Annotated in this window: 44 protein-coding genes and 2 pseudogenes (1 of these 46 only partly in view); 15 read left to right on the plus strand and 31 right to left on the minus strand. The window is 66.1% G+C overall.

The features are described 5' to 3' along the window. The 14 genes and pseudogenes from AC5Y21_RS10105 to AC5Y21_RS10170 all read right to left on the minus strand — a co-directional run. On the minus strand, positions 1 to 1,495 hold the 5' portion of the coding sequence (locus AC5Y21_RS10105) for an SDR family NAD(P)-dependent oxidoreductase (RefSeq protein ID WP_499911881.1). Its footprint begins 4,901 nt before the window's first position; 1,495 of the gene's 6,396 nt are visible here — the first part of the coding sequence; it begins with the start codon at positions 1,493 to 1,495; the stop codon falls past the left edge of the window. 225 nt (positions 1,496 to 1,720) lie between these two features. Continuing rightward, complete coding sequence (locus AC5Y21_RS10110; protein ID WP_499911882.1) at positions 1,721 to 2,782, minus strand: type III polyketide synthase; 1,062 nt, start codon at positions 2,780 to 2,782, stop codon at positions 1,721 to 1,723. A 121-nt stretch (positions 2,783 to 2,903) separates the two neighbouring features. Further along, positions 2,904 to 4,316: an argininosuccinate lyase gene (argH, locus tag AC5Y21_RS10115; RefSeq protein ID WP_499911884.1), complete on the minus strand. Its 1,413-nt coding sequence runs from the start codon at positions 4,314 to 4,316 to the stop codon at positions 2,904 to 2,906. A gap of 79 nt (positions 4,317 to 4,395) precedes the next feature. After that, a complete protein-coding gene (locus tag AC5Y21_RS10120) occupies positions 4,396 to 5,592 on the minus strand; it encodes an argininosuccinate synthase (RefSeq protein ID WP_499911885.1) in 1,197 nt (398 codons plus the stop codon). Positions 5,593 to 5,604: 12 nt separating this feature from the next. Then, positions 5,605 to 6,129, minus strand: a complete 525-nt coding sequence (locus AC5Y21_RS10125) for an arginine repressor (RefSeq protein ID WP_499911887.1) — start codon at positions 6,127 to 6,129, stop codon at positions 5,605 to 5,607. Next, positions 6,105 to 7,031 (minus strand): ornithine carbamoyltransferase, encoded by a 927-nt coding sequence (argF, locus tag AC5Y21_RS10130; protein WP_499911888.1) that lies wholly within the window; start codon positions 7,029 to 7,031, stop codon positions 6,105 to 6,107. Before argF ends, AC5Y21_RS10125 begins: the two co-directional genes overlap by 25 nt. Further along, the gene (locus tag AC5Y21_RS10135; protein WP_499911889.1) at positions 7,028 to 8,227 is read right to left on the minus strand and encodes an acetylornithine transaminase; all 1,200 of its coding nucleotides are present in this window, start codon (positions 8,225 to 8,227) and stop codon (positions 7,028 to 7,030) included. Before AC5Y21_RS10135 ends, argF begins: the two co-directional genes overlap by 4 nt. A gap of 4 nt (positions 8,228 to 8,231) precedes the next feature. Continuing rightward, complete coding sequence (gene argB / locus AC5Y21_RS10140) at positions 8,232 to 9,158, minus strand: acetylglutamate kinase (protein WP_499911890.1); 927 nt, start codon at positions 9,156 to 9,158, stop codon at positions 8,232 to 8,234. Between the two features lie 7 nt (positions 9,159 to 9,165). Beyond that, entirely contained in the window at positions 9,166 to 10,380 is a 1,215-nt protein-coding gene (argJ, locus tag AC5Y21_RS10145; RefSeq protein WP_499911892.1) for a bifunctional glutamate N-acetyltransferase/amino-acid acetyltransferase ArgJ, read from the minus strand. After that, positions 10,377 to 11,436: pseudogene (gene argC, locus AC5Y21_RS10150) on the minus strand (N-acetyl-gamma-glutamyl-phosphate reductase). The gene argJ and the pseudogene argC overlap by 4 nt, the downstream one beginning before the upstream one ends. Positions 11,437 to 11,664: 228 nt before the next feature. Further along, positions 11,665 to 14,172: a phenylalanine--tRNA ligase subunit beta gene (pheT, locus tag AC5Y21_RS10155; protein WP_499911893.1), complete on the minus strand. Its 2,508-nt coding sequence runs from the start codon at positions 14,170 to 14,172 to the stop codon at positions 11,665 to 11,667. Next, positions 14,172 to 15,215, minus strand: coding sequence for a phenylalanine--tRNA ligase subunit alpha (gene pheS / locus AC5Y21_RS10160; RefSeq protein WP_499911894.1), 1,044 nt, complete (start codon positions 15,213 to 15,215; stop codon positions 14,172 to 14,174). Before pheS ends, pheT begins: the two co-directional genes overlap by 1 nt. Positions 15,216 to 15,339: 124 nt before the next feature. After that, positions 15,340 to 16,134, minus strand: coding sequence for a rhomboid-like protein (locus tag AC5Y21_RS10165; RefSeq protein WP_499911896.1), 795 nt, complete (start codon positions 16,132 to 16,134; stop codon positions 15,340 to 15,342). A gap of 9 nt (positions 16,135 to 16,143) precedes the next feature. Continuing rightward, positions 16,144 to 16,998: an adenylate/guanylate cyclase domain-containing protein gene (locus AC5Y21_RS10170; protein WP_499912067.1), complete on the minus strand. Its 855-nt coding sequence runs from the start codon at positions 16,996 to 16,998 to the stop codon at positions 16,144 to 16,146. A gap of 260 nt (positions 16,999 to 17,258) precedes the next feature. Between AC5Y21_RS10170 and AC5Y21_RS10175 the strand changes: the two genes are divergently transcribed. Then, positions 17,259 to 18,311, plus strand: a complete 1,053-nt coding sequence (locus AC5Y21_RS10175; protein WP_499911898.1) for an oxygenase MpaB family protein — start codon at positions 17,259 to 17,261, stop codon at positions 18,309 to 18,311. A 28-nt stretch (positions 18,312 to 18,339) separates the two neighbouring features. Here the strand turns inward: AC5Y21_RS10175 and AC5Y21_RS10180 are convergent, their stop codons facing one another. The 4 genes from AC5Y21_RS10180 to infC form a co-directional block, all read right to left on the minus strand. Beyond that, positions 18,340 to 19,137 (minus strand): TrmH family RNA methyltransferase, encoded by a 798-nt coding sequence (locus tag AC5Y21_RS10180; RefSeq protein WP_499911900.1) that lies wholly within the window; start codon positions 19,135 to 19,137, stop codon positions 18,340 to 18,342. Positions 19,138 to 19,150: 13 nt separating this feature from the next. Continuing rightward, positions 19,151 to 19,540 (minus strand): 50S ribosomal protein L20, encoded by a 390-nt coding sequence (gene rplT, locus AC5Y21_RS10185; protein WP_499911901.1) that lies wholly within the window; start codon positions 19,538 to 19,540, stop codon positions 19,151 to 19,153. Between the two features lie 98 nt (positions 19,541 to 19,638). Beyond that, the gene (gene rpmI / locus AC5Y21_RS10190; protein ID WP_499911903.1) at positions 19,639 to 19,833 is read right to left on the minus strand and encodes a 50S ribosomal protein L35; all 195 of its coding nucleotides are present in this window, start codon (positions 19,831 to 19,833) and stop codon (positions 19,639 to 19,641) included. 42 nt (positions 19,834 to 19,875) lie between these two features. Beyond that, a complete protein-coding gene (infC, locus tag AC5Y21_RS10195) occupies positions 19,876 to 20,478 on the minus strand; it encodes a translation initiation factor IF-3 (RefSeq protein WP_499912068.1) in 603 nt (200 codons plus the stop codon). A gap of 471 nt (positions 20,479 to 20,949) precedes the next feature. Between infC and lysX the strand changes: the two genes are divergently transcribed. The 6 genes from lysX (at position 20,950) to AC5Y21_RS10225 (ending at position 29,918) form a co-directional block, all read left to right on the plus strand. After that, positions 20,950 to 24,288: a bifunctional lysylphosphatidylglycerol synthetase/lysine--tRNA ligase LysX gene (gene lysX / locus AC5Y21_RS10200; RefSeq protein WP_499911907.1), complete on the plus strand. Its 3,339-nt coding sequence runs from the start codon at positions 20,950 to 20,952 to the stop codon at positions 24,286 to 24,288. Between the two features lie 17 nt (positions 24,289 to 24,305). Further along, positions 24,306 to 24,731, plus strand: a complete 426-nt coding sequence (locus AC5Y21_RS10205) for a DUF6653 family protein (RefSeq protein ID WP_499911909.1) — start codon at positions 24,306 to 24,308, stop codon at positions 24,729 to 24,731. A 10-nt stretch (positions 24,732 to 24,741) separates the two neighbouring features. Next, on the plus strand, positions 24,742 to 24,969 hold the full coding sequence (locus AC5Y21_RS10210) for a hypothetical protein (RefSeq protein ID WP_499911912.1): 228 nt from the start codon (positions 24,742 to 24,744) through the stop codon (positions 24,967 to 24,969). Then, positions 24,962 to 26,701 (plus strand): serine/threonine-protein kinase PknH/PknJ, encoded by a 1,740-nt coding sequence (locus AC5Y21_RS10215; protein ID WP_499911914.1) that lies wholly within the window; start codon positions 24,962 to 24,964, stop codon positions 26,699 to 26,701. Before AC5Y21_RS10210 ends, AC5Y21_RS10215 begins: the two co-directional genes overlap by 8 nt. Positions 26,702 to 26,791: 90 nt before the next feature. Further along, positions 26,792 to 28,726: a molecular chaperone HtpG gene (gene htpG, locus AC5Y21_RS10220; protein ID WP_499911916.1), complete on the plus strand. Its 1,935-nt coding sequence runs from the start codon at positions 26,792 to 26,794 to the stop codon at positions 28,724 to 28,726. A 1-nt stretch (position 28,727) separates the two neighbouring features. Then, the gene (locus AC5Y21_RS10225; RefSeq protein ID WP_499911918.1) at positions 28,728 to 29,918 is read left to right on the plus strand and encodes a winged helix DNA-binding domain-containing protein; all 1,191 of its coding nucleotides are present in this window, start codon (positions 28,728 to 28,730) and stop codon (positions 29,916 to 29,918) included. Positions 29,919 to 29,963: 45 nt separating this feature from the next. Here the strand turns inward: AC5Y21_RS10225 and uvrA are convergent, their stop codons facing one another. Then, positions 29,964 to 32,891: an excinuclease ABC subunit UvrA gene (gene uvrA, locus AC5Y21_RS10230; RefSeq protein ID WP_499911920.1), complete on the minus strand. Its 2,928-nt coding sequence runs from the start codon at positions 32,889 to 32,891 to the stop codon at positions 29,964 to 29,966. A 139-nt stretch (positions 32,892 to 33,030) separates the two neighbouring features. Here uvrA and AC5Y21_RS10235 point away from each other — a divergent pair, with 139 nt between their 5' ends. After that, positions 33,031 to 33,708 carry an MBL fold metallo-hydrolase gene (locus tag AC5Y21_RS10235; RefSeq protein WP_499911922.1) on the plus strand — a complete coding sequence of 226 codons (678 nt, stop codon included), beginning with the start codon at positions 33,031 to 33,033 and terminating at the stop codon, positions 33,706 to 33,708. A 6-nt stretch (positions 33,709 to 33,714) separates the two neighbouring features. On the opposite strand, the gene AC5Y21_RS10240 is transcribed toward AC5Y21_RS10235, so the two are convergent. Further along, positions 33,715 to 34,158, minus strand: coding sequence for a universal stress protein (locus AC5Y21_RS10240; RefSeq protein WP_499911924.1), 444 nt, complete (start codon positions 34,156 to 34,158; stop codon positions 33,715 to 33,717). Between the two features lie 207 nt (positions 34,159 to 34,365). On the opposite strand from AC5Y21_RS10240, the gene AC5Y21_RS10245 reads away from it, so the two are divergent. Further along, entirely contained in the window at positions 34,366 to 35,949 is a 1,584-nt protein-coding gene (locus AC5Y21_RS10245; protein ID WP_499911926.1) for a mannosyltransferase, read from the plus strand. On the opposite strand, the gene AC5Y21_RS10250 is transcribed toward AC5Y21_RS10245, so the two are convergent. The 3 genes from AC5Y21_RS10250 to AC5Y21_RS10260 form a co-directional block, all read right to left on the minus strand. Continuing rightward, entirely contained in the window at positions 35,938 to 37,371 is a 1,434-nt protein-coding gene (locus AC5Y21_RS10250) for an MFS transporter (RefSeq protein ID WP_499911928.1), read from the minus strand. The genes AC5Y21_RS10245 and AC5Y21_RS10250 overlap by 12 nt on opposite strands. Then, positions 37,368 to 39,536 carry an excinuclease ABC subunit UvrB gene (uvrB, locus tag AC5Y21_RS10255; RefSeq protein ID WP_499911930.1) on the minus strand — a complete coding sequence of 723 codons (2,169 nt, stop codon included), beginning with the start codon at positions 39,534 to 39,536 and terminating at the stop codon, positions 37,368 to 37,370. The genes AC5Y21_RS10250 and uvrB overlap by 4 nt, the downstream gene beginning before the upstream one ends. Before the next feature lie 109 nt (positions 39,537 to 39,645). Further along, the gene (locus tag AC5Y21_RS10260) at positions 39,646 to 41,703 is read right to left on the minus strand and encodes a serine/threonine-protein kinase (protein WP_499911931.1); all 2,058 of its coding nucleotides are present in this window, start codon (positions 41,701 to 41,703) and stop codon (positions 39,646 to 39,648) included. A 202-nt stretch (positions 41,704 to 41,905) separates the two neighbouring features. On the opposite strand from AC5Y21_RS10260, the gene AC5Y21_RS10265 reads away from it, so the two are divergent. Together AC5Y21_RS10265 and AC5Y21_RS10270 are read left to right on the plus strand one after the other, a co-directional pair. After that, a complete protein-coding gene (locus AC5Y21_RS10265) occupies positions 41,906 to 44,497 on the plus strand; it encodes an FHA domain-containing protein (protein WP_499911932.1) in 2,592 nt (863 codons plus the stop codon). An 85-nt stretch (positions 44,498 to 44,582) separates the two neighbouring features. Beyond that, positions 44,583 to 45,017 carry a ribonuclease FAU-1 family protein gene (locus AC5Y21_RS10270; RefSeq protein WP_499911934.1) on the plus strand — a complete coding sequence of 145 codons (435 nt, stop codon included), beginning with the start codon at positions 44,583 to 44,585 and terminating at the stop codon, positions 45,015 to 45,017. 37 nt (positions 45,018 to 45,054) lie between these two features. On the opposite strand, the gene AC5Y21_RS10275 is transcribed toward AC5Y21_RS10270, so the two are convergent. The 3 genes from AC5Y21_RS10275 to AC5Y21_RS10285 form a co-directional block, all read right to left on the minus strand. After that, positions 45,055 to 45,534, minus strand: a complete 480-nt coding sequence (locus tag AC5Y21_RS10275) for a hypothetical protein (RefSeq protein ID WP_499911936.1) — start codon at positions 45,532 to 45,534, stop codon at positions 45,055 to 45,057. Continuing rightward, positions 45,531 to 46,106 carry a hypothetical protein gene (locus tag AC5Y21_RS10280; RefSeq protein WP_499911937.1) on the minus strand — a complete coding sequence of 192 codons (576 nt, stop codon included), beginning with the start codon at positions 46,104 to 46,106 and terminating at the stop codon, positions 45,531 to 45,533. Before AC5Y21_RS10280 ends, AC5Y21_RS10275 begins: the two co-directional genes overlap by 4 nt. A 112-nt stretch (positions 46,107 to 46,218) precedes the next feature. Beyond that, entirely contained in the window at positions 46,219 to 46,374 is a 156-nt protein-coding gene (locus AC5Y21_RS10285; protein ID WP_499911939.1) for a DUF6131 family protein, read from the minus strand. Between the two features lie 123 nt (positions 46,375 to 46,497). On the opposite strand from AC5Y21_RS10285, the gene AC5Y21_RS10290 reads away from it, so the two are divergent. The 4 genes from AC5Y21_RS10290 to AC5Y21_RS10305 all read left to right on the plus strand — a co-directional run bounded on the left by AC5Y21_RS10290 (position 46,498) and on the right by AC5Y21_RS10305 (position 49,886). Beyond that, a complete protein-coding gene (locus AC5Y21_RS10290; RefSeq protein ID WP_499911940.1) occupies positions 46,498 to 47,166 on the plus strand; it encodes a LuxR C-terminal-related transcriptional regulator in 669 nt (222 codons plus the stop codon). A gap of 86 nt (positions 47,167 to 47,252) precedes the next feature. Beyond that, the gene (gene ligD / locus AC5Y21_RS10295) at positions 47,253 to 48,227 is read left to right on the plus strand and encodes a non-homologous end-joining DNA ligase (RefSeq protein WP_499911941.1); all 975 of its coding nucleotides are present in this window, start codon (positions 47,253 to 47,255) and stop codon (positions 48,225 to 48,227) included. After that, a complete protein-coding gene (gene ligD / locus AC5Y21_RS10300; RefSeq protein ID WP_499911943.1) occupies positions 48,227 to 49,126 on the plus strand; it encodes a non-homologous end-joining DNA ligase in 900 nt (299 codons plus the stop codon). Before ligD (AC5Y21_RS10295) ends, ligD (AC5Y21_RS10300) begins: the two co-directional genes overlap by 1 nt. Continuing rightward, the gene (locus tag AC5Y21_RS10305; protein WP_499911944.1) at positions 49,110 to 49,886 is read left to right on the plus strand and encodes an Fpg/Nei family DNA glycosylase; all 777 of its coding nucleotides are present in this window, start codon (positions 49,110 to 49,112) and stop codon (positions 49,884 to 49,886) included. Before ligD (AC5Y21_RS10300) ends, AC5Y21_RS10305 begins: the two co-directional genes overlap by 17 nt. 69 nt (positions 49,887 to 49,955) lie before the next feature. Here the strand turns inward: AC5Y21_RS10305 and coaE are convergent, their stop codons facing one another. From coaE to polA, 5 genes and pseudogenes are all read right to left on the minus strand, one after another. Continuing rightward, entirely contained in the window at positions 49,956 to 51,188 is a 1,233-nt protein-coding gene (coaE, locus tag AC5Y21_RS10310; RefSeq protein WP_499911946.1) for a dephospho-CoA kinase, read from the minus strand. 24 nt (positions 51,189 to 51,212) lie between these two features. Further along, complete coding sequence (rpsA, locus tag AC5Y21_RS10315) at positions 51,213 to 52,658, minus strand: 30S ribosomal protein S1 (protein ID WP_499911947.1); 1,446 nt, start codon at positions 52,656 to 52,658, stop codon at positions 51,213 to 51,215. Between the two features lie 106 nt (positions 52,659 to 52,764). Then, a pseudogene (locus tag AC5Y21_RS10320) lies at positions 52,765 to 54,267 on the minus strand (carotenoid oxygenase family protein). Positions 54,268 to 54,284: 17 nt separating this feature from the next. Next, a complete protein-coding gene (locus AC5Y21_RS10325; RefSeq protein WP_499911949.1) occupies positions 54,285 to 54,917 on the minus strand; it encodes a TetR/AcrR family transcriptional regulator in 633 nt (210 codons plus the stop codon). A gap of 2 nt (positions 54,918 to 54,919) precedes the next feature. Beyond that, positions 54,920 to 57,604, minus strand: coding sequence for a DNA polymerase I (gene polA / locus AC5Y21_RS10330; protein ID WP_499912069.1), 2,685 nt, complete (start codon positions 57,602 to 57,604; stop codon positions 54,920 to 54,922). Positions 57,605 to 57,671 lie beyond the last annotated feature (67 nt).

Raw genomic sequence — 57,671 nt, forward strand, 5'->3', positions numbered from 1 at the left:
TAGCCAGCGCCTCCGCGGAGCGGGCAGATAACACCCACGGAATCACGGTGTCCGTCGGATCAGGTGCCGCCGCAACTGGTTCCAGCGGCGGATCCGGTGCGGGAGGTTCTTCCAAAATCACGTGCGCATTCGTCCCGCTGATTCCGAACGACGAGACACCCGCCCGGCGCGGCCGATTCGGCTGGGGCCAGGGTCGTGCCTCAGTCAACAACGACACCGCTCCGGCCGACCAATCCACATGCGGCGTGGGCACATCCACATGCAACGTCTTCGGCATCATCTGATGGCGCATCGCCTGCACCATTTTGATCACCCCGGCCGCGCCGGCCGCGGCCGACGTGTGCCCCATGTTCGATTTGATCGATCCAAGCCACAACGGCCGATCCGACGGCCGATCCTGCCCATAGGTCGCCAAAAGCGCCTGCGCCTCAATCGGATCCCCCAGCGTGGTACCCGTCCCATGCCCCTCGACCAAGTCCACATCTCCGGAGCCCAGTCGCCCATTGGTCAGGGCTGCGCGGATCACCCGCTGCTGCGACGGCCCATTAGGGGTTGCCAGGCCGTTCGAGGCGCCATCCTGATTGACCGCCGATCCCCGGACGATCGCCCATACCTGATGTCCCAACCGTTGCGCGTCGGCCAGCCGCTCCAGCACTAATACACCGACGCCCTCGGAGAATCCGGTGCCGTCGGCGGCACCGGCATATGCCTTGCAGCGGCCGTCGGCGGCCAGCGCCCGTTGCCGACTGAACTCGATGAACATCGCCGGTGTGGCCATCACGGTCACCCCACCGGCCAGCGCCAGGTCGCATTCCCCCGACCGCAACGACTGCGCCGCCAAATGCAATGCCACCAACGACGACGAACACGCCGTATCCACCGACACCGCCGGGCCTTCCAGCCCCAGCGTGTAAGCCACCCGTCCAGACGCCACGCTCAATGTCGAACCGCGCAGTCCGTACCTCTCCAGATCCTCCGGAACCCGGCCCTGGCCGCCATACGAGCCGTGGAAGACCCCGGCGAACACCCCGGTTGCCGAACCCCGCAGCTCCAGCGGATCAATGCCGGTGCGCTCCAACGCTTCCCACGAGACCTCCAACAGCAATCGCTGTTGCGGATCCATCGCCAGCGCCTCGCTGGGGGCAATGCCGAAGAATGCGGCATCGAAGTCAGCCACGTCTGCCAGGAACCCGCCGCTGCGGCTGTACGACTTGCCTATCGCATCCGGGTCCGGATCGAACAACCCGCCCAGCTCCCAGCCACGATCCGCCGGAAAGGCCGATACCACATCGCGGCCCGCGGCCACCATGTCCCACAACGCTTCCGGCGAATCCACCCCGCCCGGATACCGGCACGCCATCCCTACCACCGCCACCGGCTCGGTTGGTCCCCCGGCCAGTGATGCCAGATACTCGCGGTTCTCCCGCTTCAGCCGCTCATTTTCCTTGAGAGACTTGCGGAGCGCCCGAATGAGGTCATCCTGAGTGCTGTTCATACGACTCGGCCTCTCGTGTCACTCCACCAAACAAGTAAAAAACGAACGAGGATGGAGCGGCCGAACGCGATAGATAGCTTGACCGACTCAGCAAACCGAGTGTCACCCACACCGCCGACCACGGACCGCGCCTTCCCCAAACCCCCCACCAAAGTCGAGCCGTCCCATCGCCGTCACCTGTTCCGGGCCAGGTTTACGGGGCGAGGGAAAGCTCACAGGCGCCCATCAGTGCCAGTGCAGCAAAACAAGTTCGGAACAGAATCCGGGACCCATCGCAATCATCAGTCCCGGGCTCTCGCTGGGTGGCGGCTTGGCGATGGTGTCACGCAGCACATGCAGCACCGAAGCCGACGACAGGTTGCCGATTTCGCCCAGCGAGCGCCACGTCAGCTCTAAGGCCTCCGCCGGCAGGTCGAGGCTCTCATTGATCGCCTCGATGATCTTGGGTCCTCCCGGATGGCTCACCCAAGCGCCGATGTCGGTGGTGCTCAGGCCGTGCGCAGCGAGAAACGTGCCGACGTCGTCGCCGATATATTTCCGGACCAAAGCCGCGAGGTCTTTCGACAGCACGAGCTCGAATCCGGTGGTGCCGACGTCGTAACCCATGGTGCGCAGCGAGTCCGGGTACAGGGTGCTGCGGGAATCGACGATGTCGGGCCCGCCGGCGTCCACCTGTTCGGCGCGACGATCGCCGACGGCTATCACCGCGGCCGCCCCGTCAGCAAACAGGGCGCTGCCGACCAGACCCGCCAGCGACGGCTTGTAGCCCGGGTAGGTGAGTGAGCAGAGTTCGACCGAGATCAGGGCGGCGACGCCGTCCGGTGCGCCGCGCAGGTAGTCGTGCAGCCGCGCCACGCCCGCCGCGCCGGCCACGCAGCCAAGCCCGAACAGCGGAACCCGCCGCACATCGGAGCGCAGCCCGAGCCGTGCGGCGACCCGGGCATCCAGCGACGGGACCGCGACACCGGTGACCGTCGTGGTGATGAGCACGTCGAGGTCCTGCGGTTGCAGGCCGGCCTCGTCAAGCGCACCCAACAGCGCCTCGCAGCCAAGATCCACCGCTTTATCGATGTAAATGCGGTTGGCTTCGCCGAAGTCGGTCAGTCGCGGATACTGTTCCAGCGGCAGTACCAGGTGGCGACTGTTGACTTTGGCGCTGGCGTGCAGCTGCCGGACGATGTCTTCGTAACCCTCGAAATCCGGGATGCTGACGAAGAAGTCGGTGAGCTCTTTTTGGGAATAGCGATAGGGCGGCACCGCTCCGAACACACCTGCGATCACGCTCATTGGTCCCACCCCTTGGTTACGAACATTTGGGCCTGAAGGTTCACCCGATCGCTTGAAGCTGCTTGGAGTTTAGTCGGCTTCCCACCGCCCGGCAAAAAGCGGCAAACAATACGACACGCGTCTAACAGCGCAGACGCTCTCTGAGCACATCGCAGTTCGTCAGGACCCCCCTCAGTTGGTCAGCAACTCGACTCGGGGCGGTGCCGCCGCGGGCATCACGCGACGACACCGAGCCCTCGATCGTCAGCACATCCCGGACTCGCGAGGTCAGCTCGGGGCTGATTGCGGCCAGCTCGTCGTCGGTCAGCTCCTCGAGCCCGACACCGCGCTGCTCGGCGGTACGCACGGCGGCACCAGCGGCCTCATGCGCGGCACGAAACGGGACACCTTGGCGCACAAGCCATTCAGCGATATCGGTGGCCAGCGCATAGCCGGCCGGGGCCAGTTCCGCCATCCGCTCGACGTTGAACGTCAAGTTGGCTACCAGCCCAGCCATCGCCGGCAACAGCAACTGCAGCTGGGCCACCGAATCGAATACCGGCTCTTTGTCCTCCTGCAGGTCGCGGTTGTAGGCCAAAGGTTGGGCCTTCAGCGTCGCCAGCAACCCGGCCAGGTTCCCGATCAGCCGCCCGGACTTGCCGCGTGCCAGCTCAGCAATGTCGGGGTTCTTCTTCTGCGGCATGATCGAGCTACCGGTGGACCATGAATCGTGCAACGTGACGTAACCGAATTCCGTCGAGCTCCACAGGATGATGTCCTCGGCAAGCCGCGACAAGTCGACGGCGATCATGGCGAACACGAACGCCGCCTCGGCGGCGAAGTCCCGGGCGGCGGTCGCGTCGACAGAATTGTCCGCGGCGGCCGTGAAACCCAGATCCGCGGCGATCGCGTCGGGATCCAGGCCCAGCGACGAGCCGGCCAGCGCGCCCGAGCCGTACGGCGACACCGCGGCGCGCTTGTCGAAATCGACGATCCGGTCGACGTCGCGCAGCAACGGGTGGGCGTGGGCGAGCAGGTGGTGGGCCAGCAGGATGGGCTGGGCGGACTGCAGATGGGTCTTGCCGGGCATGATGGCTGTCGGGTGCGCGCCGGCCTGCGCGGCCAGCGCGGCGACGACGTCGAGTGCACCGGCTGCTATCCGGCGCACCGCGTCCCGCAGCCACATCCGGAACAGCGTGGCCACCTGGTCGTTGCGCGACCGCCCGGCCCGCAATCGGCCACCCAGGTCGGGCCCCACCCGGTCGATCAGCCCGCGCTCCAGCGCGGCGTGCACGTCCTCGTCGCTGACCAGCGGGCCGAAGCTGCCATCGGCGACGTCCGCGGCCAGGCTGTCCAGGCCGGCCAACAGCCCGTCGCGCTGCTCTTCTGTCAGCAGGCCGGCGCGGTACAGCACCACGGTGTGCGCCCGGGATGCGGTGATGTCGTAGGGAGCCAGCACCCAATCGAAGTGGGTGGATTTGCTCAGCGCGGCCAGCGCGTCAGCCGGGCCGTCGGCGAACCGCCCGCCCCACAGCGACCCCTCGTTGGTGCTCATTTTTCTTGCGCGAGCAGACGCAGAATCGCACTGACACGCCGATAAACGTGCGATTCTGTGTCTGCTCGCCAGAAGACCGTCACCGCAGGTCCCGGCGGGCGGCGAGCTTCGAGGACAGGCCGTGCACGTAGACGAAGCCCTTCGACATCGACTGGTCGAAGGAGTCGCCCTCGTCGTAGGTGGCCAGGTTGAAGTCGTACAGCGACTCGGCACTGCGCCTGCCGTTGACCGCGATGTGGCCGCCATGCAGCACCAGCCGGACTTCGCCGGAGACGTGCTCCTGGGTCTTGGCGACGAAGCTCTCCAGCGCGATCTTCAGCGGCGAATACCACAAGCCGTCGTACACCAGCTCGGCCCAGCGCTGGTCGGTCTGACGCTTGAACCGGCCCAGCTCGCGCTCCAGCGTGACGTGTTCGAGTTCGGCGTGGGCGGTGATGAGCACCATCGCCCCGGGCGCCTCGTAGATCTCGCGGCTCTTGATGCCCACCAGCCGGTCCTCGACGACGTCGAGGCGCCCTACGCCCTGGGCACCGGCGCGGCGGTTGAGCTCCTCGATGGCCTGCAGCACTGACACCGGTTTGCCGTCGACGGACACCGGCACTCCCCGCTCGAATCCGACGATCACCTCGTCGGGCGTGCTCCAATTCAGCGTGGGATCTTCGGTGTAGTCGTAGACGTCCTTGGTGGGCGCATTCCACAGGTGCTCGAGGAAGCCGGTTTCCACCGCGCGGCCCCAGACGTTCTGGTCGATCGAGAACGGTGAGCGTTTGGTGACGTTGATCGGGATGGCGTTCTCCTCGGCGAACGCGATCGCCTTTTCGCGGGTCCACGCATAGTCGCGGACCGGCGCGAGCACCTCGAGATCCGGTGCCAGCGAGGCGAATCCGACCTCGAACCGGACCTGGTCGTTGCCTTTGCCGGTGCAGCCGTGCGCGACGATCCCGCCACCGTGCTCACGGGCGGCCGCGACCAGGTGTTTGACGATCAGCGGTCGGCTGATCGCCGACACCAGCGGATAGCGGTCCATGTAGAGCGCGTTGCTGAGGATTGTGGGCAGGCAGTAACCCTCGGCGAACTCGTCGCGGGCATCGACGACGACGGCCTCGACGGCACCGCAGTCCAGCGCCCGCTGGCGGACCACCTCCATGTCCTCGCCGCCCTGGCCGAGGTCGATTGCCACCGCCACGACCTCACGGCCGGTCTCCTTGCCTATCCAGCTGATCGCCACCGAGGTGTCCAGACCGCCGGAATACGCCAGGATGACTCGCTCTGACATGAACCGATCTCCTTACCGAATGTTCTCGAACATGCCAGCGAGTTCCGCGCCAGTCATCGGCTCTCGGGCAACCACAAGGATGGTGTCATCACCGGCGACGGTGCCGACGACCTGGGGCAGGGCCGCGCGGTCGATGGCGCTGGCCAAGTAGTGCGCCGCGCCCGGCGGCGTGCGCAACACGGCAAGGTTGGCGCTTGCGTCGGTCGACACCAGCAATTCGCTGAGCAGCCGCGACATCCGGTCGGTGCCGCCGGAAACGCCGCGGACCGGGCTGCCGTCCTCGGGCACGATGTACACGCCGCTGCCGCCGTCGGCGCCGCGCAGTTTCACCGCGCCGAGTTCCTCGAGGTCTCGCGACAGCGTTGCCTGGGTTACGTCGATGCCCTCGCCGGCCAGCAGGGCCGCCAACTCGTTCTGGCTGCGCACCGACGCCGACGACAGGATCGCCACGATGCGGGCCTGCCGCCCGGCGCGGGTCGTTTCGGGTGCAGTCTTCGAGCGAGTCGAGCCAGTCACAGGCGCCGCTCCAAAAGCCACACCAGCAGCGCCTTCTGGGCGTGCAGCCGGTTTTCCGCCTCGTCCCACACCGCGCTGGACGGGCCGTCTATCACCTCGTCGGTGATCTCTTCCCCGCGGTGGGCGGGCAGGCAGTGCAGCACAATCGCTTCCGGCCCCGCCAGCCCGAGCAGTCGGCCATTCAGCTGAAACGGCCGGAACGGCCCGACCCGGTCCAGCCCGTCGTTCTCCTGTCCCATCGACGTCCAGGTGTCCGTCACCAGCACATCGGCACCCACTGCGGCCGCGTCGGCGTCGGCGGTCACCGTTACCGAGCCGCCGGTCGCCTTTCCGCGTTGCTCGGCCGCGGCCACCACCCCCGGGTCGGGCAGGAAGCCGTCGGGAGCGGCGACGGTGACGTGGACGCCGGCGGTCGCCCCGCCGAGCATCAGCGAGTGGGCCATGTTGTTGGCGCCGTCGCCGAAGTAGGACAACCGCAGTCCGCGCAATTCACCCCGACGTTCGGCAATGGTCTGCAGATCGGCCAGCACCTGGCAGGGATGGAACTCGTCGGACAGCGCATTGACCACGGGCACGGTTGCAGTGGACGCCATCGCGGTCAACCGGTCCTGGCCGAAGGTGCGCCAGACGATGGCATCGACATAGCGGGACAGCACTTTCGCGGTGTCCTGCAGGGTTTCTTCGCGACCCAGTTGGGTGCTGCGGCCGTCGACGACGACGGCGTGTCCGCCGAGTTGCACTATCCCCATCTCGAACGAGAAGCGGGTGCGGGTGGAGTTCTTGTCGAAGATGACCGCGACACCGCGGGGACCCTCAAGCGGACGACGGCTGAGTGGGTCCTTCTTGAGCTCGGCGGCAAGCTCGAGGACTTCGGTCTGTTCTTCCGGCGTCAGGTTGTCGTCGCGAAGAAAATGTCTGGTCATGTCTCGGCCCCCGCGGCTCCGGCGGCGTCGAGAATGCTCGGCAGGGCGTCGATAAAGGCGTCGATCTGGGCTTCGGTGATGACCAGCGGCGGCGCCAACCGGATCACGTCGGGGGCAGGCGCATTGACCAGGTACCCCGCATCGCGGGCCGCCGCCTCGGCGTCCTTGGCATGCGGCGCGGTCAGCACCACCCCGATCAGCAATCCGCGGCCGCGGACCTGCCCGATCAGCGGGTGCCCGAGGGATTCGATGCCGTGCCGTAGCGATTTGCCCAGCACGTCGGCGCGCCGGACCAGGTCCTCGGCCGCCAGCACCCGCAGCACGGCCAGCGCCGCGGCGGTACACACCGGGTTGCCGCCGAAGGTGCTGCCGTGCAGTCCCGGGGTCAGCAGTTCGGCGGCCGGCCCGACGGCCAGGCACGCCCCGATGGGCAGCCCGCCGCCGAGTCCTTTGGCCAGTGTCACCACGTCCGGGGTGATGCCGTCGTGCTGGTGAGCGAAAAACGCTCCGGTGCGGCCCATTCCGGTTTGCACCTCGTCGAGTATCAGCAAGGTGCCGTGGCGCGACGTGATCTCGCGGGCGGCGACGAGGTAGCCCTCGGGTGGGACGACGACACCGCTCTCGCCCATGATCGGCTCGAGGAATACCGCCGCGGTGTCGTCGCCGACCGCGGCGGCCAGCGCGTCGACGTCGCCGTAGCGGACGTGGGTGACGTAGCCGGGCAGCGGCTCGAACGGCGCCTGCTTGCTCGGCTGACCGGTCAGTGCCAGCGAGCCCATCGTGCGGCCATGGAAGGCCTCTTGTGCCGCAACCAATTTCGTCCGGCCGGTAAGCCGCGACAGCTTGAACGCCACCTCATTGGCCTCGGTGCCGGAATTGCAGAAGAACACCCGGGCTGCGGTGTCGGCTCCCAGCAGCGCGACCAGCTCCTCAGCCAGCGCGATACCGGGTTCGGTGGCGTACAGGTTGGAGGTGTGGCCCAGCGTGGACAGCTGCTGCGTCACCGCCTCGATCACCGCGGGGTGGCGATGGCCCAGCACGTTGACCGCGATGCCGCCGAGCAAGTCGACGTAGGCCTTGCCGTCGACGTCGGTGACCACGGCGCCGTCTCCGCTGGCCAAGACCACCGGCGGAGTGCCGTAGTTGTTCATCATCACGGCCTGCCACCGCTGCTGGACCGTTTCGGTGCGGCTCATACGCTTACCACCTGCGCCGCTCCTCCTCAGCTTTTCGCTCTGCATCGTCGCGGGCTCGCACCACCTTGGTGCCGGTGCCTGTGTCGGTGAACAGTTCCACCAACACACAGTGCTTGACCCGCCCGTCGATGACATGCGCGCTGGGAACGCCGCCGGTGACGGCCCGCAGGCACGCCTCGATCTTGGGGATCATGCCCGTCTCCAGAGTCGGCAGCAGTTGCGTCAGTGTGGCCGTGTCGATTTCGCTGACCAGCGAATCCCGGTCCGGCCAGCTGGTGTAGAGACCTTCGATATCGGTGAGCATCAACAGCTTTTCGGCTCCCAACGCTTCGGCCAGCGCCGCCGCCGCGGTGTCGGCATTGATGTTGTGTACCACTCCGTCAGCGTCCGGCGCGAGGGTAGACACCACCGGAATACGCCGCGCCGCAATCAGATCCAGCAACGCGGCGGTGTTCACCTGATCGACGTCACCGACCAGCCCGATGTCGGTGGCAACGCCGTCGACGGTGACGCTGCGGCGCACCGCGGTGAAAAGTTGCGCGTCTTCGCCGGTAATGCCCACCGCGTATGGTCCGTGGGCGTTGATCAGGTTGACCAATTCGCGGCCCACCTGACCGAACAGCACCATCCGGGCCACGTCGAGCACTTCAGGTGTGGTGACCCGGAATCCGCCCTTGAAATCGCCCTCGATGCCCAGCCGACGCAGCATGGCGGTGATCTGCGGTCCGCCGCCGTGCACGACGACGGGATGGATGCCGCAGTTACGCAGAAACGCCATGTCGGCGGCGAACGCGGACCGCAGCGTGTCATCGGTCATGGCGTTGCCGCCGTATTTGACCACGACGATCCTGCCGTGCAATTGCTTGAGCCACGGCAGCGCTTCGGCCAGCACCTGCGCTTTGACCGGGGTCGGCAACGCTTGAACGTTCACAAGGCGCTCACGAGCTGTAGGCCGAATTCTCTTCGACGTAGCCATGCGACAGGTCCGTGGTCCGGATGGCGGCGTTGCCGTCACCGACACGCAGGTCGACCACGATATCGATATCCGGCCCGGACAGGTCCACCTCGCGCGCGCCCGGAGCGCCTACACCATCTATGCATACCGCGGAACCGTTGAATGACACGGTGATTCGGTCAGGGTCGAGAGTGACCGGCGCCATGCCGACGGCCGCGAGCACCCGGCCCCAGTTCGGGTCGGACCCGAATACTGCTGTCTTGACCAGGCTGTCGCGGGCGACGAGGCGGGCGGCGATCAGCGCCTCGTCCTCGCTTCCCGCCCCGGTCACCATCACGGTGAGACGTTTGGTGACGCCTTCGGCGTCGGCTTGCAGCTGTGCGCACAGATCGTCACAGACTTGCAGCACCGCGTCGTCGAGATCGGCCTGGTCCGGGGTGATTGCGCTAGCCCCCGAGGCGAGCAGCAGCACGGTGTCGTTGGTGGAGCAGCAGCCGTCGATGTCGAGCCGGTCGAACGTGCGCGCGGCGGCGCGGCGCAACGCCTGGTCGAGCGCCGCCGGTTCGGCGAGCGCGTCGGTGGTGAGCACGCACAGCATGGTGGCCAGCGACGGTGCCAGCATGCCCGCCCCCTTGGCCATCCCCCCCACCGTCCAGTTGTCCCGATGATGCAGCGCAACCTGTTTGGCCACGGTGTCGGTGGTCATGATGGCGTGGGCAGCGTCGTCGCCGCCGTTCAGCCCGCCGGCCATCTCGTGCACGATCTCGCTGACGCCGGCGAGAACTCTGTCCATCGGCAACCGGTCGCCGATCAGTCCGGTGGAACACACACCGACCTCGATGGCACCGGTTTCGGTTCCCCAGTCCGACAGCGCCGCGGCGACCGCCTCGGCGGTGGCGTGCGTGTCCTGGAAGCCGCCTGGGCCGGTACACGCGTTGGCACCGCCGGAGTTGAGGATCACCGCGCGCAGCCGGCCCGTGGTCAGCGCCTGTTGCGTCCACAGCACCGGCGCGGCCTTGACCTTGTTGCGAGTGAACACACCCGCGGCGGCATAGTCGGGACCCTCGTTGAACACCAGCGCCAGGTCGCGGGCCCCCGACACCTTGATTCCGGCGGCGATACCGGCGGCCCGAAAACCGGCCGGGGCGGTGACACCCTGCGCACGCACCAGCCTTGCCGCACTGACTGTTTCGGTCACGGCGCCACCCCGACCACCGACAGGCCCTCGGTCTCCGGCCAGCCCAACGCCAGGTTCATCGACTGGATCGCGGCGCCGGCCGTGCCCTTGACCAGGTTGTCGATCGCGGCGATCGCCACGAACGTCTCGGCGGCTTCGTCCACCGCGACGGCGACGTGCGCGGCATTGCTGCCGATCACCGAACCCGTGCGGGGCAGCTGCCCCTCGGGCATCAGATAGATGAACGGTTCGGCATCGTAAGCCTTTTCGTAGGCCGCCCGTAGCTGCGAGAGCGGTGACCGGGTGCGCGCCGTGCAGGTGGCCAGGATGCCCCGGGAAGCGGGGATGAGCACCGGGATAAACGACACCGTGACGTCACGGCCGGTCACACCCCGCAGTCCCTGAGCGATCTCGGGGGTATGGCGATGGGCGCCGGCGATGTTGTAGGCGCGCGCCGATCCGATGACCTCCGAACCGAGCAGGTCCGTCTTGGCCGCGCGGCCCGCGCCGGAGGTGCCGCTGACCGCAACCACCGTGACCGCGGGTTCGATGAGGTCCTCGGCCACCGCGGGCAGCAGCGCCAGCAGTGCCGCAGTCGGATAGCAGCCCGGAACCGCGATGCGCCGCGCGTCGCGCAACCGATCGCGCGCACCCGGTAGCTCGGGTAGCCCGTAGGGCCAGCTGCCGGCATGCGGGGATCCGTAGAACCGCTCCCACGCGGCTGGATCGGTCAGCCGAAAGTCCGCGCCGCAGTCGATGATCAGCGTTTCGGGGCTCAATTGTTCGGCGAGCGCGGCCGAATGCCCGTGCGGCAGGCCCAGGAAAACGACGTCGTGGCCGTCGAGCACCGCCAGCTCAGTGGGTTCGACCACCCGCTGCGCCAGTGGGGTTAGGTGTGGATGGTGCTCTCCGAGTGTGGTTCCGGCACTGGTCGCGGCGGTCACCGCGCCGATCGTCAGCCGACCGCCGCCGTACGCGGGATGCCCGAGCAGCAGGCGCAGAATCTCCCCACCGGCGTAGCCGCTGGCACCGGCTACTGCCACGCTTATCGGGTCGGCCATTCGGTCGATTTTGCATGGTTATGCATTGGTTTGCAAATTCATTCTCGATGTGGTCTCGGAGTCGCATCCATCACATCAGTCACGCGTGTCTCTGCGGGCCTCGGCAAGTGAGCCGCTAAAGCGATATCGCCGACGATATCGCCATGCAAACCACAACATGGCCCGCTTTCCCGGTACCCGAGTGACAGGTGTGACGAGGCAGCCAGCCGCCGACCGGTTCTTTGGCAGCTTGCGCGCGGAAGCGCTAGGCGCGCAGTACCGCACCAGTCCGCTCCGCGGCGCGACGCACGGCGGCATCGCGCGCCGCGCTGGCGTCGTCTTCGGTCAGCGTGCGGTCCGGCGCGCGGAACCGCAGCGCGAAGGTTAGCGACTTTCGATCGTCGCCGAGCTGCGGTCCGGTGAAGACGTCGAACAATTGAATGTCTTCCAGCAGTTCGCCGGCACCCTCACGAACGGCGTCTTGGACCGTCTGGGCCGGCATGTCCGACGACACCACCAGGCTGACGTCCTGAAACACCGCGGGAAACGGCGAAACCCTGGGTGCCAATCGAACCTCGACGATGGGAATCGCGGCCAGGTTGAGCTCAATCGCGCAGGTTCCCTTCGGCAGGCCCGATCGCTCGAGCACGGCGGGATGCAATTGCCCCGCGTGACCGATCAGCGTTTCCCCGATCAGCACTTCGGCGCACCGGCCCGGGTGCCAGGGCAGGTACTGACCCGCCCGAAGCGTCACCTCAACCCCGCTAGCCCGCGCGATGATTCGCACCGCTTCGAAAGCGTCGGCGGCTTCGACCCGCCGGCCCGGGCCCCACGGACCCCGTGCCTCACGCAACCCGGTCAATACCGCGGCGACATGCTGGGGTTGCCGGGGCAACGAGGCATCCAACATGGCGATCTCGGCATCGGTGGGCCGGCGATCGCCTGGGATGAGCTCGACGCCGCGAGTCTGCTCAGTCGGCTGAACCACCTGCGCGATGCTGAACAGCGCGGCATCGACTATGCCACGGGATACGTTGCGCCCCAAGGCTTCCAGTAGGGCGGGCAGCAGCGTGGTAGCCAGCTGCGGGCGGTCGGCCTCCAGCGGGTTGACCACGTCGGCGGTGTTACGCCGCGGGTCGTCGGCCGGCAGTCCCCACAGGTCGAACACGGCGGCCGGCAAAAACGGGGTCGGCAGGATCTCCACGTAGCCGGACTGGGCCAGCGACTTCCCGATCGCCCGGCGACGCTTCTGCACCGCGGTCAGTCCCCGGCCCGCGGGTGCCTGCGGCAATATCGACGGGACGATCTCCAAGCCCTCCAGCCGCATCACCTCTTCGACGAGGTCGGCGGACTGCAGTAAATCGGGTCGCCAGCTCGGCGGTGTCACGGTCAGAACCGCGCCATCAGCGGCCACCTCCGCGCCGATCTGGGTCAGCCGCCGCGCCGCCGTGCCCTCTGGATACGCCACACCGGCGATGCGGTCCGGTAGGTCGACGGCCATCCGGATCGGCGGCCCGGGCCATTCGGCGACCGAGTGGCCGACTGCCGGGTCGCCGCGCCAATCGGTCAACGTCGGCGAGACTGTGCCCCCGGCGATGTCGGCGAGCAAGGTGGCGCACCGGTCCAAGACGGCTACCGAGATGGCGGGGTCCACGGCGCGCTCGTAGCGCCAGGCGGCCTCGCTGGGCAGATGCAGCCGCCGCTGAGTGCGCGACACCGCGGCCGGGTCCCACACCGCCGCCTCCAGCAGGACGTCGGTCGAGTCGGCGCGCACCTCGGTGCTGGCCGCGCCCATCACGCCGCCGATCGCCGCGGTCGCGACGTCGTCGACGATCAGGACGTCGGACGGCTCCAGCTTGCGTTCGATGTCGTCGAGGGTGACGACGGTCTCGCCGGGCCGGGCGAACCGCACGCCGAGACCGCCGGTGATGCGCTTGCGGTCGTGCGCGTGCATGGGATGGCCCAGTTCCAGCATCACGTAGTTGGTGACGTCGACCGCCGGCGAGGCCGCGCGGATGCCGCACAGCAGCAGCCGGCGCTGCAACCACCACGGCGAGGCAGCGGTGGGGTCGATTCCGGTGACCGCGCGCAGCGCGAAGCGGCGTACGCCCGTTTCGGGCTGCACCGTCAGCGGCCACGCCTCCCCTTCGACCGGCAACGACGCGATCACCGCATCGGAGGCGGGGTCGACAAAGTCCAGGTCGTACGCGCAGGCGATTTCGCGGGCCAGGCCGCGCACCGACATGCAGTAGCCACGGTCGGGGGTGATGGCCAGGTGGAAAACGACATCGTCGAGTCCGAGGACCCCAGCCCCGTCGGCTCCCGGCTCTGCGGTTCCCGGCGGCAGCACCAAGATTCCGGAATGATCTGCGCCCAAACCGAGTTCGGCCGCCGAGCAGATCATTCCGTCGGAATTGCGGCCATAGGTCTTGCGCGCCGCGATGGCAAACCCGCCCGGCAGCGTGGCGCCGGGCAATGCCACCACCACCAGATCGTCGACCGCGAAATTGGTCGCACCGCAAACTATCTCGCGATCAACCCGATCGCCGACGTCGACCAGGCACGCGCGGATCGGCTTTTTGAAGCCGGTCAGTTCTTCCACAGCGGTGACCCGGCCCACGGTCAACGGGCCGTCGACCGGACCGAGGGTGATGACCTCCTCGACTTCGTGGCCGATGCGCACCAGGGTCTGCTCGAGATCGGCGGGGGCGACATCCCAGTCCGGTGCGCCGGCGGAGACCACCTCACGTAGCCAGCTGTAAGGGACGCGCATCAGGCACCAACCCCGAACGGCAGTGAGAACCGAACGTCGCCCTCGACCATGTCGCGCATGTCGGGTATGCCGTTGCGGAACTGCAGGGTGCGTTCCAGGCCCATCCCGAACGCGAAGCCCGAATACACCTCCGGGTCAATTCCGGCGGCCCGCAACACGTTTGGATGCACCATTCCGCAGCCGCCCCACTCCACCCAGTCAGCGCCGCCCTTCTTGTCGGCAAACCACACGTCGACCTCGGCGGACGGTTCGGTGAACGGGAAAAAGTGCGGACGGATCCGGGTGCGCGCCAACGGCCCGAACTCGGCTCGTGCGAAAGCGTCGAGGGTCCCGCGCAGATGCGCCATGGACAGGCCGCGGTCCACGGCCAAGCCTTCGACCTGGTGGAAGACCGGCGTGTGGGTGGCATCGAGTTCGTCGGTGCGGAAGGTGCGCCCGATCGAGATGATGTACACCGGCGGCTCGCGTTCCAGCAGGGTGCGCACCTGCACCGGCGAGGTATGCGTGCGCAGCAGTTGCCGGGAATCCTCCGGTGCGACGTAGAAGGTGTCCTGTTCGCTGCGGGCGGGGTGGTCGGGAGGGAAGTTCAGGGCGTCGAAGTTGAACTGCTCGGTCTCGACCTCCGGCCCCTCTGCCAGCTCCCATCCCATCGCGACGAAGGTATCGGCGATGTGGTCGGCCAAGATGGTGATCGGATGCCGGGCGCCGGTCGGCTGACGCGTCGACGGCAGCGTGACGTCGATACCTTCGGCGACCAGCACCGCCGCGTCGCGCTCCGCCCGCAGCACCGCCAGCCGCTCGTCGTAGCTGCGCTGGGCGTCGGTGCGTGCGGTGTTGACCCGCTTGCCGGCGTCGGCGCGCTCTTCCTTGGGCAGAGTCGCCAATGCCTGCCGCGCCAGCGCCAACGGCGAGCGGTCACCGAGGTGCTCGGTCTTGATCCGCGCCAGCGCGTCGAGGTCCGCGGCGACCGCGATCGCGTGCTGCGCGGCGCTGACCGCCTTGGCCAATGCCTCGGGCGACAAATCGACGGGTTGATCCCCCACGCGGCGAACTTCTCCTTGGCTGACGCGGCTATTTCGGGTTGCCCGCATCGACATTGAGCGGGCGGGATTCGCCCGATCATAAGTGATTGTCGGTATGTGACCCGGCTCTCGCCACAGGGAAGAGTCAGGCAGTCAGCGCGGCCACCGCCGACGCGGCCAGCAGCCGGCGGCGGCTCTTGCGAAGCTGGGCGATCCCGTAGCCGGCAAGTGCGCCCAGCACGCCGACCCCGAGCGCGGCCGCCATCGACCCCCAGTGGTGAGCCAGCAGGAGGAAGCCGAACCCCGAGGCGTTGGCCAGCATCAGCAACCGCACCCACGTCCAGTGCACCGGCCGGCGGAACCGAGACGCCACCAGCACGCCCAGCATCACCGCGACCGCGTGGCCCGCGTTGGTGAACTCGCCGCCGACGACCCCGGCGGTCAATCCCGCCGAAATCCACCAGCCGATCCAAGCCGGCCGCCAGCGCCGCGGGATTGTTGCGGTCAGTGCCCCGAGCACCGCCAGCGCGCCGTAGCTCATCCCGACGTCGCTGGCGCGGGTGATGGACCACGGCATCCAGCCCAGCTCGACGGAAGCCGCGAGAGCCCCGACCACCACCAGCGTCGCGCCGATGTGGCCGACGACAAAGGCCACCATCAGCCGGATGGTGTGCAAATGAAGTTCAGCCAGCGCCAGCAGACACGCCAGGAAGGGCATCCAGAAGTACAGCGGTCCAGCCTCGACGACGAACGCGCTGTCCAGCAAGGTGCCCAGGCGTCCATGCGACAGATTGTGCAGGTTTGTGCTGGCCCGCTGAATGATCCGGTCGTGTGTCTGGGGACCGACCATCAGAATTACGGTGCTGACCGCGAAGAGCGCTGCCATATAGCCGACGGTGAACCGCACTCGCGCCAACCGGGACAAGATGCCGTAAATCATCGCGTATCACTATGCCTGTGCATTTGTTTCCGCAGCTTCAACAGAGGTTAAGAACTCCCTACGAGTTTTGAGGCGGTAGATCGCCAGCTCCGCCGGAACACCGGCGGGTTTGTGGGCAAACGGAGGTTTCCGTGCGCGCTTGGCGACGACACCCAATTCGTCCAAATCGCTTTGCGGAATCAGGTCCAGAGTCGCACTGGACACCATGACGCCGCCTTTGGTCGCGCGTTCCATCACCCGGGCGGCGATGTTGACGTCGATCCCCAGCCAGTCCGAAGCCAGCCGTTGCGGACGGCCGGTATGGATTCCCACCCGCATTCGCGGCGTGTATCCCTCTACCTCGACCGATTTCATCGCCTCGTCGGCGACCAGCACGGCCCGTACCGCGGTCAGCGGATTGCGGAACACCGCCATGACCCCGTCTCCCAACCGCTTCACGATGTGCCCACCGGCGTCCAGCAGCGGCGTCTCGACGGCCCGGGCAACCTGACGCAACAGCGTGAGCGTCGCCTCGTCGCCCGCCTGCAACGACCACGACGAGAACTCGACCAAGTCGGTGAAGACCAGCGTCACCTCCGGATTCGCCGGCCGCCGCGACACCGCCTCGGTCAGCGCCTGCCACACCTGCAGCACACTCAGACTGACCTCCCGCGACGCCGCATCGCGATCCCCCAACAGCCGGTCGGCGGCGCGCGCCGCGGCGCGCGGTCCACCCTCGCCCGCCGTGGACAGCGGGTCGCCGAAGTCGGGGTCGCCGGGCAACAACCGTCGCGCCCGCCGGACGAACGCCACGACTCCCGGACTGTGGTTGGTGGAGCGCAACCATCGCACCGGCGTGCGTCGTTGGGACGTCGGGGACGCCAGCGCAGTACCCGTCTCTGCGGACCCGCCGGAATCCGTGTCCTCAGGTCCGGCTTCCACCCTGGCAAGGGTAGGCGGTCGCTCCTGACCCCGGCAACGACGGCCACCGCGACTGTGTCGCAACTCGCACCGAAGGGCCTGATCACGCCCTTGCCATACGGTTGCCGAACACCTGCAACACGCTCGCCCGCGAAAGCCCGAAATCATAGACAACGTGCGTTGTCAAAGTTATCGTGAGCGCATTCGGGAGTAGGAGGCCAGCGATGACTACCACGTCGATATCGCCCCAGACATCCGTCGAACCGCTCGGACCTGACTCGCTTACCTGGAAGTATTTCGGTGACCTGCGCACCGGAATGATGGGCGTGTGGATCGGCGCGATTCAGAACATGTATCCGGAGCTGGGCGCGGGAGTCGAGGAGCATTCGATCCTGCTGCGTGAGCCGCTGCAGCGGGTGGCCCGTTCGGTGTATCCGATCATGGGAGTGGTCTACGACGGCGACCGCGCGGCCCAGACCGGCGAGCAGATCAAGGGCTACCACCGCACTATCAAGGGGGTCGACGCCGACGGGCGCCGTTACCACGCGCTGAACCCGGAGACGTTCTACTGGGCGCATGCGACGTTCTTCATGCTCGTCATCAAAGTGGCCGAGTACTTCTGCGGCGGCTTGACCGAGGCCGAGAAGCGCCAACTCTTCGACGAGCACGTGCAGTGGTACCGGATGTATGGGATGAGCATGCGGCCGGTGCCCAAATCGTGGGAAGAGTTCCAGGAGTACTGGGAGCGGGTCGGCCGCGACGAGCTGGAGATCAACCAGGCGACCCTGGACATCTTCAATATGCGGATTCCCAAGCCGAAGTTCGTGCTGCTGCCCACACCGCTCTGGGACCAGTTCTTCAAGCCGCTGTTGGCCGGCCAGCGCTGGCTCGCGGCCGGCCTGTTCGAACCGGCCGTCCGGGAGAAGGCCGGAATGCGCTGGACGCCGGGCGACGAAATACTGCTGCGGCTGTTCGGCAAGTTGGTCGAAGTGGCCTTCCTGGCGGTCCCCGACGAGATCCGGTTACACCCGCGTGCGCTGGCCGCCTACCGCCGGGCCGAGGGACGACGCCGAAGTGATGCGCCGTTAATCGAGGCGCCGGCGTTCATGGCGCCGCCGCGGGACCGACGCGGGCTGCCGATGCACTACTTCCCCTCGGGTTCCGACCCGTTCGCCAATCCGGCCAAGTTCCTGTTCGAGCGCGCCGGATCGCTGGTGCACGGCACGCTCTCGATTGCCGGACTGCGACCGGCCCGAGGCCGCAGAAGGGCCGCCTGAACCCAAGGCGCGGAATTTCGCGGCCAGCTCACGCTCGCGAACCGGGTCCCCGGCCCAGCGCCCGCGCACTCTGGTACAGACAGATCGCCGCGGCCGCCGCCACGTTCAGGCTCTCTGCGCCGCCGAACATCGGGATGCGCACCCGGTGATCTGCCTCATGCGCGATCTCGGCGGACAACCCGTGTGCTTCTGGCCCGAACAGCCAGGCCGTCGGCTTGGCGAGCAGCGGCTCGGCTTCGTCGAGGCCGGTCTCGCCGTCGACCGTGCTGGCCAACACCTGCAGACCTGCCGCTCGCAATGCGGTGACCGTGCCGTGCGGATCCGGCGCGACGACGACGGGGATCGCGAAGATGCTGCCCGCCGAGGCGCGCAGGCATTTGCCGTTGTAGGGGTCGACGCTGTGCCCGCCCAACACCACGGCCGCGGCACCCATCGCGTCGGCGATGCGGATGACGGTGCCCGCGTTTCCGGGCTCCCCGATCTCGACGGCGACCACAACCAGTCGAGGCGAGCCCGCCAGCACATCGGCCAGCCCGGTCGCTGGTGTTTCGCAAACCGCGACCAAGCCGGCCGGCGTCACCGTGTCGGAGAGGGCTTTCGCAGCGCGCTCGGTCACCAGATGCACTGGCGAATCTTGGGTGGCCAGCAAGGATGCGTGTCGCTGTGCGGCGGACTCGGTGGCAAACACATCACGGACCAAGCCGCGCGCCGACGCGGCCCGGACCAGGTTGGGACCCTCGGCAAGAAATCGCCCGGCGCGTCGTCGGCCGACGTGACGATGCAACTTGACCGCCGCGGCCACCCGGGCCGAGCGTTCGGTGAGCACTACCCGACCTGGGCTAAGCGGCCTCTCCGGACGGGGCATTGACGTCGTCGGGAAGTGCCGCCCGGGCAACGTCCACCAGCGCGGTGAACGCCGCGGGATCGCTGATCGCGATGTCGGCGAGGTTCTTGCGGTCCACCTCGACGCCCGCCGCCTTCAGGCCCTGGATCAGCCGGTTGTAGGTGATGTCGTTGGCGCGGGCGGCGGCGTTGATCCGCGAGATCCACAATTTGCGGAACTCACCCTTGCGCGCGCGACGGTCGCGGTAGGCGTAGTTCAGCGAATGCAGCTGTTGCTCTTTGGCTTTGCGGTAGAGCCGGGACCGCTGGCCGCGATAGCCTTTCGAGGCCTTGAGGATGGTGCGCCTCTTCTTGTGGGCGTTGACTGCCCGCTTCACGCGTGCCATGGATTTTCCTACTCTCGTTCAAACGTTCAACCGTGACTGGTCGTTATCGTCGTGATGGTCAAGGGGGGTGGCGCTGGTGCGCAGTGCCGGTCAGCGTGTCAGCCGTTCAGCAGGGACTTGACCCGCTTGGCGTCGTTGGCCGACACCGCGGTGCGGCCGTCAAGCCGCCGGGTACGTTTGGTCGGCTTGTGCTCGAGCAGGTGCCGGCGATTGGCTTTCTGGCGGACGATCTTCCCGGTTCCGGTGCGCCGGAACCGCTTCGACGCCCCGCTGTGGGTCTTGGCCTTGGGCATGTTTCCTCTAGCTTCTAGTCAGTTGGCGTGTTCTGCTGGCAGTCAGTTCGGCGACGGTGTCGTCTCCCCGGATGCGGGCCCCCCAAGTCCCCCGGCCGGTCCCTCAGGATGCCGCGCCCTGGCGCGAGTCTTGGCGCCGCGGTGCGGTGCCAGCACCATCGTCATGTTGCGTCCGTCCTGCTTGGCCGAGGTCTCGACAAAGCCGTAGTCGGCGACGTCGGCGCCCAGCCGCTGCAGCAATCGGTAGCCCAGCTCGGGCCTGGACTGCTCGCGTCCGCGAAACATGATGGTGACCTTGACCTTCGATCCGGCCTCCAGGAAGCGGACCACGTGGCCCTTTTTGGTCTCGTAGTCGTGATCGTCGATCTTTGGTCGCAGCTTCTGTTCCTTGACGACGGTCTGCTGCTGGTTCCTGCGGGATTCGCGCGCCTTCTGCGCCGCCTCGTACTTGTACTTGCCGTAGTCCATGATCTTGCAGACCGGCGGTCTGGCGTTGGGGGCAACTTCGACGAGGTCGAGGTCGGCGTCCGCGGCGACGCGGAGTGCGTCTTCGATGCGCACGATGCCTACCTGCTCCCCTCCCGGTCCAATCAGTCGGACTTCAGGTACGCGGATGCGCTCGTTGACGCGGGTCTCAGTGCTGATGGGGCCTCCCCTGCTCGGCTGCTCTGGTCTTTTCGCGTGACCAGAGCCAGGAGATGGCCAGGAATGCATCAAGATGCATCGGGACGGCAGTAGCGGAAACACCACGCCATCAGCAAAAAAGCCCTGCACAAGCAGGGCCCAATGCCGACCGATCGCGGCTTGACACTCAAGCCGCCTGCGCAACGCGCAGGACAGGCACTACAACATGCCCGTGACCGGACCGCATAACCTTGAGGGCGCCTGTTAAAACCTCAGCGCATTCTCGTGGCTAGCGGTGGGAGTGGGACTCCACTTAACTGTCCCTGGCCTTCGCCGGGATGGTCGCGCAGGCCAGTCTAGCAGTCTGGGCCCGGACGGCGTTGCTGACGACTCCGGACGACTCTGGGCGACTCGGGAAGACCCGGAATACTCTTCGCCACTGTTGGCCGTTCGCCAGCCATTTCACGGTTTGAAGGAATATCCTCGCGGTCTGTGACACTCGCATCGACTCGCCCGGGGGCTAGCCAGTCGAACTCCCGGCTGCACTGGGTTCCGGCGGCGGCTGGCTGGACCGTCGGCGTCATCGCGACCGTGTCCCTGATCGCGAGTGTGTCGCCCCTGCTCCGCTGGCTCATCAAGCCGCCACGGGAATTCATCAACGCCTACCTGTTCAACTTCCCGGATACCAGCATTGCGTGGTCATTTGTGCTGGCGCTGCTGGCGGCCGCCCTGACCGCCCGCAAACGGATCGCCTGGTTGCTGCTGCTCGGCAATATGGTGCTGTCCGCCGTCTTGAACGTCGCCGATATCGCCCAGGGCGGCAACAGTCCGGCCGAGATCTTCGGCGAAAATCTCGGCTTCGCTTTTCACGTGGTCGCGTCCGTCCTGTTGGTCCTGAGCTATCGGGAGTTTTGGGCCAAGGTCCGCAAGGGTGCCCTGTTCAAGGCGGCCGCGGTGCTGATCACCGGGTGGGTGATCGGAATCCTGTTGTCCTGGGGCCTCGTCGAAATGTCCCCCGGAACGCTCAGCGCGGACGATCGGTTGCTGTACGTGGCCAACCGGGTGGTCGGGTTCGCCATCGTGCCCTCCCACTTGTTCACCGGCAAGCCGCACGTGTTCCTCAACGCGATCTTCGGGTTGTTCGGCGCACTCGCGCTGATCGTGGCGGCCATCGTCCTGTTTCAGTCCCAGCGCGCGGAGAACGCGCTCACCGGTGAGGACGAATCCGCCATCCGCGGCCTGCTCGAATTGTGGGGCCAGAACGACTCACTGGGCTACTTCGCCACCCGTCGCGACAAGTCGGTGGTGTTCGCGCAGAGCGGTCGGGCTGCCATCACGTATCGAGTCGAAGTCGGGGTCTGCCTGGCCAGCGGCGACCCGATCGGCGACCCGAAAGCCTGGTTGCATGCCGTCGGCGCATGGCTGGCCTTGTGTAAGGCGTACGGCTGGGCGCCGGGCGTCATGGGGGCCAGTTCGGAAGGGGCCAAGGTATATCGCGAGGCCGGTCTCAATGCCTTGGAGCTGGGCGACGAGGCGATCTTGCGATCCTCTGACTACAAGCTGTCCGGTCCGGAGATGCGCGGGGTGCGCCAGGCGGTGACGCGGGCACGCCGGGCCGGCCTGACGGTACGTTTCCGACGGCACCGCGACATTTCCCCCGAGGAGATGTCGGACACCATCGCCCGCGCCGATGCCTGGCGCGACACTCAAACCGAGCGCGGCTTTTCGATGGCGTTGGGCCGGCTCGGCGATCCGGCGGATTCCGACTGCCTGCTGGTCGAAGCGGTAGATCGGGACGGCCAAGTCGTCGCGATGCTGTCGCTGGTCCCCTGGGGACAAACCGGTGCCTCGCTGGATCTGATGCGCCGTTCGCCACAGTCCCCGAACGGCACCATCGAACTGATGGTCAGCGAGCTCGCCCTGAACGCCGAAAAGCTCGGTCTCATCCGAATTTCCCTGAACTTCGCGGTGTTTCGGTCCGCGTTCGAGCAGGGCGCACAGCTCGGCGCCGGCCCGGTTGCGCGACTGTGGCGGGGGCTGCTGCTGTTCTTCTCGAGGTTCTGGCAGCTGGAGGCGCTGTACCGCTCGAACATGAAATACCAGCCTGAATGGGTACCGCGGTACGCCTGCTACGACGATGCCCGGCTGATGCCCCGGGTGGGTGTCGCCTCGGTGATCGCCGAGGGATACCTGGTGTTGCCGTTCAGCCGGCGCAACAAGGAGCACACCGGTCATCACCCGGCCGTGCCGGCGCGACTCGCGGAATCCGGCTTGCTGCATCACGACGGATCGGCTCCGGACGTCAGTGGGTTGCAGCACGAACGAACCGTCGCCGCCGAGGAAGGACCGAAGTCCCGGCTGCCCGAACAAGTCCGGGTGCGCCTGGCCAAGCTGAAGACGCTGCAGCGCACCGGCATTGACGCCTACCCGGTGGGAAGTCCACCCAGTCACACGATCGCCCAGGCGGTAGACGCAGCAGATCAGGACAACGTCTCGGTATCCGGACGCATACTGCGGATCCGTGACTACGGTGGCGTGCTGTTTGCCGACTTGCGTGACTGGTCGGGTGAAATGCAAGTGCTGCTGGACAATTCACGCTTGGAGCGGGGCCGCACCCGGGACTTCACCGCGGCCATCGATCTCGGCGACCTGGTCGAGATGACCGGGCAGATGGGCTTCAGTAAGAACGGGACCCGCTCGTTGATCGTGCGCGATTGGCGACTGATCGGTAAATGCCTGCGGCCCTTGCCGAACAAGTGGAAGGGGCTGACCGACCCGGAGGCCCGGGTACGGACCCGATACGTCGACTTGGCCGTCAATCCCGAGTCCCGGGATCTGGTCACGGCCCGCAGCAGCGTGTTGCGCTCGATCCGGGAGACGTTGTTCGCCAAGGGATTCATCGAAGTTGAGACCCCAATCCTGCAACAGATCCATGGCGGCGCCGCTGCCCGGCCCTTTGTCACGCATATCAACAGCTATGACATGAACCTGTTCTTGCGCATCGCGCCGGAGCTTTACCTCAAGCGGCTCTGTGTCGGCGGTGTGGAGCGGGTGTTCGAGCTGGGCCGGGCATTCCGCAACGAGGGGGTGGACTTCAGTCACAATCCGGAGTTCACGTTGCTCGAGGCCTACCAGGCGCACGCCGACTACACGGTGTGGATCGACGGCTGCCGTGAGCTCATTCAGAATGCCGCTGAAGCCGCTAACGGCTCGCAGACCGTGATGCGGTTTCGGACCGACGGGTCGGACCGCACGGACGACCGCGTCGAGCCGGTCGACATTTCCGGCGTCTGGCCGGTCAAAAGCGTGCACGAAGCGGTATCCGAAGCGCTCGGCGAACACATCGACGCCGACACCAGCCTCGCCACCCTGCGCAAGCTGTCCGACGCCGCGCACATTCCCTACCGCAAACAATGGGACGCCGGCGCGGTGGTACTGGAGCTCTACGAGCATCTGGTCGAGGACCGGACCGAGCATCCGACGTTCTACATCGACTTTCCCGCCTCGGTGTCGCCGCTGACCCGGCAGCATCGCAGCAAGCACGGCCTCGCCGAGCGGTGGGACCTGGTGGCCTGGGGCGTCGAACTGGGCACCGCCTACAGCGAACTCACCGATCCGGTCGAGCAGCGGCGACGCCTGCACGAACAGTCCCTGCTCGCCGCCGGCGGCGACCCAGAGGCAATGGAGCTCGACGAAGACTTCCTGCAGGCGATGGAATACGCGATGCCGCCGACAGGCGGACTGGGCATGGGCGTCGACCGTCTTGTGATGCTCATCACCGGCCGCAGCATCCGCGAGACCCTGCCCTTCCCCTTGGCGAAACCGCACTAGCCGAACGGGACCGGTAATTGCCCGCGCTATCGATCGCAGCCTTTCGCCGCGCGATGTTTGCGCGGCACGCCAATCCGTGGAGCGCCTGGACGCGCTGGGCGAGCACACCGCTGGTGCTGGTGCCGGTCTGGACGCGGCGATGGAGCCATGCCGCGCTGGTCGCGTTCTGGCTGGCAGTCAATCCGGTCGTCTTCGGCGAACCCCGAGATGAGCACGCCTGGTCGACCCGGGCGATGCTGGGTGAGGAGCTGTGGATCGCCCGTCGACCCCGGGATGCCGCCACGGCACTCAGCGCGCTCACATCCGCGGTGGCGCTCGGCGCTGCTGTCGCCGCCCGTCGTCGTCGATTGATCCCGGCGATGGTCGCGGTAGTGGTGCAGATGGCGCTGACGCTGGTGTACTGGGAGCAGATGGCTCGTTATTTCGATCGGGAGCCAAAGTAGCCTGGTCTGCATGCCTGACGAATCAACAGCGTCGGACGGATACGACAGTTCGGGCGTGCCGACCTTCGAATCCGTCCGCGAGAAGATCGAAACTCGATACGGGACCTCGCTGGGCGCTACGGAACTCGACGCCGAGAGCGACGCAGGCCGGAAGGTCGAGGACGAGTACGACAAGCGTCAGCGGGCGGCGGCCGAACGGCTGGCGCAGATCCGGGACTCGATGCGAAGCGATGACTGACACCGATCCGACGACGCGGGTAGGAACCCAGTTCGGCCCCTACCGGCTGCAGCGGCTGCTGGGCCGGGGCGGAATGGGCGAAGTCTACGAAGCCTACGACACGGTCAAAGACCGTACCGTCGCGCTGAAATTGATGTCGCAGCACTTCAGTTCCGACGACGTGTTCCGCCGACGCATGCAACGCGAGGCGCACACCGCCGGCCGCCTGCAAGAACCGCACATCGTGCCCATTCACGACTACGGCGAAATCGACGGCCAACTGTTCATCGACATGCGCTACGTCGAGGGCAACGACGTCTCGGCGCTAATCCGCCGCGAAGGACCGCTGGCTCCGCCGCGCGCGGTGGCCATCATCGAACAGGTCGCCGCCGCGCTGGACGCCGCCCACCGCGCCGGGGTGATCCACCGCGACGTCAAACCCGAGAACATCCTGCTCACCGGCGAAGACTTCGCCTACCTCGCGGACTTCGGCATCGCGGCGGCATTCACCGACAAGAACGTGACCAAGACCGGTACCGCCGTGGGCAGTTGGTGCTACATGGCGCCTGAACGTTTCGGCGACGACGACATCACCTACCGCACCGACATCTACGCGCTGACGTGCGTGCTCTACGAATGCCTCACCGGAGTTCCGCCGTACTCCTCCGAGAGCCTGCCCGCGCTCATGGCAGCACACCTCACCCGGCCCATCCCCCGGCCCAGCCAGCAAAACCCCGCCGTGCCAAGCGGTTTCGACCACATTATCGCCCGCGGGATGGCCAAGGAACCCGCCGAACGCTACGAATCGGCCGGCGCCCTGGCGAAGGCCGCTCATGATGCGTTGAGTGCGCCCGACCAACACCGGGCGGACACGCTGCTCGAGCACACCCAGCAATACGTCCCGCCGCCCAACGGGCCGATCCAGATGATGCCGCCACCACACGCGCTGCCGCCGCCGGGTTGGGCACCGCCCCGGCCGCCTACGCGCAAACCGTGGTTGATCATCGGCGCCGTGCTGTTGGTAGTGGCCCTGCTCGCCGGCACCGCCATCTGGCTGGCGGTCCGCGATACGCGCGGTGGAGGGGTGAATAGCCAAAGCACCACCCCGACCGCGACGACCGGCGCCGCAGTCACCACCACCGCCGCAACTCCCACCACCACTAGGACGGTTGCGACAGTTGCTCCCGCGCAACTGAATTCGCTCTTGCTGAGTCCGACGCAAATCGACGCCTACTTCTCGACGTCCGGCATCGCCGTCAGTAAGACCAGAACGGATATGGCAGACGTCGACCCCGGGGACAAGCTGTCGGATGCACAATGCCTTGGGGCGTTGATTGGTTTCCAGAGTCCGACCTATAAGAGCAGTGGCTATACCGCGACGGTGGCCCAGCTGTTGCAGAAGGGCGGAAATCCCGGCATCGTCGTAGTCCAAGGTGCCGTGCTCTTCGCGTCCGCCCAGCAGGCGTCCCAATTTGTCTATTCTCAGAGCCTGCAGTGGCAAACGTGCGCCGGAAAGACCATCACTCAGACGACCCATGACGGCAAGACGTACTCGTGGAGATTCCATGACGTCGACGGCACTCCCCCGAAAATCGCGCTGGTGCACGACTCGACCGACAATACGGGCGCGACCTGCCAGCACGTGCTCAGCGCGGTGTCCAACACTGTCATCGACGTCAACGCCTGCGCATCTCAGCTCACCAACCAGGCCAGCCAAATCGCCACCGATATGGCCGCCAAGGTGCCAAAGTAATCTCGCGGCGGCACTGAAAGCGGCCGCCGAGCTCGCTGTGGATAATCGGTGCCGATATCTGCAAATCGAAGATCCGTCGAACGGAGGTATATGAACGCGCAGGCTGAGCAGCTGGAGTTCCAGGCGGAGGCACGCCAGCTGCTGGATTTGATGGTCCATTCGGTCTACTCCAACAAGGATTCGTTTCTGCGGGAGTTGATCTCGAACGCCTCCGACGCACTGGACAAGCTGCGACTGGAAGCGTTCCGCAACAAGGATCTGGATGTCGACACCTCCGATCTGCACATCGAAATTGACGTGGACAAGAACGCGCGAACTCTTACGGTTCGCGACAACGGCGTCGGGATGAGCCGCGACGAGGTCGTGGACCTGATCGGCACGCTGGCCAAATCCGGGACCGCCGAGCTGCGTCAGAAATTGCGTGAAGCCAAGAACGAGGCGGCTTCGGAAGAACTCATCGGCCAGTTCGGTATCGGTTTCTATTCGACGTTCATGGTGGCCGACAAGGTCCAGTTGCTCACGCGCAAAGCGGGCGAGAGCGCAGCGACCCGGTGGGAGTCCGGCGGGGAAGGCACGTACACCATCGAGTCGGTCGATGACGCTCCGCAGGGAACCTCGGTGACGCTGCACCTCAAGCCCGAGGACGCCGAGGACGAGCTGCACGACTACACCTCGGAATGGAAGATCAGGGAGCTGGTCAAGAAGTACTCCGACTTCATCGCCTGGCCCATCCGGATGGACGTGGAACGTCGCACCCCGGCGGAAGAAGAGGGCGGCGAAGAGCAGGTCACCATCGAAACGCAGACCATCAACTCGATGAAGGCGCTGTGGGCCAAGTCCAAAGACGAAGTCTCCGAGGAGGAGTACAAGGAGTTCTACAAGCACATCGCACATGCTTGGGACGACCCGCTCGAGGTCATCCCGATGAAGGCGGAGGGGACCTTCGAGTACCAGGCCCTGCTGTTCATCCCGTCGCACGCCCCGTTCGACCTGTTCAACCAGGACAACAAGATCGGGGTTCAGCTGTACGTCAAGCGGGTCTTCATCATGAGCGACTGCGAGGAGCTCATGCCCATGTACCTGCGCTTCGTCAAGGGTGTCGTCGACGCACAGGACATGTCGCTCAACGTTTCCCGCGAAATCCTGCAGCAGGACCGGCAGATCAAGGCGATCCGCCGGCGCTTGACCAAAAAGGTGCTCGCCACGATCAAGGATCTGGAGTCCGATCGCCCTGAGGACTACCGCACGTTCTGGACCGCCTTTGGCCGGGTCCTCAAAGAGGGGCTGATGTCGGATCAGGACAACACCGACACGCTGCTGCGCGTTTCGTCGTTCGCCTCCACGCACGACGACGAGCAACTCACCACGCTGGCCGAGTACGTCGAGCGGATGAAGGAAGGCCAGGAGCAGATCTTCTATGCCACCGGCGAGTCGCGTCAGCAGCTGCTCAAATCGCCGCACCTGGAAGCGTTCAAGGCCAAGGGCTACGAGGTGCTGCTGCTCACCGACCCGGTCGACGAGGTCTGGACCGGAATGGTGCCGGAGTTCGACGGCAAGGCGCTGCAGTCGGTGGCAAAGGGCGAGGTGGATCTCGACTCCGAAGAGGACAAGTCCGAGACCGAACGTGAGGAGCAGGCAAAGGATTTCGCCGACCTGCTTTCCTGGCTGCAGGAGACGTTGGACGAGCATGTCAAGGAAGTCCGGCTGTCCACCCGCTTGACCGACTCGCCGGCTTGCCTGATCACCGACGCCTTCGGGATCACGCCCGCGCTGGCGCGCATCTACCGGGCTTCCGGACAGCAGCTGCCGGTCGGCAAGCGGATTCTCGAACTGAACCCGAAACATCCGCTGGTCACCGGCCTGCAGGAGGCGCACAAGAAGGGCGGCGAAGAAGCCGAACAGCAGCGCCTCGCCGAGACTGCCGAATTGCTCTACGGCACAGCACTTCTCGCCGAGGGCGGTGCACTCGAGGATCCGGCGAAGTTCGCCGGGCTGCTCGCGGACCGGCTGGTCCGCACGCTATAGGGTGCGCAAATTCGGTGTCGAAGAGCGGCGAAACCGGCTGGCGCGCAGGCACTTTCTGACGGCGACTAGCGCCTCTCCGGCGATAAGCACGGTTATCACCGGATTGGTTGGGCTGCATGCCACTGACCCGGCCACTCCTTACCTGTCGCTGTGGGCGCGTTCGACGGGTTTCGGCACCGTGGACCTGGACGGTGAGCTGTACCAGCGGCGCTCCGCGGTCAAGCAACTGGCGATGCGGCGGACGCTGTGGTTGGTGAACGCCGCCGACCTCGCGGTTGTGCAAGCGGCGGCCAGCGATCGGGTGGCCACCAATGAAAGCCGCCGCCTGGCCGGCGACGTGCGCAAGGCCGGTGTGGCCGAAGACGGCGAACGGTGGCTGGACCTGGCGTGCGCCGCGGTGTTGCGCCACCTCGGCGAGCAAGGGCCGGCCAGCAGCACCGAACTGCGGGCCGCGCTGCCGGAACTGGCCGGAACTTACGACCCTGCGCCTGGAAAGCGTTGGGGCGGTGAGGTTCCGATCGCGCCACGGGTTTTGACGGTGCTCTCTGCACGCGGGGATATCGTGCGCGGACCCAATGACGGCAACTGGACCACGTCGCGCCCGCGGTGGGCCACCACCGCCGACTGGCTGGGCGAATCTTTTCGCTCGGCATCGACGGCGGAAGCCCAAGCCGAACTGACCCGCCGGTGGCTGCGGACGTTCGGCCCCGCCACTGTCGAGGATGTGAAGTGGTGGTTCGGCACCACCCTGACGGCCGTCCGAAAAACGTTGGCCGACATCGGCGCCGTGCAGGTCGACTTGGACGGCAGGCTCGGCTACGCACTACCGGACGATCTCGACACCGAGCCGGACGTGGAGCCGTGGTGTGCACTGCTGCCGGCGCTGGATGCGACGACAATGGGCTGGTTTGAGCGTGATTGGTATCTCGGTGCGCATCGGGACCAGGTCTTCGACCGCAACGGCAACGCCGGCCCGACCGCGTGGTGGAACGGGCGCGTGGTGGGCGGCTGGTATCAGGACGGCGACGCCGGCGTCCAGCTGCAATTGCTCGACGACCCCGGCCGTGCTGCGCGACGTGCCCTGCAGCGACGGGCCGACGAGCTCACCTCGTGGCTGGACGGCGTGCGGGTCAGCCCGCGCTTCCCGTCGCCGCTGTCGAAAACAGTGCCGAGCAGACGCAGAGTCGTGTAATTCGAGCCCGAATTACGCGACTCTGCGTCTGCTGGCGCGAGAAAATCAGGCGCTGACTTTACGGCGCCGATTAGACCGCCGCGTCGAGCCGGAGGATCCGCCGCCGCGTCCAACTACCTCAGCGAGAAACTTCCCGGTGTAGCTTTCCGGCACCGCGGCGATGTCTTCGGGCGTGCCTTCGGCGACGACGGTCCCGCCTTCGGCGCCGCCCTCAGGACCCATGTCGACGATCCAGTCCGAGGTCTTGATCACGTCCAGGTTGTGTTCGATGACGATCACCGTATTGCCTTTGTCGACAAGGCCGTTGATGACGCTCAGCAGTTTGCGGATGTCGTCGAAATGCAGACCGGTGGTGGGCTCGTCGAGGATGTAGATGGTGCGGCCGGTGGAGCGCTTCTGCAACTCCGACGCCAGCTTGACCCGCTGCGCCTCGCCGCCGGACAGCGTGGGTGCGGGCTGGCCCAGACGGACGTACCCCAGGCCGACGTCGACCAGCGTGCGCAGATAGCGGTGTATGCCGGTGATCGGCTCGAAGAACTCCGAGGCCTCCTCGATCGACATGTCCAGCACGTCTGAGATCGTCTTGCCCTTGTAGTGCACTTCCAGGGTTTCCCGGTTGTAGCGGGCGCCGTGACACACCTCGCACGGCACGTACACGTCGGGCAGGAAGTTCATCTCGATCTTGATGGTGCCGTCACCGGTGCACGCCTCGCAGCGACCGCCCTTGACGTTGAACGAGAACCGGCCGGGTTGATAGCCACGGACTTTGGCCTCGGTGGTGGCGGCGAACAGCGTTCGGATCTTGTCGAACACCCCCGTGTAGGTCGCCGGGTTGGACCGCGGGGTGCGGCCGATCGGCGACTGATCCACCCGCACCAGCTTGTCCAGGTGATCCAGCCCGGTGACCCTGGTGTGCCGGCCCGGAACCTGCCGGGCACCGTTGAGTCTGTTGGCCAGCACGGCAGCCAGGATGTCATTGACCAGGGTCGACTTTCCGGAACCGGACACACCGGTCACCGCGGTGAGCACGCCGAGCGGAAACGACACGTCGATGCCGCGCAGGTTGTGCTCACGGGCGTCGACGACGGTCAGTTGACGCCGCCGGTCGACGGGACGCCGGATGGCGGGCATCTCGATGCGCTCTTTGCCCGACAGATAGGCGCCGGTGATCGAGTCCGTGTTGGCCAGCAGCTCGTTGTAGGTTCCGCTGTGCACGATGCAGCCACCGTGCTCGCCGGCCCCCGGGCCGATGTCGACGACCCAGTCGGCGTGCGCGATGGTGTCCTCGTCGTGCTCGACGACGATCAGGGTGTTCCCCAAATCCCTTAACCGGGTGAGGGTTTCAATGAGGCGACGATTGTCGCGCTGATGCAGTCCGATGGACGGCTCGTCGAGCACGTACAGCACACCCACCAGCCCGGACCCGATCTGCGTCGCCAGCCGGATGCGTTGGGCCTCACCGCCGGACAGCGTGGCCGCCGCGCGGGACAGCGATAGATACTCCAGCCCGACATCGAGCAGAAAGCCCAACCGCGACTGGATTTCCTTGAGTACCTGCCCGGCGATCGCCTGCTCACGATGACCAAGGGTGAGCGCATTGAGAAAGTCTGCGCAGTCTGAGATGGACAGCTCGCAAACCTCGGCGATGGACTTCGTCCCGCGTTTCCCCCCAGATCCCCCGGCCAGCGTCACCGCCAGAATCTCCGGCTTCAGCCGGGTGCCCTCGCACACGGGGCAGGGCACGTCACGCATGAAGCCTTCGTAGCGTTCCTTCATCTGCTCGGACTCGGTTTGCGACATCTTGCGTTGCAGGAACGCCAGCACGCCCTCGAAATCGGCGTAGTACGACCGAGTCCGGCCGTACCGGTTGCGGTAGCGCACGTGCACCTGATGGTCGGAGCCTTCCAGAATCGCCCTGCGTGCCTTGGCCGGCAGCTTGCGCCACGGTGTGTCGACGTCGAAGCCCAGCTCGTCTCCCAGCCCGGCCATCATCCGGGTGAAGTACTCGGCGGTGTGGCCGTTAGACCATGGGGCGACCGCGCCGTCGGCCAGCGTGAGATCCGGGTCCGGAACCACCAGATCGGGGTCGACCTCCTTGCGGATCCCCAGTCCGGTGCACTCCGGACAGGCGCCATAGGGCGAGTTGAACGAGAACGACCGCGGCTCCAAGTCGTCCACGGCCAGGGAATGGCCGTTGGGGCAGGCCAGTTTCTCGGAGAACCGCTGCTCGCGGGGACGGTCATGCTCGTCACGATCGTCGGGGAACTCCAGCACCACGATGCCGTCGGCGAGGTTGAGCGCGGTTTCCACCGAGTCGGTCAGCCGCTGCTTGGCGGTGGCCTTGACGGTGAGGCGATCCACCACCACCTCGATGTCGTGCTTTTCCTGCTTCTTCAGCTTGGGCGGATCGGTGAGCGAATGCACCACGCCGTCGACACGGACCCGGCTGTAACCCTGGGCGTTGAGCTTGTCGAACAGGTCGGCAAACTCGCCCTTGCGGGTGCGCACCACCGGAGCCAGCACCAGGAAGCGGGTGCCCTCCTCCATCGCCAGCACCTGGTCGACGATTTGCTGTGGGGTCTGACGTGCGATGCGCTGACCACAGACCGGGCAGTGCGGCGTGCCCGCGCGGGCATACAGCAGACGGAGGTAGTCGTACACCTCGGTGATGGTTCCGACCGTCGACCGCGGGTTGCGGTTGGTCGACTTCTGGTCGATCGACACCGCCGGGGAAAGGCCTTCGATGAAGTCGACGTCCGGCTTGTCCATCTGCCCCAGGAACTGGCGGGCATAGGCCGACAACGACTCGACGTAACGCCGCTGGCCCTCGGCGAAGATCGTGTCGAACGCCAGCGACGACTTACCTGATCCGGATAGCCCGGTGAAGACGATTAGCGCGTCACGAGGCAGGTCGAGGTCGACGCTGCGCAGGTTGTGCTCGCGCGCACCCTTGATAATTAGGCGATCAGCCACGCAAACCCTTCCGGGGAAATCCTTGTTAGAGACAATCCGTACCCATGCTATGTGCACCCACCGACAGGTCTAACGTGACCGCTATGACTCGCGCCGACGACGATGATGCCGGCGCAGCCGGGATGGAGGAGTGGCGCACATGACTGCCGTCAGCGAGAACTACACGGGACACGTCGACCCCGGTACCGCGGCGCGCCGGACGCTGCCCGGCGCCACAATCCTGAAGACATCGGTGGGCCCAATGGACAACAACGCCTACCTGGTGACATGTTCCGAAACCGGAGAAACGCTCCTGATCGACGCCGCCAACGACGCCGAAGTTCTCATCGACCTGGTCCGACAGTACGCCCCGAAACTCTCGCTGATCGTGACGAGCCATCAGCACTTCGACCACTGGCAGGCGCTGGAGGCGGTGGCCGAGGCCACCGGCGCGCCGACCGCCGCACATGAGATCGACGCCGAGCCGTTGCCGGTCAAACCCGACCGTTTGCTGGGCAACGGCGACACGGTGCAAATCGGCAAGCTGAATTTCGACGTCATCCACCTGCGCGGGCACACCCCCGGATCCATTGCGCTGGCCCTCAACGGACCCGCGACCGACGGGGTGACTCAGCTGTTCACGGGAGACTGCCTGTTCCCGGGCGGCGTCGGCAAGACGTGGCAGCCGGGCGATTTCACCCAATTGATCGACGACGTCACCACTCGAGTGTTCGACGTATACGAGGATTCGACCGTCATCTATCCCGGCCACGGAGACGACACGGAGCTGGGTGTCGAACGCCCCAACCTCGGCGAATGGCGAGAGCGAGGCTGGTAGTCCCGCTTAGCTCGTGGTGTGCACGATCAACACGTCGACCTTGGCCCGGCGTGAAACATTCGCCGGCACCGATCCCAGCAGCCGACCGGCGATGGTGCTCAGCCCGACGTTGCCGACAACCAGCAGATCGGCATTCTCCTCCTCGGCGAGGTGCACCAGCGCGTCCACCGGAGCACCGACAATCGGCTTCTCCTCGACGTTTTTCGCACCGGCGCTGTGAGCCCGCTCCCGCGCGTCGTGGAGGATGTCGTAAATCGGGGCGGTGCCCGACACCTTGTAGCTCTCTTGCTTCAGGACGTCGGCGGCTCGGCCGTCGTCGTGCTGGGGTAGATACGCCGACGCGATGATCAACTTCGCGTCCGCCCCGGCGATAGTGGCCGCCCGGTCCACCGCACGCATCGATGAATCCGAGCCGTCGGTTCCTACCACCACGGTCCGATAGGCGCTCATTTACCCTCCCAGTGTCGGTTGCTACGCCAAGCCAAGACATTATCGCCTCGCCGGATGCAGATGCATGAGATTAGGCACACAGCTGCAGCGTGGCGCGGCCTCAATTTGCCCGGCCTAGATGAGTCAGCAGATCATATTTTCGATGAAACGACTACCGGGCATTCTGCTGACCAGCTTTTTCGGGTACGCCCTACAGTGACAAGCATCATGTCTGTACCAACTCTCGAGCAGGGAGCGACGGATGCCGCCGACGGGCCGGGGCACAAACGCGGCCGCGGCAGGCGGCTCGACCCCTGGGCAATCGCCGTGCTGGCCGTGGTCATCAGCGCAGGTTGGGCGGGCAAGCCGTCCCTCTGGTACGACGAGGGCGCCACGATTTCGGCCTCGGCGAGCCGGACATTGCCCGAGCTGTGGAAACTGCTCGGCCATATCGATGCGGTGCACGGTTTCTATTACTTGCTGATGCACGGGTGGTTCGCCATATTCCCGCCAACGGAATTCTGGTCGCGATTTCCCAGCTGTCTGGCGATCGGCGGCGCAGCCGCGGGCGTTGTGGTTTTCGCCAAGCAGTTTCCATCGCAGCGTTCGACACGCCTTACCGCGGTATGCGCGGGCGTGGTGTTCGCCATCTTGCCGCGGGTGACGTGGGCCGGTATCGAGGCCCGTTCGTCTGCGCTGTCGGTGGCGGCCGCGGTCTGGTTGACCGTCTTGTTCGTCGCGGCGGTGCGCCGCAACAGGCCACGGCTGTGGGTGTTTTACGCGCTGACACTGATGCTCGCGATACTCATCAGCATCAACCTGGTGCTGTTGGTGCCGGTTTATGCAGCGATGCTGCCGTTGCTCGCGCTCGAGAAGCCCCGCAAGTCCGTCGTCATCTGGTGGGCGGTCAGCTCGGCCGTCGCACTCGGCGCCATGACACCGTTCCTGCTGTTCGCGCATGGCCAGGTTTTTCAGGTCGGGTGGATCGCGGGACTGAATCGCAACCTATTTCTCGACGTAATTCACCGGCAGTATTTCGACCACAGCGTTCCATTCGCCATTTTGGCGGGCGTGATCGTCGCCGCCGCCATCGTGGTGCGACTGGTCGGCGCGCCGGGCCCCGGCGGCGACACCCGCCGTCTGGTGCTGGCATGCACAGCCTGGACCGTCATTCCCAACGCCGTGGTGCTGATCTACTCGGCGGTCGTCGAACCCATCTACTACCCGCGCTACCTGATCCTCACCGCTCCTGCGGCGGCCGTCGTGCTGGCGGTGTGCATCGTCACGGTCGCCCGCAAACCATGGCTGATCGCCGGCCTGGTCGCGCTGTTCGCGGTCGCGGCGACGCCCAATTACCTGTTCACGCAACGCTGGCCCTACGCCAAGGAAGGCTGGGACTACAGCCAGGTTGCCGATCTGATCAGTAGCCATGCCGCACCTGGGGACTGTCTCGTGGTGGACAACACCGTCCCCTGGAGACCCGGGCCGGTTCGGGCGCTGCTGGCCGCCCGTCCCGCGGCCTTCCGATCGCTGATCGACGTGGAGCGCGGTTACTACGGACCCAAGGTCGGCGCGTTGTGGGACGGCCACGTCGCGGTGTGGCTGACCACGGCCAAGATCAACAAATGCACCACGGTGTGGACCATCACCGACCGGGACAAGTCACTGCCCGACCATCAAACCGGACATTCCCTGCCGCCAGGAAAGGCGTTCGGCCGGGCGCCGGCGTATCAATTCCCCAGCTACCTCGGATTCCGCATTGTCGAGCGGTGGCAGTTCCACCACTCGCAGGTGGTCAAGTCAACGCGGTGAGCGCCGGTCGTCTCGGGTTGCCAGGTAAGAGGCGACGAAGCCGACCGCTGCCAGCAGCGTGAATATCGCAAACAACCAGCGCGCCGCCGGCACGCCGGCAGTTTCGGGGGCGCCCGCTGTCGAATTGACCACCACACCGGCCAGACCGGCGCCGAAGGCCGCCGATATCACCTGCACGGTGTTGATTGCGGCGGCCGCCGCGCCGCTTTCGGCCGGGTCGTCGACGCATTCCATGGCACGCACGGACAGATGCGGCCAGGCCATCCCGATGCCGATTCCGGCCACCAGCAACGCCACCGCCCAGAGCGCGACGACTCCGATCGGCGCGTCGGCACGCTGAGTCGCGGCGGCCACAGCCAGACCGGCCGCCATCACCAGCGGCGCGGTCAACACGACATACCCGACGAGTCGCGAGCTGTTCAGCGATGCGCTGACGATTTCGCTGACGGTCCACCCGCTTGCCAGCGCTGCACCCAGAAATCCGGCCGACACCGGAGTCAGATGTCCGAGCCGCTGGCCGAAGAGCGGCACATAGGTGTCGACCAGCACCGCCATCATCTGCACGGCCATCGTCAGGTAGATCCATTTCAATGGGCCCGCGCCAAAGACACTCGGCGGCAACACCGCCGCACGGCTACGCCGGTCGACGACCACAAACCCCCCGACCAGCAGCACACCTGCGGCCAGCAGTCCGGCCGTCGCCAAGGGGTTGCGCGGGAGTTGTGCGACGCTGACCGCCAGCGCGGCAGCGCCCATCAGCAGCAGCGACCACACCGGCACCTTGAGCGCGGGCGACGCCTGCAAAGCGGGCTCGCGGCCCGGATCGGTCGCGTTTGCGGCCAGCACGGTCGGCACCAGGATCGACATCAGCGCGGTCAGGATCGTCATCGAGCCAAACGCCCACCGCCACAGCCCAAATTGCGCGAAGACACCGCCTGTCGCGGGCCCGACCACGGTCGCGACCCCCCACATCGCCGACACCAGCGCCGACCCGCGGGTCCACAGCGATCGGGGCAGGGTGGCGTTGATCAACGCGTAGCCCAGGCCGGCCAGCAGGCCGCCGGCCACTCCCTGCAGGGTGCGTCCGGCTATCAGGATCTCCATGCTCGGGGCGGCCGCACACACCAGGCTGGCGACGCCGAAGACGGCCAGCCCCAACAGAAACGACACGCGCGGCCCGAACCGCAGCAGTATCGAATTGACCATGGTCGCCGCCACCACCGAGCCGACCAGGTACAGGGTGACAACCCACGCGTACAGCCGGCTGCCGCCGATCTCGGCGATGGCGCTGGGCAGCAGACTGATGGTCAGGAATTCGTTGGTGGCGTACAGGCCGACGCCACCGGCCAGCACGACGGACGTCCCCAGGTACCGGCCCAGCAATTCGCGCCAACTGCCGGTCTCGCTCGTCGTCTCCGTCACTTCAGGCCGGCAGCGTCCATCCCGCGCAGTTCCTTCTTGAGGTCTGCGATCTCGTCGCGGAACCGCGCGGCCAGCTCGAACTGCAGGTCACGGGCGGCGGCCATCATCTGCGCGGTGAGGTCTTTGATCAGGTCGGCCAGTTCGGCCCGCGGCATGGCCGAGGTGTCGCGGCCCTCGAACACCCCGGCGCTGACCGCGCGCCCCGGCTCCCCCTGCGCGCGGCGGCCGCGGGAGATGCTGCGTCCGGAGCCCATCTCGACCGTGTCCGTGTCATCTGCCTCGCGATAGACCTGGTCGAGGATGTCGGCGATCTTCTTTCGCAGCGGCTGCGGATCGATGCCGTTGGCCTCGTTGTATGCGATCTGCTTGGCTCGCCGCCGCTCGGTTTCGTCGATGGCCTCCTTCATCGAATCGGTCATGCTGTCGGCGTACATGTGGACTTCGCCGGAGACGTTGCGCGCGGCGCGGCCGATGGTCTGGATCAGGCTGCGCGTCGACCGCAGGAAGCCCTCCTTGTCGGCGTCGAGGATTGACACCAACGACACCTCGGGCAGGTCCAGGCCCTCGCGTAGCAGATTGATGCCGACCAGCACGTCGTAGTCGCCGAGCCGCAGCTGGCGCAGCAACTCCACCCGGCGCAGGGTGTCGACCTCGGAGTGCAGATAGCGCACCCGTATGCCCATTTCGAGCAGGTAATCGGTGAGGTCTTCGGCCATCTTCTTGGTCAGCGTCGTCACCAGCACCCGCTGGTCGGCGTCGGCTCGTTTCCGGATTTCGCCGATCAGGTCGTCGATCTGCCCCTTGGTGGGCTTGACCACCACTTTCGGGTCCACCAGGCCGGTCGGCCGGATCACCTGCTCGACGAACTCACCACCGGTCTGGCTGAGCTCATACGGGCCCGGAGTGGCCGACAAGTACACCGTCTGCCCGATCCGGTCGGCGAACTCTTCCCAGGTCAGCGGGCGGTTGTCGCACGCCGACGGCAGGCGGAACCCGTACTCGACGAGGTTGCGTTTGCGGGACATGTCGCCCTCGTACATGCCGCCGATCTGCGGCACGGTGACGTGCGACTCGTCGATGACCATCAGGAAGTCTTCCGGGAAGTAGTCCAGCAACGTCGCCGGCGGCGAGCCCGGCCCGCGGGCATCGATGTGGCGTGAGTAGTTCTCGATGCCCGAGCAGAACCCGACCTGTCGCATCATCTCGATGTCGTAGTTGGTGCGCATCCGAAGCCGCTGGGCCTCCAGCAGCTTGCCCTGGCCCTCGAGTTCGGCGAGCCGTGCGGCGAGTTCTTCTTCGATGGTGGAGATCGCGTGCGCCATCCGCTCCGGACCGGCGACGTAGTGGGTGGCGGGGAATATGCGCAGCGAGTCGACCTGCCGGATCACCTCACCGGTCAGCGGGTGCAGGTAGTACAGCGCCTCGATCTCGTCGCCGAAGAACTCGATACGAACCGCCAGCTCTTCGTAGGAGGGGATGATCTCCAGGGTGTCGCCGCGCACCCGGAACGAACCGCGGGTGAAGGACAGGTCGTTGCGGGTGTACTGGACGTCGACCAGCAGCCGCAGCAGGCCGTCGCGCGGGACCTCGCTGCCCACCCGCAGCTCCACCGAGCGGTCGAGGTAGGACTGCGGGGTGCCCAGGCCGTAGATGCACGACACCGAAGCCACCACGACCACGTCGCGCCGCGACAGCAAGGCCGACGTCGCGGAGTGCCGCAACCGCTCCACATCGTCGTTGATGGAGCTGTCCTTTTCGATGTAGGTGTCGGTCTGCGCGATGTACGCCTCGGGCTGGTAGTAGTCGTAGTACGACACGAAGTACTCGACTGCATTGTGCGGCAACATCTCTCGCAGTTCGTTGGCCAGCTGCGCGGCCAGCGTCTTGTTGGGCGCCATCACCAGCGTGGGCCGCTGCAGGCGTTCGATCAGCCACGCGGTGGTCGCCGACTTTCCGGTGCCGGTGGCGCCCAGCAGCACCACGTCGCGCTCCCCTGCTTTGATGCGTCGCTCCAGCTCCTCGATGGCGCCCGGCTGGTCGCCGGCCGGAGCGTGCTGGCTGACCACCTCGAAGCGCGCGCCGGTGCGCACCAGCCCTTCCACGTCCTCTGCGGCCGGGCGGTACTCCGAATGTGCGACTACTGGATGTTCAGTGGCAAAAGCCATGTCACCAGAGTAGAGGCGGGCACCGACAAGCTTTGGCCGCGAGCGTGCGCAGCGTGCCCGACTCAACGGCGTGCCGCCGTACAAACATGCACGCTCGCGGCGAAAGAACCTAGCTGTGCCGGGTCCACATCCGGGTTACCGGATCGCATTGCAGCAGGTAGCCGTCGTTGGAGGTGGACATGGCGAACACCGGGATATCGGGCAGATCGCACGAGGTGCCGACGGCGTGGACTCCGGTGGCGATGGGAGCCTTGTCCCAGGTGTTGCCTTCGCAGACGACCTGCTGATCGCTGGTCTGGTCGTAAGCGAGCTTGTCGACGTCGCTGCACAGGCCGCCCAGGACCGGGGGCGCCGGCTTGGCCGACGGCGTGACCGGCGCGCTGACCACCGCCGCGGGATCGGCCAGGGTCACGCCGGGCGGCACATCGCCGACCCTGGTGGCCACCACCGGAATGCGCACCACCGCACCCTGTGCCCCGCACTCGTTGGACAGCACGGTTTCCGTTTCGGTGCCGCGCAGCGTGCCGTCAGCCTGCGGCGCCACCGACCACGCGACCGTTTCTTGCTGTGTGGCCCCGACTTGCCCGGCCGGCTGGCGGCAGCCCACCCGCGCCTGCTGGGGCGCACCCTGCCAATACCCGGCGACGAAGCGCAGGACGTCGGTCTGGCCGCCGGCGCCCGTGCTGGCCACCTGGTGGGTGGCGTCGTCCAGCTGGGATCCGGTGGCCGCGCAGCCGTTGGTGGTGCACACCGAACGGAAGGCCCACCAGTTGCTGGCGGCTAGGTCGTGACGGACCGGAACACCGTTGGTGGTCCGCTTCGACCGGTCGTAGTCCAACCGGTAGGTGCCGTTGAGAACCCGGGCGGAACTGGCCGGGATAGCGCTGACGACGGAGACAGCGGGTTTCGACGCGAGCGTGGGGCCGGGTTGCGGGCTGTCTTCCTGGAAGGAGTACAGGATCGACCAGGTCGCCGCCACGGCGATCAGCACCGCGCAGACCAATGCCGCCGACCATCGGGTTCGTGACGAGAACCGGTGGGCCGCCGACGCGAGAACGCGGCGCGGGTTGCGACGGCCGATCGCGGCGGCCGAAACGCGGCTGCGCCCGCGGACGGCGGCGGAGAAAGAGCGGCAGCAATCGAATCTGTCCTCGGGTTTCTTCGCCAGAGCTTTGCGGAACACGTCGTCGAGGTGCGCCAAATCGGGGCGGGAATCGCTGAGCCGCGGTGGATCGTCGTGCAGGTGCTGACCGATCACCGCGATCGGGTTGGAGTGCTGGAACGGCGGCGCGCCGGCGAGCAGGTGGAAAGCCGTTGCGGCCAAAGCGTATTGATCGGCCCGGCCGTCGATGTTGGAGCCGGTGAGCTGCTCGGGCGCGGCGTATGCGACTGTTCCGACCGCGACGTTGGTCTCGGTGATGCCGCTGACGTCACCGAGGTGGCGAGCTACACCGAAGTCCGCCAACAGGATTCGGCGCTCCTCGTGGTCTGGGTGAGCGAGCAGAATGTTGGCGGGCTTGACGTCGCGGTGCAGCAGGCCGCGCGTGTGGGCATAGTCGAGCGCGCCCGCGACGGCGTCGACGATGTCGCAGACGTCCTCGACCGGCAATCCTTGTTCGCCGTCTTCGCAGTGCTCTTTCACCAGTCGGGCGGCGTCGGTCCCCTCGACATAGTCCATGGAAATCCAGAGCTGGCCGTCGAATTCGCCGCGATCGTGGACTCCGACAATGTGCGGGTGCCACAGTGTTGCGGCGAGATCGGCCTCGCGGTTGAACCTCTCGCGGAACTCGCTGTCCGCGGTGACCGCCTCGGCGAGGACTTTGATCACGTCGCGTCGCGGCAGCCTGGGGTGCAACGCCAGGAACACCTCGGCCATGGCGCCGGCGCCCAACGGCCGCAGGATTGTGTAGCCGGCAAATGGTGCGCCGCTGGCGATGCGGGAACCGCTGACCTCGTCGCGCCCTGCCGCGGCCGGGGCCCCGGATGGCTGAGCGTGCGGGACCGAGCTGACCGGTGGAATTCGGCGAAACAGATGCACCACCGTTGCCGACGGCAGCGACTGAAAGCCCGCACGCAGCGCTGCGCCGGCCAGGCGCGGGTTGGACAGCAGCCGTCGTCCGACGCTCAGCCGCCGCGTATTTCCCAATGACCCGTGCGGTTCTTCCATCTGCAGTCACCCCCTCGTTTCCCGGCACGCCAAACCTTCCGGACTGGCGATCCGGACACTCTCGTCCGTTCGAATGATGCCCACCCTGGGTTGGCGTACTACCGATGCCGGCTGTGAAACAGCTATGAGTGGCGATGAGTAAGACAAAGCTGCTTCACAGCCGAGACCAATGCAGCCCTCACAGACGTCCCAGCAATATGAAATGGTGAATCGACCCGCCCCGCCCTCGCTGACCGTACGGCACAACGGATTTCGACAGTCGTTTGCTGCAGACCATGAGGTGGTCATCGGCCGTGACCAGCAGGCCGACCTGCGTCTCGCGGACCCACGGATCTCCCGCGCGCACCTGATTCTGCGCTTTGATCAGGGCCGATGGCTGGCGATCGACAACGGCTCGCTGAACGGGACCTATGTCAACGGCTACCGGATGCCGGTCTTCGACGTCCACGACGGCCAAAGCGTCAACGTCGGGAATCCGCAAGGGCCGCGGCTGACCTTCGAGATCGGACCGCAGCAAGGAAAAACCGGTCGGCCACCGCAGACGAGATCGATACACAATTCCGGGCCGCCGACCCTTGCGTGGTCTGTGTTGCCGGAACCGCCGGCCGCGCAACGAAAGTCACCCGCGCGCAGGCATCCGGCGTCGGGAGTGCGCAAGACGCGACCGCCGCGACGTGAGCCACCCGGGACGCCCCAGACTCCGCCCGTAGAACACACCGTGGTCAACGCCGGGCAGACCGCCCCCCCGCCGGCCGAGTTCACCCTGATCGACGTCAGGGCCGGCGACGCGTCGAACCTCGCGACGAGGATGGTGAAATTCCTCTCGCCGCGATCCGCCGGAAGTTCCGGGCACCCGAGAACGGCCGGCACCGTCACCATTGGTCGTGCCAGCGACAGCGACATCGTGGTCTCGGACGTCTTGGCTTCGCGTGAGCACGCGACGTTGTCTCTGACGCCGGTTGGCACCGAGATCCGCGACAGCAGCGTCAACGGGACGTTCGTCAACGGAACCCGCGTCGGATCGGCGATCTTGTCCGAGGGTGACCTGGTGACCATCGGCAATGTCGACCTGGTTTTCACGAACAGCACTTTGGTCCCGCGCGCCGAGGCCGAGACCCGCACCGGCGGCCTGGAAGTGCATGGGGTCGGGTTCAGCGTCGACAACGGCAAACAACTGCTCGACGACATCTCACTGACCGCCAGGCCCGGAACGTTGACCGCGGTCATCGGCGGATCCGGCTCGGGCAAGACGACCCTCGCCCGGCTCATCGCCGGATACGCCCGCCCCACTGCCGGCTCGGTAACCTTCGAGGGCCACGACATCCACGCCGAGTACGCGTCGCTGCGCAGCAGGATCGGGATGGTCCCGCAAGACGACGTGGTGCACCGCCAGCTGACGATCAACCAGGCACTGGGCTACGCGGCGGAACTACGGCTCCCGCCCGACACCGGCAAAGCCGACCGCGCCCGGGTCGTCGCCCAGGTACTCGACGAACTCGACCTGACCAAGCACGCTGACACCCGGGTCGACAAGCTGTCCGGCGGGCAGCGCAAACGCGCCTCGGTGGCACTGGAATTGCTCACCGGACCGTCGCTCCTGATCCTGGACGAGCCCACGTCGGGGCTGGATCCAGCGCTGGACCACCAGGTCATGATGATGCTGCGCCAACTGGCCGACGCCGGCCGGGTGGTGATCGTGGTGACGCACATGTTGTCCTACCTGGACATCTGTGACCAGCTATTGCTGGTGGCGCCCGGCGGGAAGACGGCGTACTGCGGGCCGCCCGATCGCATCGGCGCTGCGATGGGTACCACCAACTGGGCCAAGATCTTCACCAATGTGGGCGCCGACCCCGACGAGGCCAACCGGCGCTTTCGGGCCCAGAACCAGGCCAAGCAGCAGGCACCGAAGCGGGCGCTGGCGGAAACCGAACCGGCCGCGCTGGGCAAGCCGGTGCATACCAGTCTGCGGCGTCAGATCTCGACGATCGCGCGGCGGCAGGTGCGCCTGGTTGTCTCGGACCGCGCCTACTTCGTGTTTCTGGCGTTGCTGCCGTTCATCCTCGGCGCCTTGTCGCTGACGGTGCCCGGGTCGGGCGGATTCCACATCGCCTCCGAGCACGCCAGCCCGCCCGACGAATCCGCGCAAATACTCAATCTGCTGGTCAACGCCGCAGCGTTCATGGGCATCGCGCTGACCATCCGCGATCTGGTCGGCGAACGTCCCATCTTCCAGCGGGAACAGGCGGTCGGCCTGTCGACGGGTGCCTACCTGCTGGCCAAGACCGGGGTGTTCTGCGTGTTCGCCATCCTGCAGGCGGCGATTACCACGGCGATCGTGGTGATCGGCAAGGGCGCGCCGACGCGCGGCGCCGTGGTGATGGGCCACACCGCCCTCGAGGCCAGCCTCGAGCTGTTTGCGGCCGTCGCCGCGACGTGTGTGGCATCGGCCATGCTTGGCCTGGTCATCTCGTCGCTGGTCCGCTCAAGTGAGCAGATCATGCCGTTGTTCGTGGTGTCGATCATGGTGCAGTTGGTGCTCTGTGGCGGGATGGTCCCGGTGACCAACCGGATCGGGCTCGAGCAGGTGTCGTCGGTGGTGCCGGCGCGTTGGGGTTATGCCGCCACCGCGTCCACTGTTGACCTGCGGACCCTGGTACCTGGTTCGTTGCTTCCCCAGGACCGGTTCTGGCAGCACGCGCCAAAGATCTGGCTGCTGGACATGGGCGTGCTGGCCGGGCTCTCCCTGTTCTATGCCTGCTTTGTGCGGTGGAAGATCCGGCTGAAACGGTAGGGCCGGTAAGGTAACCCGTATCCACGCACCGAAGCACGAGACGTTCGACCTACGCGCCCGCACCAACACAGACCCGAAGGGCATTGTGCGGTCGGTCGACGAGTACGCGGTACGTCCGTGGGGTCTCTATCTGGCGCGGCCCACTCCCGGCCGGGCCCAATTCCACTACCTCGAATCGTGGTTGTTGCCGTCGTTGGGCTTGCGCGCCACCGTGTTTCACTTCAACCCCGGTCATGAGCGGGACCAGGACTACTACCTCGACGTGGGCGAATACACGCCCGGGCCGGACGTCTGGCGCTCCGAGGACCACTACCTCGACATCGCGGTCCGCAGCGGCAGGGAGGCGGGCCTGGCCGATGTCGACGAGCTGCTGGACGCCGTCCGTCATGGGCTGCTGACACCGGAAGTCGCCGAGCGGGCGGTGCGATACGCCGTGGATGCCATCGACGGGCTGGCCCGCAATGGCTACGACCTGACGGGTTGGCTGGCCGGTTACGGCATGGAACTCACCTGGCGATAGCGACCAAAACTACGGCGGCACCGCCCTGTTCGCTGAGTTACACCGCAAGTAACCGCTCGAAGAATTCGCGGTAATGCATCAGCGCCAAACGGAGGTCTTCAGTGGAAGCTTCCTGGCCCTGAGCCCACTGTTCCTCGAGACGCGAGCGCGCTTGGGCGAAACCAGTTGTGAGCTGCTCGACGAGGTCGGAGACCAGGACGTCCGCCTTCTGGACGCAGTCCTTTGGATCATCGACGAATGCCGCCTGGACGCCGGCCCACCGCGCGCGCAACTCGGCGAGCTCGTCGTCAGCGAATAGCGTTTCGGCTGTTGGTGCTTCGCGTGTTGCGCTCGCAGGCTCCGCCGATGCCGGCGCAACCGCCGACTGGCTTTGGTTGTGCTCTTGCTCCGTAGCCGGCGACGGCGCGCTTGACGGCTCCGATGGCTCGGGCGAATCGATCGCCGGGCCGGCTTCCGACATCTGGGTTTGGGACTCGTCTTGGGAACTGGTCAGTGTTTGATGTTCGTGCGTAGTCATGCGTTTGCCTCCTTGGACCTGTCACTGGCTGTATTGGTCTCGAGCAACTTTTCGAACAGCGCCCGATAGTGCACGAACGCCTCCCGCTGCTGCTCGGTGCTGACATCACCCTGCTGTTGCGACAGATGGATGCCGTGCGCGGCCCGATAGTTCTCGACGATCTGCGGATGGTCTACCGAGATGTCAGCCGCCCGCTGCTCGAAATCGTCGACGGGATAACCCCGTTCGCGCATTACGTCGATCACCAGACGATCAGCGACGCCGACGGCCGTTGCCGGGTTGTCCACGAACTTGGTCTGTACCTCGTGCCAGCGGGTTGCGAAATCCGAGAGGGCCGGAGGTGTCAACGGAACGATGTCGAGTTTGTCTCGCTGACGTTCCCGGGCAGTGAGTTCCTGCTCGGCTGCCTTCTGACTGCCCGTGCCGGACACCAAACGCTCGTATTCGTGGCCGTAGTGCTGCCTGAGTCGCGCCGTTTTTCTGCGACTGCCGATCACGCTTGCCGCAACAATCACCGCGGCGACCACGATGACGACGACGGCCGCGATCAAAATCCATTCCCAAACGGGCATCTCGTACTCCTCTCGTACACATGTCGAATAACCCGCGAGCCAACCACACAAACGCAATTTTGCGGCGCGCCGCACACCGCCGGGTTCAGCAGGTGTTTTCGACTGGAATGCCTCAGAAGTAGTGCCGGCGGCCGCCGACGGCACGTCCGGTGCTGCCCATGATCGCCAGGATCACGCCGACGACTACCGCGATGATCCCGAGGGTCCACAGAATCTGGATCTTGAGCACGAACCCTACGACTAACAGGATGATGCCGAGAATAATCATGACAAGCCTTTCCTTTAGGTGATGACTGAACGAATGATCGGGTCGGTAGGCCCGACTTCTGCTCTCAGTCGACCACCCTTAAGGGGGGTAGAAATACACCCTTAGGGAGGTAATCTCGCCGACATGCCGGCTACGCCTCACGGGCCGATCACGGTCGCGCTCGTCGATGACTACGACGTCGTCGTCAAGGGTGTGGCCAACATGCTGGAGCCATACCGCGAGCGCATCGTGATCGCAGAACTCGACTCCACCATGCCCGTCAAAGACGCGGTCGACATCGTCTTGTACGACTCCTTCGCCCAACCCGAATCCGATCACGAAGAGATCGGGGTCCTGGTTGCCAATCCTCAAGCGCGCCGAGTTGTGGTCTACACGTGGAACTTTCATCCCGATCTCGTCGAAAGTGCACGTCAACACGGAGCCCACGGGTATCTGTCGAAGACTCTGCCCGCACGCGAGCTGGTCGCCGCTTTGGAGGCAGTACATGCCGGCGAGGTGGTGATCAGCGACGTCGAAGGGCGGCCGCGCAGTGCGCCCGGACTGGACTGGCCCGGACGCGGCGAAGGTCTGAGCGACCGCGAGGCAGAGATCCTGGCGCTGATCACGCAGGGCATGAGCAACGCCGACGTTGCGCGACTGACGTACCTGAGCCCCAACACCGTGAAGTCCTACATCCGCACGATTTACCGCAAGCTCGGCGTCGCCAGCCGCACCCAGGCGGTGCTGTGGGGCGTGCACCACGGATTCACACCTGACCATCACCGCATCGAACACTGGCGCGGCGGACCCTGAGTTTCTCCATCGGCAAGCCGGGAACTCTCCGGTATGCCACTGCGCGAGTACCGCCCACCAACCGGCCCCACCTTGGACGCCTTGTCGTGATCGACCTCGCCGACCTGCCCGACGAACCGGTCCCCGACTGGCGAGCACCGACCCTGGCCACGTTGACCGACAAGCGGTTCTCCGACCCGCAATGGATTTTCGAGCGCAAGTTCGACGGGATGCGCTGCCTGGCATTTCGCGACGGCGACCGCGTGCGGCTGTTGTCACGGAACCGTAAGCCACTCAACGGCACCTACCCGGAGCTGGTCGAGGCGCTCGCCGCGCTGCAGACCTCGCGATTCGTCGTGGATGGCGAGGTCGTGGCGTTCGACGGTAAGCGGACCAGCTTCGCGCGACTGCAGGGACGTCTGGGCATCAGCGACCCGAAAGTGGCTCGGGCATCGGGGATCCGCGTCTTCTATTACCTCTTCGACCTGTTGCATGTCGACGGCAAGTCCACCGTCGACGTGCCATTGATTCAGCGTAAACGGCTGCTGCGCAACGCAGTCGAGTTCGCCGATCCGCTGCGCAACACACCGCATCGGGTCGAAGATGGAATCGCCGCCTACCGGGCCGCGTGCGGGCGCGGCGATGAAGGAGTGATCGCCAAGTTGGCGGACTCGACGTATGACGGCCGCCGATCGCCGAATTGGCTGAAGTTCAAGTGCGTTCGCGACCAGGAGTTCGTCGTCGGGGGATATACCGGTCCCAAAGGGAGCCGGACGGGTTTGGGCGCGCTGCTACTCGGCTATTACGACGGCCGCGACTTCGTCTACGCCGGCAAGGTGGGCACCGGCTTCGACGAGACTTCGCTGCGCAGCCTGCACAAGAGACTGTCGGCCATCAAGCAGGATACGCCGGCGTTCACCCGGGGTCTGGTGCGCGAGAACGGCGCCAATTGGGTACGGCCAGAACTGGTGGCTCAAATCGGGTTCACCGAGTGGACGCGTGACGGCAAACTGCGTCACCCGCGCTATCAAGGCCTGCGGACCGACAAGGAACCTGCCGACGTCGTGAGGGAGACACACTGATGCCACGCACCGGAGTCGAGGTCACCCACCCGGATCGGGTGCTCTTTCCCGCGGCCGGGATCACCAAGCGGGACCTCGTCGACTACTACTGCGAGGTAGCCGACACGATGCTGCCGCACCTGAAAGATCGGCCGCTGAATGTGCAGCGGTTTCCCCGTGGTATCGACGAAAAGGGATTTCTGCAGCAGGATTTCGCGGATGCACTGCCGGATTGGATCAGCCGCGTCGAGGTCGCCAAAGAGGGCGGCACCGTGGTGCATCCGATCGCGCAGCGGCGAGAAGCACTGGGGTGGTTGGCCAATCAGAACTGCATCACGCTGCACGTGTGGCAGTCGCGGCAGGACCGGCTGCACAGCCCGGACCGGTTGATATTCGACCTCGACCCGTCTGACAGCGACTTCGCGGCGGTGCGGGCGACGGCCAGTGCAACTGCGGGCGTGCTGGATGACTTGGGGCTGACGTGTTACCTGCAAACCACGGGGTCGCGGGGGCTGCACGTCGTAGTGCCGCTGCGTGGTGACACGGACTTCGACACGGCCCGACAGTTCGCGCGCGACATCGCCGTACTGGTGGTAGCGGACGACGCCAAGCACCGCACCATCGAAGCCCGCAAAGCCAACCGGGAGGGCCGCATCTATCTCGACGTCATGCGAAACGCGTACGCGCAGACCGCGGTAGCGCCGTATTCGGTGCGGGCCCGTGCCGGTGCGCCGGTGGCCACCCCGCTGGAGTGGGATGAGCTGCAGACCCGCGGCCTGCGGGCCGACCGCTTCACCATCAATGACATTCCGAAACGCCTGGCTGGACAACGTGACCCGTGGGCCGACATGCGGCGGCACGCACGTTCGCTGACCGGCCCGCTGCGGCGCCTGGCGAGGCTTCATGCCCGAACTGCCTGACGTGGAAGGATTTCGCCGCAGGCTGGAGGGACCGCTGACCGGCCGGCGAATTCGGCAGGTGGAGGTGCATGATCCCGGCATTCTGCGCAACACCACGGCTGCCGCGCTCGGGCGTCGCCTCAACGGCCACACGTTTAAATCCCCACGCCGGCACGGCAAGTGGTTGGTCCTGCCGACTGATGGCCCGACGCTGTTGATACACAGCGGTATGACCGGCCACCCGTACTACGCCGCCGACGGTGCTGAGAATGTGGGTTATGAGCGGCTGGTAGTGAAGCTGGATCGCGGCGAACTGCGCTACGCCGACCTCCGTAAGCTGCGCGGCGTCTGGCTGGCAGCCAGCGAGGACGATGTCGCCGAGGTCATGGGTCCGCAAGGCCCCGATGCGCTGGGCCTGGGCCTGCGCGCGTTCCGCGACGTGCTGGCCAATCGGACTGGCCGCTTGAAGCCGACCCTGATGGACCAGTCGGTGATCGCGGGACTCGGCAACCTGCTCACCGACGAGATCTGCTGGCGGGCAAAGATAGCGCCGCAGCGGTCGATCCCGGATCTGGGCGCCGACGATCAAAAACGCCTGCTTAGCGCCATGACCGGGGTGTTGCGCACGGCGGTGCGACACGGCTGTGTTCCGGGGCTGCCGCGCTGGCTCACGGGCGTGCGTGACGACCCGGACCCGCATTGCCCTCGTTGCGGCACAGCCTTGAATCATGGCCGGATAAACGGGCGAACGTCATGGTGGTGTCCGAAATGTCAGCCATGAAGGCGCGATCAGGCTAGGTGGCGATCGCAAGCGCGGCGCAGCCGGGCGCAGCGGGTCGCCACGATCAGGCTAGGGTCGCCAACCGGTTGAGTCGGCCCACTCCCAGGCTTGGTGGTAGGTGTCGGAAAACCACGGCTCCTTGGCGTCGGCGTAGCGGCCGCTATCCGTGCCGTCTGCTGCCGCGGTCTTTTCGGCCGACTGCTTGACCTTCAGGTAGTCAGCGCGCACCCCGGGATTGGCTTTCAGCCACTCGACGAACAGCAACGCGAACTGCTGATTGGGCCAGCCATCCACCCGGATATGCACATGGGTCGGCCGTCCTGGATCAGCCGAGCCATGGAATCGTTTGTGCCACCACGCCTTATCGGCACTGTGGTCATACTTACCGACGGTGCTGCGGGCATCGGCCTTGGCGGCGTCCTCGGTGATGGACTCGAGACGCGGATACCCGGCGGCCAGCAACGGCTCGACGAGTTCGTCGGCCACCGAGAGCGATTCGACGGTGATCTGGATGTCGATGACATTCTTGGCGTGAAAGTCTGGAAATTCCGGCAGGGCCGTCGATCCGATGTGGTCGACCCGCAATGCCTTGTGACCACACGCGGTCTTCAGGCGATTGACGATGCGCATGGCCTGCTCCGGCCACGTCGGATCGGGCGGCACCAGGCGCGCCGGTGCACGAAAGATCTGGCGTGCGCTCAGGTTGTGCGCGAACGGCAGGATTCGGTTGTTCCACACATCGCGGGCACGCTGCTCCAACGCCTCTGGGGTACTTGAATTGTCCAGCCAGATGTCGGCGACGGCACGGCGCTGCTCATCGCTGGCCTGCGCGGCGATCCTGGCGCGGGCGTCGTCTTCGGTCATGCCGCGTTGCTCGACCAGCCGCTGCATCCGCACCTCGACATCGGCGTGCACGATGACCACCAGTGGGAACAGCGGCGCCATCCCGGATTCGACTAGCAGCGGAATGTCTTCCACAACAACAGCATCGTCGGGTACGGCCGCGATGATCTCCGCGCGGCGTTTGGCGACCAGCGGGTGGACGATCCCGTTGAGCTTCTTGCGCTCCTCGTCGTCGGCAAACGCCTTGGCGGCCAACGCCGGCCGATCCAGCGCCCCATCCGCAAGCAGGATGTCCGCACCGAACGCGTCGACCAGCGACGCCAACCCTTCGGTGCCGGGCTCGACCACCTCACGGGCGATGACATCGCCATCGACGATGATCCCGCCGCACTGCGAGAACGTGGTGGACAGCGCCGACTTGCCGGCGCCGATACCGCCGGTCAACCCGATGCGCAGCATTACGTGGGAGCTGTCCCTAAAAAATCAAGCGCTGCCGGCGAGCTTTTCCCGCAAGGCGGCCAATTGGGCGTCGCTGGCCAGCGACCCACCCGCTGCCTTCTCCGGGGAGCCGCTGCTGGACGGCGCCTGCTCGCCACCGCCGTGCCCGGCCGCCTCGGCGGCCGCGAACTTCTCCATCTGCGCGGTGTGCATTTTGTGTCGGCGCTCGGCCTCGGCGTAGCGGGCTTCCCATTCGTTGCGCTGGGTGTCGAAACCTTCCAGCCATTCGTTGGTTTCGGCGTCGAAGCCTTCGGGGAAGATGTAGTTGCCCTGCTCGTCGTAGCTGTCGGCCATGCCGTACTTGGCGGGGTCGAACTCCTCGGTGTAGTCCTCGTTGGCCTGCTTGAGCGACAACGAGATTCGGCGACGCTCCAGGTCGATGTCGATGACCTTGACCATCGCGTCGTCGCCGACGGCCACCACCTGGTCGGGCACCTCGACGTGCCGCTCGGCCAGCTCGGAGATGTGCACCAGTCCCTCGATGCCCTCCTCGACCCGCACAAACGCGCCGAACGGAACCAGCTTGGTGACCTTGCCCGGCACGATCTGCCCGATGGCGTGGGTGCGGGCGAAGTGCCGCCACGGGTCTTCCTGAGTCGCCTTGAGCGACAACGAGACCCGCTCGCGATCCATGTCGACGTCGAGCACCTCGACGGTGACCTCGTCGCCCACCTGGACCACCTCGGAGGGATGGTCGATGTGCTTCCAGGACAGCTCGGACACGTGCACCAGACCGTCCACACCGCCCAAGTCGACGAACGCGCCGAAGTTGACGATGGACGAGACCACACCCTTGCGGATGGTGCCCTTCTGCAGCTGGTTGAGGAACTCGCTGCGCACCTCCGACTGCGTCTGCTCCAGCCAGGCGCGCCGCGACAGCACCACGTTGTTGCGGTTCTTGTCCAGCTCGATGATCTTGGCCTCGATCTCCTTGCCGATGTACGGCTGCAGATCGCGCACCCGGCGCATCTCGACCAACGACGCAGGCAGGAAGCCGCGCAGGCCGATATCGAGGATCAGGCCACCCTTGACCACCTCGATGACCGTGCCCTTGACGGCCTCGTCCTTGGCCTTGAGCTCCTCGATGGTGCCCCAGGCGCGCTCATACTGCGCGCGCTTCTTAGACAGGATCAGCCGGCCCTCTTTGTCCTCCTTCGTGAGGACCAAGGCCTCGACCTCATCACCGACGGAAACGACCTCGTTGGGGTCGACATCGTGCTTGATGGAGAGTTCGCGGGCGGGGATGACCCCTTCTGTCTTGTAGCCGATGTCGAGGAGCACCTCGTCCCGGTCAACTTTGACAATCGTGCCTTCGACGATGTCGCCATCGTTGAAGTACTTGATCGTTTTGTCTATTGCTGCGAGAAAGTCCTCGCTGGTGCCTATGTCGTTGACGGCTACTTGCGGCGAGGTGACGGTGGGACTCGGCATATTGTTGGGTTGCTCCGGACAGGGTGGGTCGTAGGGACAATTGGGGTTACCCGTCGAGGCTACTCGACGGTGCACACGCTGGACAAACTCGGTCGGTCCAGGGTGGTCAGCCCGTTCGGCGCGCCACCCTGTTGGTGAATGCGCCGTGGTAGCTCATCGGCACGTGGAACGGCAACCAGGCTTCGGCAGTGGGCCCATCGGCGACATGAGCCGCGTGGAACACCATCAACCTGCTGCGATGCTGCGATTCGTCGTATCCGACGGTGAGCAGCCAGCCGTCGTCTTCGTCCGTCCCGCCGGGCCGGGCGACGAATGTCGCCTCGATCAGGGTCTGCCCGGCCGGACAGTAGGACTGAACCGCGCCGGTGCGGTGGTCGACCCGGGCAATCCCCTGTCCGTGGAACCGGCTGGGGTCTTGGGCCGTCACGTACGAGATGTCATGTCGCATCGTCGAACGTCGCTGATCGATCTGCGGAAACTCGCATCCGAAGTCGGCCAGCGGCTCGCTGGTCACCTGGCCTGACGGCGCGATCCGGAACCGGGTGAGCACGACGGCGTCGTCGATGGTTCCGTAGCCGTCGACCTGGGCGATGTCGGAGCGGATGTGGGCGGTGTAGTACTTCATTGCGGGGTAGGTCTGCGGCGCGAACCGTGGCAGTTCGACGACGACGTCGTCGCCGTCGTCGTAGGCGTTGGTGAAATGCCAGTGGTAGAACGGGTCGGTTTCCGCTACCCGGACAGGGCCGCCGTCGCGCGGGGCAAGCACGAAGTACGACGGCACATCGGCCTTGAAACGCATTGCGTCCCAATAGGACTTGTGGCCGATGAGGGCCAGCGGATTGATCCGCAGCGGCGACACCACGAAAATCGCGTACCGCGCCGTGAGGGCCATGTCATGCACCACGCCCATGCCCGGCAATGGGACTGCGCGCAGGTATCTGGTCACGCCGTCGGGGCCGGTTTCATAGAGTCGTAGCCGCGTCCGGGGCACCGCCTCGGCCAGCAGATCCCGCAACCGCATCCCGCGAATATCGATACGCGGGAAGTACGGGTCGAAACCAAAGTTGACCTTGGTGTTGGTCACCGGGTCGTAGGTGTAGTGCGCCGAGTATGCGCGAATCGGCCATTTGAGCGCCCCACCCAGGTTGCACAGGCCAATGGTGTCGAGGGTGTCCAGGTCGAGCTCATGGGGCCATCCGCCCTCCCAGAGCGCCAGCAATTGATCGTGGTTGACCATGACGCTCGTGTTTGCGGTGTTGGCCGGCGGTCGCCCGAAGTTGGCCAGCACGCCGCCGCGGCGCTGATAAGCGAATCCCCGATCCACCAGGCGCCCGGCCGTCGTTGCCCTTCGATAGTGCCTGGTGCGTACGAACCGGTTGCGGAACCGCACCCCAGAGCCGTCGAGCACGAAAGCGCTAACCATGCCGTCTGCGTCGAAAACGCTCTCCACCTGCGATGACCCCACCGTCCAGCGGCCGGAGCCGTTGCGCTACAGGGTGCCGACCAGCTCGTCGGGCAATGCGCCCGTGATTTCGGTCACGTCGACGTTGCATTCGCCGACGATGCTTTCCCAATAGCGTGAAGGCGTTTGAACGTCCGCCAGCGTCATAAAAGACAGTGTGTCTATTATTGCTGGCCGTTGTCAATACTTTTGATGTCCTCGGCTTTGAAGGGCAGCGCCGCCCCGCCTTCCCAACACAACGTGGTCAGGTGGTCGACGAGCGCCGCTCGCGACATCGTGCCGGTGCGACACCACCATTCGCCGGCCGTCACCGCCGATCCCACGATGGCGCGCGCCCACGGCGCCGCTCCTGCTCTCCGGTCATCGTCGGCGTCGAACGAACTGGTCAGCATGAACTCTGCCGCGCTGGCGAGTTGTTCGAACACGCCGGTCGACGGCTCACTGCTCAGGGCGCGGTAGAGATTCGGCTCGGCCTTCATCCACGCGCAGATGACGTCGAAGAACAGCGCCATCCGTTGTCGCAGATCGGTGGAACCTGCTGCGCGCGTGGTGATTTCAGCGAGGAGGCGCTGCGCGGTGCGTTTGCTCAGCGCGGCCAGCAGCGCGTCGCGGTTGGGATACATCGCGTACACCGCGGACCGGACGAAGCCCGCTTCGGCCGCGACGTCGACCAGCCCGGCCGCCGCGCCGTTGGCGCGGATAGCCCGCTCGGCGGCATCCAGGAGCGCCGACTTTCGCTCGTCGGGGTCCACCCGCGAGCCGGTGGGGCGACCACGACGACGCTTTTCCGCGTGCATGGTCAGTGAGCCGCCGCGTCCCAGCTGCGCCCGTAACCCACCGACACCTCCAGCGGGACGTCGAGCGGATACGCGCCGCCCATCCTCTCCCGGACCAGCGCTTCGACCTGCTCGCGCTCACCGGGCGCAATCTCGAACAAGAGCTCGTCGTGTACCTGCAGCAACATGCGTGAGGCCAGGCCGGCCGCTTTGATCGCCTTGTCGACCTCGATCATCGCCACCTTGATGATGTCGGCCGCACTGCCCTGAATCGGCGCGTTGAGCGCCGCCCGCTCGGCGGCCTCGCGAACCTGGCGATTGCTGCTGTCCAGCTCAGGCAGGTAGCGCCGACGGCCCAGCACAGTCGAGGTATAGCCGTCCTTGCGGGCCTGCTCGACCACGTCCATCAGGTAGTCCCGCACTCCGCCGAAGCGGGCGAAATACTGGTCCATCTGCTCCTTGGCTTCCTCCGTGGAGATCTTCAGCTGCTGCGACAACCCGTAGGCGCTCAGCCCGTAGGCCAGCCCGTACGACATCGCCTTGACGCGGCGCCGCAACTCGGCGGTGACCTCCTCGATCGGCACGCCGAATGCTCGCGACGCGACGAACGAGTGCAGGTCCTCCCCTGTCCTGAAGGCTTCAATAAGGCCTTCGTCCCGCGACAGGTGCGCCATGATCCGCATTTCGATCTGGCTGTAGTCGGCGGTCATCAGCTCGCTGTATTCGCCGGTCGTACCTACGCCGACCACGAATGCATCCCGGATCTGCCGTCCGGCGTCGGTGCGGATCGGAATGTTCTGCAGGTTGGGCTCGGTCGACGACAGCCTGCCCGTCGCCGCGATCGTCTGGTTGAAGGTGGTGTGAATCCGGCCGTCGGCGGCCACCGAGTTGAGCAGCCCGTCAACGGTGACCTTGAGGCGGGTGACGTCGCGGTGCGTCAGCAGATGCTGCAGGAACGGGTGCCCGGTCTTGTCGAATAGCGACTGTAGGGCATCGGCATCGGTGGTGTAGCCGGTTTTGGTCCGCTTGGTCTTCGGCATGCCCAGTTCGTCGAACAGCACTACCTGCAGCTGCTTGGGTGAGCCCAGGTTGATCTGCTTGCCGATCACGGCGTATGCGGCCTCGGCGGCATCGCGGATCTGGTCGCCGAACTGGCTTTGCAGCTCGCTCAGCATTTTCAGGTCGACGGCGATGCCCGCGGCTTCCATATCGGCCAGCACCTGCTGAACCGGCAGCTCCATCTCACCGAGCAGGGCGGTGGAGTCGATGCGGGCCAGCTCTTCGTCGAGCGCATCGGCCAGGTCCACCACCGCCCTAGCCCGCAGGATCACCGTTTGAACGGCTTGTCCGTCCACCCCGCCTCCCCCGTCCAGGTCGTCGAGGAGCGAAAGCTGTTGCTGTTCAGGTGTTTCCGCGCGCAGCTCGCGGCGAAGGTAGCGCAACGACAAGTCGTCGAGGGCGAAGCTGCGCTGGCCCGGCCGGACCAGGTAGGCGGCCAGCGCGGTGTCGGAGGTGACCCCGTTGAGCGTCCAGCCACGTCCCGCGACGTCGTGCATGGCCAGCTTCGCCTCGTGCAGGGCCTTGGGCTTCTCGGGATCAACCAGCCAGGCCGCCAGCGCCGCGTCGTCGTCGACGGTCAACGTCGCGGTGTCGATGTAGCCGCCTTCGCCATCGGCGGCGGCGATGGCCAGCGCGGTGGCATCTCCGTCGTGGGGCAGATGGGTGCCCACAACCGCCAGCCCCGACCGGCTTCCGTCGCCGGCGTGTCCGGCCAGCCACTGACCGACGGTGCCGGGCTCCAATGCGGAGCCGCGCACGTCAAACCCCTCGTCGACCTCGGGCTCGACGGCGGCCAGCGTCTCGAACAACCGGTCACGCAACACCCGGAACTCGAGGTCGTCGAAGAGCCGGTGGATCTGGTCGCGGTCCCAGGGCAACAGCCGCAGCGTGTCCGGGGTCTGCGCCAACGGCACATCGCGGACCAGCTCGGTGAGGTCGCGGTTCAGCACGACGTTGGCCACATGCGTCCGTAGCGCGTCGCCCACTTTCCCGCGCACCGAGTCGACGTTGTCGACCAGCGATTGCAGTGAGCCGTACTCGACGATCCACTTCGAGGCGGTCTTCTCCCCCACGCCGGGAATGCCGGGCAGGTTGTCGCTGGGATCGCCACGCAGCGCGGCGAAGTCCGGGTATTGCTTGGGGGTCAGCCCGTACTTCTCGACGACGGCCTCTGGGGTGAAGCGGGTGAGTTCGCTGACGCCCTTGCGCGGATACAGCACGGTCACGTCGGGGCTGACCAGCTGCAGCGAGTCACGGTCGCCGGTGACCACCAGCACCCGGTAGCCCTGGTTCTCGGCCTGGGTGGCCAACGTCGCGATGATGTCGTCGGCCTCGAATCCCGGCTCGGCGAGCACTGTGATGCCCAGTGCGGCAAGGACTTCCTTGGTGATGTCGATCTGACCGTGGAACTCGTCGGGCGTGGACGACCGGTTGGCTTTGTATTCCGGGTAGCGCTCGGAGCGGAAGGTCTGACGCGACACGTCGAACGCGGCCGCAATGTGTGTCGGCGACTCGTCGCGCAGCAGGTTGATCAGCATGGCGGTGAAGCCGTAGACCGCGTTCGTGGTCAGCCCGCCGCGCGTCTTGAAGTTTTCCGCCGGCAACGCGTAGAACGCGCGGAACGCCAATGAATTGCCATCCAGCAACATCAGCGTCGGCTTGTCGTTGCCGGCCTTGCCGGCGGTGGTCGGGGCGGTCACGGCCTTACTCTAGGCA

Source organism: Mycobacterium sp. NGS41, assembly GCF_059812725.1.

Bases quoted from the DNA above. Each gene is read 5' to 3' on its own strand.
- AC5Y21_RS10265 (WP_499911932.1), top strand. From the start codon at position 41,906: ATGGTGAATCGACCCGCCCCGCCCTCGCTGACCGTACGGCACAACGGA.
- rplT (WP_499911901.1), bottom strand. From the start codon at position 19,540: ATGGCACGCGTGAAGCGGGCAGTCAACGCCCACAAGAAGAGGCGCACC.
- ligD (WP_499911943.1), top strand. From the start codon at position 48,227: ATGCCACGCACCGGAGTCGAGGTCACCCACCCGGATCGGGTGCTCTTT.
- AC5Y21_RS10240 (WP_499911924.1), bottom strand. From the start codon at position 34,158: ATGAGCGCCTATCGGACCGTGGTGGTAGGAACCGACGGCTCGGATTCA.
- coaE (WP_499911946.1), bottom strand. From the start codon at position 51,188: ATGCTGCGCATCGGGTTGACCGGCGGTATCGGCGCCGGCAAGTCGGCG.
- AC5Y21_RS10260 (WP_499911931.1), bottom strand. From the start codon at position 41,703: ATGGAAGAACCGCACGGGTCATTGGGAAATACGCGGCGGCTGAGCGTC.
- AC5Y21_RS10275 (WP_499911936.1), bottom strand. From the start codon at position 45,534: ATGACTACGCACGAACATCAAACACTGACCAGTTCCCAAGACGAGTCC.
- uvrB (WP_499911930.1), bottom strand. From the start codon at position 39,536: ATGGCTTTTGCCACTGAACATCCAGTAGTCGCACATTCGGAGTACCGC.
- AC5Y21_RS10245 (WP_499911926.1), top strand. From the start codon at position 34,366: ATGTCTGTACCAACTCTCGAGCAGGGAGCGACGGATGCCGCCGACGGG.
- AC5Y21_RS10120 (WP_499911885.1), bottom strand. From the start codon at position 5,592: ATGTCAGAGCGAGTCATCCTGGCGTATTCCGGCGGTCTGGACACCTCG.
- AC5Y21_RS10110 (WP_499911882.1), bottom strand. From the start codon at position 2,782: ATGAGCGTGATCGCAGGTGTGTTCGGAGCGGTGCCGCCCTATCGCTAT.
- pheT (WP_499911893.1), bottom strand. From the start codon at position 14,172: ATGCGCGTCCCTTACAGCTGGCTACGTGAGGTGGTCTCCGCCGGCGCA.
- AC5Y21_RS10290 (WP_499911940.1), top strand. From the start codon at position 46,498: ATGCCGGCTACGCCTCACGGGCCGATCACGGTCGCGCTCGTCGATGAC.
- argH (WP_499911884.1), bottom strand. From the start codon at position 4,316: ATGAGCACCAACGAGGGGTCGCTGTGGGGCGGGCGGTTCGCCGACGGC.
- htpG (WP_499911916.1), top strand. From the start codon at position 26,792: ATGAACGCGCAGGCTGAGCAGCTGGAGTTCCAGGCGGAGGCACGCCAG.
- AC5Y21_RS10305 (WP_499911944.1), top strand. From the start codon at position 49,110: ATGCCCGAACTGCCTGACGTGGAAGGATTTCGCCGCAGGCTGGAGGGA.
- polA (WP_499912069.1), bottom strand. From the start codon at position 57,604: ATGTTGCTGGATGGCAATTCATTGGCGTTCCGCGCGTTCTACGCGTTG.
- argF (WP_499911888.1), bottom strand. From the start codon at position 7,031: ATGACCAGACATTTTCTTCGCGACGACAACCTGACGCCGGAAGAACAG.
- AC5Y21_RS10215 (WP_499911914.1), top strand. From the start codon at position 24,962: ATGACTGACACCGATCCGACGACGCGGGTAGGAACCCAGTTCGGCCCC.
- AC5Y21_RS10235 (WP_499911922.1), top strand. From the start codon at position 33,031: ATGACTGCCGTCAGCGAGAACTACACGGGACACGTCGACCCCGGTACC.
- AC5Y21_RS10135 (WP_499911889.1), bottom strand. From the start codon at position 8,227: ATGAGCCGCACCGAAACGGTCCAGCAGCGGTGGCAGGCCGTGATGATG.
- AC5Y21_RS10175 (WP_499911898.1), top strand. From the start codon at position 17,259: ATGACTACCACGTCGATATCGCCCCAGACATCCGTCGAACCGCTCGGA.
- rpsA (WP_499911947.1), bottom strand. From the start codon at position 52,658: ATGCCGAGTCCCACCGTCACCTCGCCGCAAGTAGCCGTCAACGACATA.
- rpmI (WP_499911903.1), bottom strand. From the start codon at position 19,833: ATGCCCAAGGCCAAGACCCACAGCGGGGCGTCGAAGCGGTTCCGGCGC.
- AC5Y21_RS10325 (WP_499911949.1), bottom strand. From the start codon at position 54,917: ATGCACGCGGAAAAGCGTCGTCGTGGTCGCCCCACCGGCTCGCGGGTG.
- AC5Y21_RS10285 (WP_499911939.1), bottom strand. From the start codon at position 46,374: ATGATTATTCTCGGCATCATCCTGTTAGTCGTAGGGTTCGTGCTCAAG.
- AC5Y21_RS10210 (WP_499911912.1), top strand. From the start codon at position 24,742: ATGCCTGACGAATCAACAGCGTCGGACGGATACGACAGTTCGGGCGTG.
- AC5Y21_RS10280 (WP_499911937.1), bottom strand. From the start codon at position 46,106: ATGCCCGTTTGGGAATGGATTTTGATCGCGGCCGTCGTCGTCATCGTG.
- AC5Y21_RS10165 (WP_499911896.1), bottom strand. From the start codon at position 16,134: ATGATTTACGGCATCTTGTCCCGGTTGGCGCGAGTGCGGTTCACCGTC.